The 56,193-nt window shown below is 59.9% G+C and carries 54 protein-coding genes and 1 pseudogene (2 of these 55 running past the window's edge); 30 read left to right on the forward strand and 25 right to left on the reverse strand.

The annotated features are described in order from the left end of the window. The 4 genes in view from PB2503_RS08315 to PB2503_RS08330 are tightly spaced (at most 14 nt apart) and all read left to right on the forward strand, a layout consistent with a single transcriptional unit that may run on beyond the window. A protein-coding gene (locus PB2503_RS08315) for a pyruvate dehydrogenase complex E1 component subunit beta (protein WP_013300796.1) crosses the window boundary here: on the forward strand, positions 1-353 show its 3' portion. It extends 1,069 nt beyond the left edge of the window; only the last 353 of its 1,422 coding nucleotides appear in the window; its start codon lies off the left edge, out of view; its stop codon occupies positions 351-353. Between the two features lie 14 nt (positions 354-367). Continuing rightward, entirely contained in the window at positions 368-853 is a 486-nt protein-coding gene (locus PB2503_RS08320) for a DUF805 domain-containing protein (RefSeq protein WP_013300797.1), read from the forward strand. Further along, positions 850-1,377 carry a DUF805 domain-containing protein gene (locus tag PB2503_RS08325; RefSeq protein WP_013300798.1) on the forward strand — a complete coding sequence of 176 codons (528 nt, stop codon included), beginning with the start codon at positions 850-852 and terminating at the stop codon, positions 1,375-1,377. The genes PB2503_RS08320 and PB2503_RS08325 overlap by 4 nt, the downstream gene beginning before the upstream one ends. A gap of 3 nt (positions 1,378-1,380) precedes the next feature. Beyond that, positions 1,381-2,766 (forward strand): pyruvate dehydrogenase complex dihydrolipoamide acetyltransferase, encoded by a 1,386-nt coding sequence (locus PB2503_RS08330; protein WP_013300799.1) that lies wholly within the window; start codon positions 1,381-1,383, stop codon positions 2,764-2,766. 18 nt (positions 2,767-2,784) lie between these two features. Here the strand turns inward: PB2503_RS08330 and PB2503_RS08335 are convergent, their stop codons facing one another. Continuing rightward, positions 2,785-3,066, reverse strand: coding sequence for a DUF6356 family protein (locus PB2503_RS08335; protein WP_013300800.1), 282 nt, complete (start codon positions 3,064-3,066; stop codon positions 2,785-2,787). 183 nt (positions 3,067-3,249) lie between these two features. Here PB2503_RS08335 and lpdA (PB2503_RS08340) point away from each other — a divergent pair, with 183 nt between their 5' ends. The 4 genes from lpdA (PB2503_RS08340) to PB2503_RS14000 all read left to right on the forward strand — a co-directional run bounded on the left by lpdA (PB2503_RS08340) (position 3,250) and on the right by PB2503_RS14000 (position 9,709). Beyond that, entirely contained in the window at positions 3,250-4,671 is a 1,422-nt protein-coding gene (gene lpdA, locus PB2503_RS08340; RefSeq protein WP_013300801.1) for a dihydrolipoyl dehydrogenase, read from the forward strand. 263 nt (positions 4,672-4,934) lie between these two features. Continuing rightward, positions 4,935-5,231 carry a hypothetical protein gene (locus tag PB2503_RS08350; RefSeq protein ID WP_013300803.1) on the forward strand — a complete coding sequence of 99 codons (297 nt, stop codon included), beginning with the start codon at positions 4,935-4,937 and terminating at the stop codon, positions 5,229-5,231. Between the two features lie 167 nt (positions 5,232-5,398). Continuing rightward, entirely contained in the window at positions 5,399-6,382 is a 984-nt protein-coding gene (gene pdhA, locus PB2503_RS08355) for a pyruvate dehydrogenase (acetyl-transferring) E1 component subunit alpha (protein ID WP_013300804.1), read from the forward strand. Between the two features lie 252 nt (positions 6,383-6,634). Next, positions 6,635-9,709 (forward strand): methyl-accepting chemotaxis protein, encoded by a 3,075-nt coding sequence (locus PB2503_RS14000; RefSeq protein WP_148235233.1) that lies wholly within the window; start codon positions 6,635-6,637, stop codon positions 9,707-9,709. Between the two features lie 62 nt (positions 9,710-9,771). On the opposite strand, the pseudogene fumC reads toward PB2503_RS14000, so the two are convergent. The 3 genes and pseudogenes from fumC to PB2503_RS08370 all read right to left on the reverse strand — a co-directional run bounded on the left by fumC (position 9,772) and on the right by PB2503_RS08370 (position 11,921). After that, positions 9,772-11,162, reverse strand: a pseudogene (gene fumC / locus PB2503_RS08365) (class II fumarate hydratase). A gap of 143 nt (positions 11,163-11,305) precedes the next feature. Next, the gene (locus PB2503_RS14765) at positions 11,306-11,476 is read right to left on the reverse strand and encodes a hypothetical protein (protein ID WP_013300806.1); all 171 of its coding nucleotides are present in this window, start codon (positions 11,474-11,476) and stop codon (positions 11,306-11,308) included. Between the two features lie 139 nt (positions 11,477-11,615). Next, complete coding sequence (locus tag PB2503_RS08370) at positions 11,616-11,921, reverse strand: hypothetical protein (RefSeq protein WP_041534957.1); 306 nt, start codon at positions 11,919-11,921, stop codon at positions 11,616-11,618. A 453-nt stretch (positions 11,922-12,374) separates the two neighbouring features. Here PB2503_RS08370 and PB2503_RS08375 point away from each other — a divergent pair, with 453 nt between their 5' ends. Further along, positions 12,375-12,611, forward strand: coding sequence for a hypothetical protein (locus tag PB2503_RS08375; RefSeq protein ID WP_013300809.1), 237 nt, complete (start codon positions 12,375-12,377; stop codon positions 12,609-12,611). 36 nt (positions 12,612-12,647) lie between these two features. Beyond that, complete coding sequence (locus tag PB2503_RS08380; RefSeq protein ID WP_013300810.1) at positions 12,648-12,923, forward strand: RusA family crossover junction endodeoxyribonuclease; 276 nt, start codon at positions 12,648-12,650, stop codon at positions 12,921-12,923. A gap of 105 nt (positions 12,924-13,028) precedes the next feature. Here the strand turns inward: PB2503_RS08380 and PB2503_RS08385 are convergent, their stop codons facing one another. The 3 genes from PB2503_RS08385 to PB2503_RS08395 form a co-directional block, all read right to left on the reverse strand. Then, complete coding sequence (locus tag PB2503_RS08385; RefSeq protein WP_013300811.1) at positions 13,029-13,769, reverse strand: hypothetical protein; 741 nt, start codon at positions 13,767-13,769, stop codon at positions 13,029-13,031. A gap of 51 nt (positions 13,770-13,820) precedes the next feature. Beyond that, entirely contained in the window at positions 13,821-14,183 is a 363-nt protein-coding gene (locus tag PB2503_RS08390) for a hypothetical protein (protein WP_013300812.1), read from the reverse strand. Positions 14,184-14,259: 76 nt separating this feature from the next. Next, positions 14,260-15,015, reverse strand: a complete 756-nt coding sequence (locus PB2503_RS08395) for a hypothetical protein (RefSeq protein ID WP_148235234.1) — start codon at positions 15,013-15,015, stop codon at positions 14,260-14,262. A gap of 218 nt (positions 15,016-15,233) precedes the next feature. Between PB2503_RS08395 and lpdA (PB2503_RS08400) the strand changes: the two genes are divergently transcribed. Then, the gene (gene lpdA / locus PB2503_RS08400; protein ID WP_013300814.1) at positions 15,234-16,646 is read left to right on the forward strand and encodes a dihydrolipoyl dehydrogenase; all 1,413 of its coding nucleotides are present in this window, start codon (positions 15,234-15,236) and stop codon (positions 16,644-16,646) included. 92 nt (positions 16,647-16,738) lie between these two features. Beyond that, positions 16,739-17,332, forward strand: a complete 594-nt coding sequence (locus PB2503_RS08405) for an exopolysaccharide biosynthesis protein (RefSeq protein WP_013300815.1) — start codon at positions 16,739-16,741, stop codon at positions 17,330-17,332. Positions 17,333-17,354: 22 nt separating this feature from the next. Here PB2503_RS08405 and PB2503_RS08410 read toward each other — a convergent pair whose 3' ends face one another. Continuing rightward, the gene (locus PB2503_RS08410; protein ID WP_013300816.1) at positions 17,355-17,792 is read right to left on the reverse strand and encodes an HIT domain-containing protein; all 438 of its coding nucleotides are present in this window, start codon (positions 17,790-17,792) and stop codon (positions 17,355-17,357) included. A 79-nt stretch (positions 17,793-17,871) separates the two neighbouring features. On the opposite strand from PB2503_RS08410, the gene PB2503_RS08415 reads away from it, so the two are divergent. Next, entirely contained in the window at positions 17,872-19,527 is a 1,656-nt protein-coding gene (locus PB2503_RS08415) for a peptide MFS transporter (protein ID WP_013300817.1), read from the forward strand. A gap of 41 nt (positions 19,528-19,568) precedes the next feature. On the opposite strand, the gene PB2503_RS08420 is transcribed toward PB2503_RS08415, so the two are convergent. The 5 genes from PB2503_RS08420 to PB2503_RS08440 all read right to left on the reverse strand — a co-directional run bounded on the left by PB2503_RS08420 (position 19,569) and on the right by PB2503_RS08440 (position 25,660). Beyond that, on the reverse strand, positions 19,569-20,396 hold the full coding sequence (locus tag PB2503_RS08420; RefSeq protein WP_013300818.1) for an inositol monophosphatase family protein: 828 nt from the start codon (positions 20,394-20,396) through the stop codon (positions 19,569-19,571). A gap of 52 nt (positions 20,397-20,448) precedes the next feature. Beyond that, positions 20,449-20,835 carry a helix-turn-helix domain-containing protein gene (locus PB2503_RS08425; RefSeq protein WP_013300819.1) on the reverse strand — a complete coding sequence of 129 codons (387 nt, stop codon included), beginning with the start codon at positions 20,833-20,835 and terminating at the stop codon, positions 20,449-20,451. A 131-nt stretch (positions 20,836-20,966) separates the two neighbouring features. Further along, positions 20,967-23,282 carry an LPS-assembly protein LptD gene (locus tag PB2503_RS08430; RefSeq protein ID WP_013300821.1) on the reverse strand — a complete coding sequence of 772 codons (2,316 nt, stop codon included), beginning with the start codon at positions 23,280-23,282 and terminating at the stop codon, positions 20,967-20,969. Positions 23,283-23,423: 141 nt separating this feature from the next. After that, positions 23,424-24,518, reverse strand: a complete 1,095-nt coding sequence (locus PB2503_RS08435) for an LptF/LptG family permease (protein ID WP_013300822.1) — start codon at positions 24,516-24,518, stop codon at positions 23,424-23,426. After that, entirely contained in the window at positions 24,515-25,660 is a 1,146-nt protein-coding gene (locus PB2503_RS08440; RefSeq protein ID WP_041534958.1) for an LptF/LptG family permease, read from the reverse strand. Before PB2503_RS08440 ends, PB2503_RS08435 begins: the two co-directional genes overlap by 4 nt. Positions 25,661-25,778: 118 nt before the next feature. Here PB2503_RS08440 and PB2503_RS08445 point away from each other — a divergent pair, with 118 nt between their 5' ends. The 4 genes from PB2503_RS08445 to PB2503_RS08460 all read left to right on the forward strand — a co-directional run bounded on the left by PB2503_RS08445 (position 25,779) and on the right by PB2503_RS08460 (position 29,795). After that, positions 25,779-27,266 (forward strand): leucyl aminopeptidase, encoded by a 1,488-nt coding sequence (locus tag PB2503_RS08445; protein ID WP_013300824.1) that lies wholly within the window; start codon positions 25,779-25,781, stop codon positions 27,264-27,266. Between the two features lie 69 nt (positions 27,267-27,335). Next, positions 27,336-27,980, forward strand: coding sequence for a YceI family protein (locus PB2503_RS08450; protein ID WP_013300825.1), 645 nt, complete (start codon positions 27,336-27,338; stop codon positions 27,978-27,980). Between the two features lie 160 nt (positions 27,981-28,140). Then, positions 28,141-28,800 (forward strand): YceI family protein, encoded by a 660-nt coding sequence (locus PB2503_RS08455; protein WP_041534959.1) that lies wholly within the window; start codon positions 28,141-28,143, stop codon positions 28,798-28,800. Positions 28,801-28,832: 32 nt separating this feature from the next. Then, positions 28,833-29,795, forward strand: coding sequence for a glucokinase (locus PB2503_RS08460; protein ID WP_274377718.1), 963 nt, complete (start codon positions 28,833-28,835; stop codon positions 29,793-29,795). Between the two features lie 45 nt (positions 29,796-29,840). Here PB2503_RS08460 and PB2503_RS08465 read toward each other — a convergent pair whose 3' ends face one another. Then, positions 29,841-32,168 carry an ATP-dependent helicase gene (locus tag PB2503_RS08465; RefSeq protein WP_013300828.1) on the reverse strand — a complete coding sequence of 776 codons (2,328 nt, stop codon included), beginning with the start codon at positions 32,166-32,168 and terminating at the stop codon, positions 29,841-29,843. Positions 32,169-32,452: 284 nt separating this feature from the next. Between PB2503_RS08465 and dnaE the strand changes: the two genes are divergently transcribed. From dnaE to nusG, 3 genes are all read left to right on the forward strand, one after another. Then, positions 32,453-35,911, forward strand: a complete 3,459-nt coding sequence (gene dnaE, locus PB2503_RS08470) for a DNA polymerase III subunit alpha (RefSeq protein WP_013300830.1) — start codon at positions 32,453-32,455, stop codon at positions 35,909-35,911. A 426-nt stretch (positions 35,912-36,337) separates the two neighbouring features. Further along, complete coding sequence (gene secE / locus PB2503_RS08475) at positions 36,338-36,676, forward strand: preprotein translocase subunit SecE (RefSeq protein WP_013300831.1); 339 nt, start codon at positions 36,338-36,340, stop codon at positions 36,674-36,676. Between the two features lie 16 nt (positions 36,677-36,692). Then, positions 36,693-37,229: a transcription termination/antitermination protein NusG gene (gene nusG / locus PB2503_RS08480; RefSeq protein WP_013300832.1), complete on the forward strand. Its 537-nt coding sequence runs from the start codon at positions 36,693-36,695 to the stop codon at positions 37,227-37,229. Between the two features lie 177 nt (positions 37,230-37,406). Here nusG and ctrA read toward each other — a convergent pair whose 3' ends face one another. Beyond that, positions 37,407-38,099, reverse strand: a complete 693-nt coding sequence (ctrA, locus tag PB2503_RS08485; RefSeq protein WP_013300833.1) for a response regulator transcription factor CtrA — start codon at positions 38,097-38,099, stop codon at positions 37,407-37,409. Between the two features lie 281 nt (positions 38,100-38,380). Between ctrA and PB2503_RS08490 the strand changes: the two genes are divergently transcribed. After that, positions 38,381-38,866, forward strand: coding sequence for a YajQ family cyclic di-GMP-binding protein (locus tag PB2503_RS08490; RefSeq protein ID WP_013300834.1), 486 nt, complete (start codon positions 38,381-38,383; stop codon positions 38,864-38,866). A 16-nt stretch (positions 38,867-38,882) separates the two neighbouring features. Here PB2503_RS08490 and PB2503_RS08495 read toward each other — a convergent pair whose 3' ends face one another. Both PB2503_RS08495 and PB2503_RS14005 read right to left on the reverse strand, forming a co-directional pair. Beyond that, positions 38,883-39,443, reverse strand: coding sequence for an SspB family protein (locus PB2503_RS08495; RefSeq protein ID WP_013300835.1), 561 nt, complete (start codon positions 39,441-39,443; stop codon positions 38,883-38,885). 9 nt (positions 39,444-39,452) lie between these two features. Beyond that, on the reverse strand, positions 39,453-40,571 hold the full coding sequence (locus tag PB2503_RS14005) for a P-loop NTPase (protein WP_013300836.1): 1,119 nt from the start codon (positions 40,569-40,571) through the stop codon (positions 39,453-39,455). 207 nt (positions 40,572-40,778) lie between these two features. Between PB2503_RS14005 and hflK the strand changes: the two genes are divergently transcribed. The 4 genes from hflK (at position 40,779) to PB2503_RS08520 (ending at position 44,917) form a co-directional block, all read left to right on the forward strand. Further along, complete coding sequence (hflK, locus tag PB2503_RS08505) at positions 40,779-41,975, forward strand: FtsH protease activity modulator HflK (protein WP_013300837.1); 1,197 nt, start codon at positions 40,779-40,781, stop codon at positions 41,973-41,975. Continuing rightward, the gene (gene hflC / locus PB2503_RS08510) at positions 41,975-43,114 is read left to right on the forward strand and encodes a protease modulator HflC (RefSeq protein ID WP_013300838.1); all 1,140 of its coding nucleotides are present in this window, start codon (positions 41,975-41,977) and stop codon (positions 43,112-43,114) included. Before hflK ends, hflC begins: the two co-directional genes overlap by 1 nt. A gap of 99 nt (positions 43,115-43,213) precedes the next feature. After that, a complete protein-coding gene (locus tag PB2503_RS08515; protein ID WP_013300839.1) occupies positions 43,214-44,569 on the forward strand; it encodes a trypsin-like peptidase domain-containing protein in 1,356 nt (451 codons plus the stop codon). Positions 44,570-44,716: 147 nt separating this feature from the next. Continuing rightward, the gene (locus PB2503_RS08520; RefSeq protein WP_148235236.1) at positions 44,717-44,917 is read left to right on the forward strand and encodes a hypothetical protein; all 201 of its coding nucleotides are present in this window, start codon (positions 44,717-44,719) and stop codon (positions 44,915-44,917) included. Positions 44,918-45,089: 172 nt separating this feature from the next. Here the strand turns inward: PB2503_RS08520 and purL are convergent, their stop codons facing one another. Genes purL through PB2503_RS08540 form a run of 3 tightly spaced genes read right to left on the reverse strand, consistent with a single transcriptional unit; the run spans position 45,090 to position 48,757 of the window. Then, positions 45,090-47,825: a phosphoribosylformylglycinamidine synthase subunit PurL gene (gene purL, locus PB2503_RS15045; RefSeq protein ID WP_013300841.1), complete on the reverse strand. Its 2,736-nt coding sequence runs from the start codon at positions 47,823-47,825 to the stop codon at positions 45,090-45,092. Positions 47,826-47,870: 45 nt separating this feature from the next. Further along, complete coding sequence (gene purQ / locus PB2503_RS08535) at positions 47,871-48,536, reverse strand: phosphoribosylformylglycinamidine synthase subunit PurQ (protein WP_013300842.1); 666 nt, start codon at positions 48,534-48,536, stop codon at positions 47,871-47,873. Positions 48,537-48,577: 41 nt separating this feature from the next. Beyond that, the gene (locus PB2503_RS08540) at positions 48,578-48,757 is read right to left on the reverse strand and encodes a hypothetical protein (protein WP_013300843.1); all 180 of its coding nucleotides are present in this window, start codon (positions 48,755-48,757) and stop codon (positions 48,578-48,580) included. A gap of 125 nt (positions 48,758-48,882) precedes the next feature. Between PB2503_RS08540 and PB2503_RS08545 the strand changes: the two genes are divergently transcribed. Continuing rightward, positions 48,883-49,470: a flavodoxin family protein gene (locus PB2503_RS08545; protein ID WP_013300844.1), complete on the forward strand. Its 588-nt coding sequence runs from the start codon at positions 48,883-48,885 to the stop codon at positions 49,468-49,470. A gap of 79 nt (positions 49,471-49,549) precedes the next feature. Here PB2503_RS08545 and rpmG read toward each other — a convergent pair whose 3' ends face one another. Beyond that, positions 49,550-49,717, reverse strand: coding sequence for a 50S ribosomal protein L33 (gene rpmG, locus PB2503_RS08550; protein ID WP_041535506.1), 168 nt, complete (start codon positions 49,715-49,717; stop codon positions 49,550-49,552). A 169-nt stretch (positions 49,718-49,886) separates the two neighbouring features. On the opposite strand from rpmG, the gene PB2503_RS14565 reads away from it, so the two are divergent. After that, positions 49,887-50,174, forward strand: coding sequence for a hypothetical protein (locus PB2503_RS14565; RefSeq protein WP_148235237.1), 288 nt, complete (start codon positions 49,887-49,889; stop codon positions 50,172-50,174). A gap of 190 nt (positions 50,175-50,364) precedes the next feature. After that, positions 50,365-50,799: a hypothetical protein gene (locus PB2503_RS08555; RefSeq protein ID WP_041534960.1), complete on the forward strand. Its 435-nt coding sequence runs from the start codon at positions 50,365-50,367 to the stop codon at positions 50,797-50,799. On the opposite strand, the gene PB2503_RS08560 is transcribed toward PB2503_RS08555, so the two are convergent. The 4 genes from PB2503_RS08560 to PB2503_RS08575 all read right to left on the reverse strand — a co-directional run bounded on the left by PB2503_RS08560 (position 50,754) and on the right by PB2503_RS08575 (position 54,864). Beyond that, the gene (locus PB2503_RS08560) at positions 50,754-51,917 is read right to left on the reverse strand and encodes an MFS transporter (protein ID WP_041534961.1); all 1,164 of its coding nucleotides are present in this window, start codon (positions 51,915-51,917) and stop codon (positions 50,754-50,756) included. The two genes, PB2503_RS08555 and PB2503_RS08560, sit on opposite strands and share 46 nt — an antisense overlap. 125 nt (positions 51,918-52,042) lie before the next feature. After that, positions 52,043-52,633, reverse strand: a complete 591-nt coding sequence (locus PB2503_RS14010) for a DUF2141 domain-containing protein (protein ID WP_013300849.1) — start codon at positions 52,631-52,633, stop codon at positions 52,043-52,045. A gap of 219 nt (positions 52,634-52,852) precedes the next feature. Further along, complete coding sequence (locus tag PB2503_RS08570) at positions 52,853-53,626, reverse strand: ferredoxin--NADP reductase (RefSeq protein ID WP_013300850.1); 774 nt, start codon at positions 53,624-53,626, stop codon at positions 52,853-52,855. Between the two features lie 194 nt (positions 53,627-53,820). Continuing rightward, positions 53,821-54,864: a methyltransferase domain-containing protein gene (locus PB2503_RS08575; protein WP_013300851.1), complete on the reverse strand. Its 1,044-nt coding sequence runs from the start codon at positions 54,862-54,864 to the stop codon at positions 53,821-53,823. Positions 54,865-55,032: 168 nt separating this feature from the next. On the opposite strand from PB2503_RS08575, the gene panD reads away from it, so the two are divergent. Together panD and PB2503_RS08585 are read left to right on the forward strand one after the other, a co-directional pair. Continuing rightward, positions 55,033-55,389: an aspartate 1-decarboxylase gene (gene panD, locus PB2503_RS08580; RefSeq protein WP_013300852.1), complete on the forward strand. Its 357-nt coding sequence runs from the start codon at positions 55,033-55,035 to the stop codon at positions 55,387-55,389. A 61-nt stretch (positions 55,390-55,450) separates the two neighbouring features. After that, positions 55,451-56,193: the 5' end (the start) of a M28 family peptidase gene (locus PB2503_RS08585; protein WP_013300853.1), read on the forward strand. 880 nt of this gene lie beyond the right edge of the window; 743 of the gene's 1,623 nt are visible here — the first part of the coding sequence; its start codon is at positions 55,451-55,453; its stop codon lies off the right edge, out of view.

The following is a 56,193-nucleotide window of genomic DNA, read 5'->3' on the forward strand; positions in this document are numbered from 1 at the left end:
GCGGTGTGATGTTCGCCCTTCAGGCCGCCGACCAACTGGCGCAGGAAGGGATTGAGGCCGAAGTCGTCGATCTCCGCACCATCAGGCCGATGGATGTCGAAACGGTCGCCGACAGTGTGCGAAAAACAAATCGCCTCGTCACCGTCGAGGAGAGCTGGGGGCCGATGGGGATCGGCGCCGAAATTGGATGGCAAGTCACCCGTGCCGCCTTCGATTATCTCGACGCCCCCCCCGAGCGGGTGACGCAGGAGGATGTCCCGCTTCCCTATGCGGCAAATCTTGAGAAGCTGAGCTTGCCCAACGCCGAGAAAGTGGTGGCCGCGGCAAAACGCGTTCTCTATCTGGACGATTAAGGGCCGTTTGCGGAATGTTCGATTTCCTCTTCAATCTCGAAGGCCGAATCTCTCGCAAGGGGTATTTGCTGGGATATCTGCTCCCCTACTTCTTGGTGCCTCTCGTCAGCGCTTCGCTTCCCTTCGGCTCCCTCGCCGGGTTTTTGTATCTGTGGCCATCCTTTGTCGCGGTGCCGATCAAACGGTTTCACGATATGGGGGTGTCGGGATGGTATCAGATGGGCGTCATCGTCCTTTTGTTCCTGGCGGGGCTTGTCTCTTTTCAAGGGGTGGTGGATCGCCTGCCGCAGAATGACTTTGACGCGATGTGGGAGATGCTGAACGATCCGGCGGTTGTGAGCCGACTGATGGAGGAGGCCCCCCGGTTCGCCCTCGGACAAGGCCTGCTCTATCTCGTTCTGATCGCGCAGTTTTTCCTGTTTGCCCTGAAGCCCGGGGATCGCGGACGGAACCGCTATGGCAATGATCCCTTGAACGATGGAAGGGGATTTGCCGATTGAGCCGCTGGGCCAGAATATTCGCGCCGCGGGGCCGGGCCGGACGTCGGGAAATGGCGTTGGTGACGGTCACGTTCTTGATCTTTGGGTCCCTGGTCGGCGCGGCACCCGCCGGTGTGCTTGGGGGGCTTGGGGTTCTTTGCCAAGGCGTGCTCCTGTGGCTCGTGTCGATCAGTGTGCCGATCCGGCGATTTCACGATATGGATCGGTCTTGGTGGTGGCAGGCCCTCTTTCTCGGCGGCGCCGCCTTTGGCCTTCTGGTGATGCAGATGGGGATTGCGACCGCCTCGGCGGTGATCGGCGTTGCGCCCTATGCGTGGGTCGCCGACCCCGCGACTTTTCAAGCCGCACTGGAAGCGGCCAATGAGGGGCGGGCGGTCCCGATCGACCCCCTCGACCATACTGTCATGGGGGGCTTCGCCTTCGCCCTCATTTTTGTTTTGACCGGGTTCGGATGGCTATTATTCGTTCCCGGATCGCCTGATGCTAACCGGTTCGGTTCGCCGCCGGGAATACGGGAAGGATAATTTATGCCGATGCCGATCCTGATGCCCGCCCTGTCTCCGACGATGGAGGAGGGGACCCTCGCCAAATGGATGGTCGCGGAGGGGGACAAGATCTCTTCGGGCGATGTAATCGCTGAGATCGAGACCGACAAAGCCACGATGGAGGTCGAGGCGGTCGATGATGGAATCGTTGGCAAGATCCTCGTCGAGAGCGGCACGGAGGCCGTCAAGGTCAACCAGATGATCGGTGTGCTCCTTGAGGAGGGGGAGAGCGCCGATGATATCGATCTTGAGGCGCTTCGGTCCTCCGTCCCAACTGACGCCGGGGAGGATAATGGCGCCGCGAAGAAGGACGCGGCTCAGTCCTCCAAAGAGGCGACCTCGCCCCCTAAGGAAAGCCCGTCTGAAAGTCAGGAGCCGTCTGCGGATCGGTCGGCGCCATCGCCGACCTCAACGCCGTCGGGCTCACAGTCATCGTCCGCCGACGCGAAGGCCGAAGGTGAGCGGCTTTTCGCCTCGCCCCTCGCCCGCCGCATTGCCGAGCAGGAGGGGCTTTCCCTGCCCCTGATCGAGGGGACGGGGCCACGGGGGCGGATCGTCAAGCGGGATGTGGAGAAGGCGCTGGAGGAAGGGCAAGCGCAACCCGATGGCAAAGGGGCGGTGGCCGGAGCCGGCGGTGGGCTCGACCCCCGTCTCTACTCGCCGGAAACCTATACCGCCATCAAAAACGATGGGATGCGGAAGACCATCGCGAAGCGGCTCAACCAGAGTTTCAATCAGGAAGTTCCGCATTTCCCCCTCAATATCGATATCGATCTGACCCAGCTTTTGGCGGCGCGGGAACGTATCAATGCGGCCTCCCCCGAAAAGGGGAGCGAGGGGACCTATAAGATTTCGGTCAACGATTTTATCGTCAAGGCGAGCGCCCAAGCCCTCATGGTCGTGCCGGGCGCCAATGCGAGCTTTACCGAGGAGGCGATCCTTCGCCACCATCACGCCGATATCGGCGTGGCCGTCGCCATCGATGGCGGCTTGATCACGCCCATCGTCTGGCGGGCGGAAACCAAGGGGCTTCAGGCGATCTCGGAGGAGATTCGGGACCTTGCCGGTCGGGCGCGGGATAAAAAGCTGAAGCCTGAGGAATATCAGGGCGGCACCTTTGCCGTCTCCAATTTGGGCATGTTCGGGATCAAGAGTTTTGCCTCGATCGTCAACACGCCCCACGGGGCGATCCTTTCCGTCGGCGCGGGGGAGGACCGGCCTGTGGTCCGCAATGGGGAGATTGTCGTGCGGCCGATAATGACCGTCACGCTCACCTGCGATCACCGAGTGGTGGACGGCGCCACGGGAGCGGAATTCCTCGCGGCCTTTAAGCGGTTTTGCGAAGAACCGGCCTCAATGCTTCTCTGATAGGGGCCGGCGGTCGGTTCAGGAGGGGTGCCACGCCTTTGCGCTGCCCTCTGCGGGGGCGGGCGGGGGCGCGGCGGGGGCGGGCGGGGGCGCGCGTCGCTGTCGCAGCTCATCGCTTAGGGACAGGATCGTGTCCGATCCGGTCCGCTTGAACGCAAAAGGCAGAAGGGCGTGGATCAAACAGGCAAGCCCGCCACCGATCATTAACAGGCCATATCGGCCCGCGTGACGGGCATGTTCGGGGTAGCTTTCCCCCACACTGGCCGGGTGCTCCCGAAAGAGCCGGGCGAGGATCGACATGGCAGAGATCCTATTGCTGCTTTGATCAACGCTGAAAGCCTATGCCGATACGTGCTGCACTGCAAGAGAGCGGCGATAAAGCGGTCACGCGCCCGGTGGATATAGCGGAGGGCGGAGCTGTAGGATCGCTATCGGCGTTACCCCAAAGCTCGCTAAGAGGGGATGAGTGACGGAGGAAAAGCCATGGGTGAGAACACATACGACGTGGTGGTGATCGGCGGTGGACCGGGCGGCTATGTCGCGGCCATCCGGGCACGGCAATTGGGCCTGTCCGTGGCGCTGGTGGAAAAGGAGCATCTGGGGGGGGTGTGCCTCAATTGGGGCTGTATTCCGACCAAGGCGCTATTACGGACGGCGGAGATCTATACCGCAATGTCTCATGCGGCGGCTTATGGGCTGAAGGCGGACAATATCGGGTTCGATCTCGATGCCGTGGTGAAGCGCTCACGCAAGATCGCCGGTCAATTATCCTCAGGTGTCCGTTATCTGATGAAAAAGAACGACGTGACCGTCTATAACGGAACCGCGCGATTTGTCTCCGCCGGCGACGGCGCCGCCGTCCTCCATATCACCGATAATGAGGGGGGTGGGGAGGAGATCAGGGGAACCCATACCATCATCGCCACCGGCGCGCGTGCCCGTACTGTGCCCCAGGCCGGATTGGCCCCGGATGGGGACAAGGTGTGGACGGCAAAGGAAGCGATGGTCCCCGATCAGTTCCCCGATCGCCTGCTAGTCGTCGGTTCGGGGGCCATCGGGATCGAATTTGCCAGCTTCTATAATGCCCTCGGCGCGGAGGTGACGGTCGTCGAACGTCTCGACCGGATCTTGCCGGTGGAGGATGAAGAGGTATCCGCCTTTGCGCGCAAGAGCTTTGAGGGGCGGGGGATGCGCATTCACACAGGCGCCAATGTAACGGGGCTTGAGAAATCCGATGCCGCCGTCACCGTCAGTCTTCAGACGAAGGATGGAGACACAGTGACCGAAACCGTCGATCGCGTGATCGTGGCCATCGGCATTATCGGCAATACGGAGGATATCGGCCTGGAAGATATCGGTGTCGAAGTGGCCAACGGCCATATTGTCGTCGACCCTTATCTCCGAACGTCGGTCGAAGGGGTTTATGCGATCGGTGATGTGGTCGGCCCCCCCTGGCTCGCCCATAAGGCCAGCCATGAGGGCATTATCTGTGTTGAAGCGCTGGCGGGGGAGGAAGAGGTGCATGCCCTCGATGTCAGCGCCATTCCGGGCTGCACCTATTGCCAGCCCCAGATCGCGTCCATTGGCTTGACCGAAGCCAAGGCGCGGGAAGAGGGCTATGACATTAAGGTCGGGAAATTTCCCTTCCAAGGCAATGGGAAGGCGATCGCTCTTGGTGAGCCTGAGGGGTTTGTCAAAACGATCTTCGATTCAGTCACCGGCGAATTGCTTGGCGCCCATCTGGTCGGGGCAGAGGTCACCGAGCTGATCCAGGGGTTTGGGATTGCCAAGACCCTGGAAGCGACCGAGCAGGAACTCTTCCATACGGTCTTTCCGCACCCCACGCTCAGCGAGATGATGCATGAGAGTGCCCTCGATGCCTTTGACCGGGTGATCCATACCTGAAAAAGGATCAACGTCTCAGGGGGGATGGCGCGGCCCCGCGGCGGCGCCCGTCAGGGCAGGGGGTGGTGGCCGCGCCGCGGCGTCGGGCCATATCTAATTTCTGGTTCTGGTCTTCGGCAGACCCCGATTTTCGGCTGGGGGGGGCGGCCCCGGCGGCGGGGGCGCGAAGGATCTGAAACAGGAACTTTACACTGTCCAAATTCAACAATAGTGTCCGCGAGACATCCGTGGCGACACGGCCAAACTGAAGTAGGGAGACGACCATGTCTTTTGATGGAAAATACACCATAATCATGCAGACCCCGATGGGCGAACAGCAAGGTGGGCTCGAGCTCACTCAAAACGGCGAAGAGCTGACGGGCTCCATGGAGCAGGACGGCGAAGCTGAAGCGATCAAGAATGGTAAGGTCGAAGGCGACGTGGCGAGCTGGGAAGTCGACATTCCGCGCCCCATGCCAATGACCCTCACCTTCCAAGGGAAAAAAGACGGCAGCGACATTACCGGTGCCGTGACGCTCGGCTCCTTCGGCGAATCGACCTTCGAAGCCAAAGCCGTCTAACTAGGCGTCATGCCTTACCGGCGATTTTGCCCCCGGCTCGTTAAGGGCCGGGGGTTTTCGTATGGGGCCTCTTATCGCCGAGCGCGCTTGCGACGACCTCTCTAATTGACCCTCGCGGTTTGCCCCAGGGGGCGGCGACGATTAGATTGAAGGGACAGGAGATCTTCATGGCCCAATCCCCCTCTAACGACACTATTTCCGGCGATCAGCTTCTCGAAGATTATCGCATGATGCTGCTGATCAGGCGCTTCGAAGAGCGTGCCGGCCAGCTTTACGGGATGGGACATATAGGGGGGTTCTGTCACCTCTATATCGGGCAAGAGGCTGTGGTCACCGGGCTCGAGGCGCTGCGGGAAGAGGGGGACCAGGTCATCACCGGCTATCGCGACCACGGCCACATGCTGGCCTGCGGCATGGATCCCAAAGGGGTGATGGCGGAACTGACCGGGCGCGATGGCGGCTATTCCAAAGGCAAGGGCGGGTCGATGCACATGTTTTCGACCGACAAGGCCTTTTATGGGGGGCACGGAATTGTCGGAGCGCAGGTGCCGATCGGTGCCGGGATCGCCTTCGCCAATAAATATCGCAAAAACGACAATGTCTGTTTTACCTATTTTGGCGATGGGGCAGCCAATCAGGGACAGGTCTTCGAAGCGATGAATATGGCGGAGCTTTGGGACTTGCCCGTGGTCTTCGTCATTGAAAACAATCAGTATGCGATGGGAACGGCGGTCAAGCGCGCGTCCGCCGATACCCATCTCTGCCGGCGGGGGGCAAGCTTTGGCATCCCCGGCAAAGAAGTCGACGGGATGGATGTCGTCGCCGTACGCCAGGAAGCAAAAGAAGCCGTCGACCATGCGCGCAATGGCGGTGGCCCCTATGTCCTCGAAATGAAGACCTATCGCTATCGCGGTCATTCAATGTCCGACCCGGCGAAATATCGGACACGGCAAGAGGTGGACGATATGCGCACCCACTCTGACCCCATTGAACGGTGCAAGAAGCGCCTTCTCGATGGAGAGTATGCCGATGAAGAAACGCTGAAATCGATCGATACTGAGATCAAGGCACAAATCAAGGAGGCGGCGGATTTCGCGTTGGAAAGTCCTGAGCCGGCTTCAAAAGAACTCTATACTGACGTTGTCGCATAGATCGGGCAAGGGCCCGCATGTCGTCTATTGCCGCTCATCGAGAATGAAGCTCGACAAGGCCGCGATGTTGGCCCGCCTACTACTATTGGTTGATGGGCCATTAAGTGCAATCTCAAGTTAAAAGGATGGTTCAAATCCACCTTTAGTGAATTTATATAAATTTAGTCCGATCCGGTTAGGCCCCAAATACGGGCTAGTCTTGCCGATGGACGGCGAGACCTTGGGCCCGGTGTCTTCATTGGGAGTAATAAAGTGGGTCGGTCAAAAAATCCCTTGAACAACATCTCGGTGGCAAAGCGCTTGCCAATGCTCATCGGGGGCGCCTGTCTCGTGACAGCCGGTTTCGCAGGCGTTGTCAGCTATCTGTCAGCGAAACATAGTTTGATAGAGGCCGCTGAGTTAAAACTCACCACAGCTTTGGATGATCGCGCCGGCGCACTCGATTCCGTCTTTGAAACGATCAAAGGCGACCTTGAGATCCAAGCGGCACATCCGCTCGTTAAGCAGGCGATCGTCGACTTCACCGCAGCCTATGATGCGCTCGGGCCGGGGGCGCAATCCTATCTTCAGTCCGCCTATATTCATGACAATCCCTTCCCGCTGGGGGAGAAAGACAGTTTGATGGCTGCCGATGATGGCAGTCGTTATAGTGACCTTCACGAGGCGTATCACCCGGTCTTCCGGCAACTTCTGCAAGAGCGGGAGTATTACGACATCTTCCTCTTCGATAAGGAGGGGGAGCTTGTCTATACGGTCTTCAAGAAACTCGACTACGCCACCAACCTCGTCAACGGCGAATATGCCGAGACCGATCTGGGCAACGCCTTCCGCGCCGCGCGGGATACGCGATCGCTCTCGTTCTTCGATTTCGCTCCCTACGCGCCCAGTGCAGGGGCGCCGGCCAGTTTCATGTCCGCGCCGGTCACGGACGATGCAGGTCAATTTCTCGGCGTCATCGCCTTTCAAATGCCGATCCACGGGCTTAACGCCCTGATGACGACGACCTACGGACTGGGGGAGACCGGTCAGACCTTGGCGGTGGGGTCCGATTATCTGCTTCGCAGCCAGTCACGGTTTGCCGAAGACAATACAATCCTCGTAGAGAAGTTACAGTCTCCAGCCATTGAGAAGGCCTTGAACGGGGAAAGCGGCGTTTCAACGTATACAGATCGAGAAGGCCGGGCGCTGGTCCAAGCGTTCAAGCCGGTCACGATCGTGGACACGCAATGGGCGCTGGTCGCGCAGCAGGCCAAAGACGAGCTCCTGGCCCGCGCTTACGCTTTGCGCAATCGCCTAATGATCGAGATCAGTCTCCTGGCTTTGGCCTTTTTGGGTCTGGCTATCTGGATCAGCCAAGGTATTTCGTTCCCCCTACGGAATATGAAGGATCATCTCGATCGCATGACGAAGGGCGACTATAAGGGGCAGGTGCCGTGCCGTGATCAGGGAGATGAAATCGGCGAGATTGCGCGGACCATGGCTGTCCTTACCGAAACCCTGGAGGAGGGGGCAAAAGACAGCGCGACGGCGGCGTTCAAGGGATCGGCCTTCGACAATGCGGGCAGCGCCATCGTTGTGATCGATCGGAAGCAGACCATTGTGTTCGCCAATCGCGCGGCCACGACCTTTTTTGCAAAGAACGAAACGGCTCTGCGCGACGCATATGGCGCTTTTAACGTCGACAAGCCGGTAGGCAGCCAACTGCCCTTCACGAAAGATGAAAACGTCGTCTCCTTTTCCACTCTGTCCAACGAACGGCAATTGCCCGTCGAAGTCTATGCTGAATTGGGCGATAGGGTATTTCGCCTCAACATCAGTGCGGTGGTCGATGGCAAGGGGACGCTGATCGGCAATGCGGTGGAGATGAAAGACGTCACCGTTTCCAGGGCCAATGCCGCTATCTTGGGGGCCGTGGAGGCGGAGCAGGCGACGATCACCTTTACCCCAGATGGAAAAATTCTCGGTGCAAACGAAAATTTCCTCGGTGCGGTTGGCTACAGCCTGGAGGAGATCAAGGGTAAGCATCACTCGATGTTTGTCCCTGATGAAATGCGGAAAACGGACGAATATCGTCGCCATTGGCCTCAACTTGCGAGCGGCGCGAGCATTAGTGGCATCTTCGAGCGGGTCCGTGCATCGGGTGAGCGGATCTATATCCAAGGGATTTATGCGCCAGTCCGCGACCACAAGGGGAACGTCACCAAGGTCGTAAAGATCGTCAACGATGTCACCGAATCGGAGCGGGCCCGCCGTCAGGCTGCCATACGGGACGAGAAAGTGTCCCGCGACCAGAGAAAGGTCGTCGAGGCGCTGAAAGAGGGTCTCAGCCGCCTCAGCGCGGGAGACCTGACCGCAAAGATTACGGAGGAATTCCCGGACGAATACGTCGAGATTCTCGAGAACTATAATCTGGCGATCGAAAAACTGAATGCGACATTGTCAGACATCGTCGTCAATTCGCGCTCGATCGATCAGAGTACGCAGGAGGTCAACCAAGCGGCCGATGATCTGTCCAAGCGGACGGAAAGCCAGGCGGCTTCCCTCGAAGAAACGGCGGCGGCGCTTGATGAGGCGGTGAAGTCGGTGGCGGACACGGCGGAGACAGCCGGCCAAGCCAATCAGATTGTCGAGAAAACAAGCAATGACGCCCGCAACGGTGGCGAGATTGTGAAGAATGCCGTCCATAAAATGGGCGAGATCGAAGCGTCTTCTTCGGAAATCTCCCAGATCATCGGTGTCATCGACGAAATCGCCTTCCAGACCAATCTGCTTGCCCTCAATGCAGGGGTCGAGGCGGCAAGGGCCGGTGAAGCTGGACGCGGCTTTGCGGTGGTGGCTTCTGAGGTGCGGTCCCTGGCGCAGCGGTCTTCGGATGCGGCGAAGGAAATCAAAGATCTCATTACCACCTCCTCGCGTCATGTTTCCGATGGGGTCAGTCTGGTCGGTCAGGCCGGTGAGGCGCTTGGTCGCATCGTCGAAGGGGTGAGCGACGTGACGGCCATGGTGACGAAGATCAGTGCTGCGGCGAAAGAGCAGTCCCGTGGTCTTGCGGAAATCAACACGGCCGTGGGACAGATGGACGAGGTCACCCAACAAAACGCGTCGATGGTCGAGGAAACCACGGCCGCCAGTCACCAATTGCGGCAGATGGCGTCCTCACTGGCGTCCTCGCTGGCGGCGTTCAATACCAGCGCTTCCTCCGGCGCGTCGGGGCCCTCTTCGTCTGCCGCCCCGGTGGTCAGGTCGCAAATCAAGCGGGCCGTCTCCTACGCCGCTGAAGGCAATACGGCTGTGGCAAGCGGGGGGGACGGCTGGGACGATTTTTGATCCCCGCCACATCCTAAGGGCACTCTCCGAGGGGGGCATGACCACGGTCATGCCCCTTTTGTTTAGCGGGGGCTGATCATCTTCTCGGGACGGACAATATCGTTGTAATCTTCCTCCGTCACAAAGCCGAGATTGACGGCCTCTTCCCGCAAGGTGGTGCCGTTTTTGTGGGCCTCCTTGGCGATCTTTGTGGCGTTGTCATAGCCGATCGTGGGGGCGAGGGCGGTCACGAGCATCAGCGACCGCTCCATCAGTTCCTTGATCTTTTCTTCATTGGCGGTGATGCCGACGACGCATTTCTCGGTAAAGCTCACCGCGCTGTCGGCCAGGAGGCGGATCGACTGAAGCGTGTTGAAGGCGATGACCGGCTTGAAAACGTTCAGCTCGAAATGGCCCTGGCTGCCCGCAAAGCTGACTGCGGCATTGTTTCCCATCACCTGGACGCACACCATGGTCAGGGCTTCGCATTGGGTTGGATTGACTTCCCCGGCATAATTGAGGATCCCGGCTCATTTTCCGGCAGGGAGATCTCGCCGAGGCCTGAGCGCGGACCCGATCCCAATAGGCGAATATCATTGGCAATCTTGAACAGGCTGACGGCGATCTCATTAAGGGCGCCATGGGCCTCGACCATCGCGTCATGAGTGGCGAGCGCCTCGAATTTGTTGGGGGCCGTGACGAAGGGCAGTTTGGTAAAACTGGCGACTTCTTCGGCGAATTTTTCGGCGAACCCTGGTTTGGCGTTAATCCCCGTTCCCACGGCCGTCCCGCCCTGGGCAAGGGCATAAAGACGCGAGAGCACGCCTTCGGCTCGCGAGATGCCATTGTCGACCATTGCGACGTAGCCAGAAAATTCCTGGCCGAGGGTTAGCGGGGTTGCGTCCTGAAGATGGGTCCGGCCGATCTTGATCAGGTCTTTATAGGCTTCAGCCTTGTCGTTCAGGGCATTGCGCAATTGCCCAAGGGCGGGGACGAGGCGGTGCACAATTTCCTCGGCAGCCGCAATGTGCATGGCCGTGGGAAACGTATCGTTCGAGCTTTGGGAGCGATTGACGTGATCGTTGGGGTGGACGGGATCCTTGGAGCCGATCTCGCCGCCGAGAATCTCGATGGCCCGGTTCGCGACGACCTCGTTCGTATTCATATTCGATTGGGTGCCCGAGCCGGTCTGCCATACCGATAGGGGGAAATGGCCGTTCAACTTGCCCTCGGCCACTTCGGTCGCGGCATCGACAATTGCGTCCCCGATTTTAGCGTCGAGATTGTCGAGGGCCATATTGGCCTTCGCCGCCGATCGCTTCACCACCCCAAGGGCCCGCACCAGGGGGGCCGGCATGGTTTCGGTGCCGATGGCAAAATTGATCAACGAGCGTGCCGATTGGGCGCCGTAATATTTGTCGACCGGAACCTCGAGGGGGCCAAAGCTGTCGGTTTCTGTGCGTGTGTCGGACATGAGGGGCCTCGATGATTGGATATGAGGGCCCCTTTAAGGCGTGTTTGGCGGCCCGTCACGGTCTCTCGCATAATCCCCTTTAGGCAGGCAGGGGCAACTTTGGGCAAGGGCCCCGCGCGGGGCGGGGATCAGGGCGTCCTCATCTATTTTTTCGGGCGCGTGGCCGAGGGAGGATCTGAGGCCGGAAACGTATCCTCAAGGCCCTCTTCGAGTTGTTCTTTAGGCGTGAGCGGCCGATCGGCCTCGTTGTCCGACTGGTCGGGGGAGGGGTGGTCTTGGGCGGTGGGGTCTTGCGAGGTGGGGTCGGGGGTCATTGATTAGCTCCTAACGCTAGGGCGGTAACGTCAACGGCCCCGGGGCTGTTCCTGGACGCGGATGGGGCGCCGCGCGAACGGGCGGCACCCCAAGGGGGCTAGGGCGGACCGGCTTGCGCCACCCGCACACTGGTTTCGGTCAGCCCGTCACCAGTTTCCAGAAGGTGTCACTGTCAATCAAATCAAGCAGATCGGCGAGGACCCCGAGGGCAAACAGCGTGATGGCGACCGATTTCGCTATTCGCCGCCTCGGTCGCCGTGACCGTTCGGGCTGATCGATAGTGATGCCTTCCGGATCGAGGATGATCGTGATCCGGCCCTCCGACTGGGGAAGATCGTCGAGGGCGTCTTTCACGGCTTTTTTGACGGTGACCCAATCTTCCTCGCGGATCTCGTGGGCGATGGCTCGGTATCGTCCGAAATCATATCGATCAAAGCGGTCCATTTTCATTCTGCCGGTAGGCACCTCCGGTTCGTATTATTGACGGCTTAGAGAACATCTTATTTGATTATTAACCGACGCACCAGACCTCGGGACTTCGATATTCGGGTTTTTCCCCAATATGGAACGGAAATGGTCAAAATTATCTCGTTTTTGGACACATCCCTTATGGAGAGTCAGGTGGGGGGGAGGGGGCATCATCGCCTTCGCTGGGGAGATGATGGGAAAATGTGGGAAAAGATGGGTAATCCTGTTGACGAAAATATTCTCGAAGAATAGCTTGTGCCTTACGCCAGATGGGGCGCGCCCTATCTGGATTTTATTCATTCCTAACGGCGGAGCCCCCGGGGGGAGTATGCGCGGATATTGTCGTATAGCGGCAGAGAGGCTTGTCTTCTTGACCAAGCCGAACGCTGCGTCGCGCCCCTTGGCAGGTTTCGGGTCGAGGAGGATTTCATGGCAGTGACAGCACGGACTTCGGACTTTGAAAAGAAGACGTTCAACCTACCCAGCTCGGTGATTAACGATTTCCCAGAGCTCGCCGAGCGTCTCGGGGTCGCCTCCGACACCGATGTCGTTCGGACGGCGATCCGCCTTCTCTATTTTCTGCATCACAATATCGAGGCCGGGGATAGTCTGCGGATCTGTAAGGCGGATGGGCGAGAAATCGACGTCGCCATGTTTCTGCGCTGATCCTTTCCCTCCCTCTTTCATGATGACGGGCCCCCCATGAGCTCAGGTCGAGGGCGTGTGCGCATCAAGGTCCAAGGCCAAGATGCCCTCATTCTGATCGATGGGGTAACGACCCAGACCCGTGCTCTGAAGAAGATCGTATCCGCCCATATGCGGCGGCAGGTGGCCTTTGTCCGGCCAGCCTTCGGCCCCTTCGAGGCGCGGATTTGGACAAGCGTCCTCGCGGAGACTCGGGGCCATCACGATGTCGACAATATCGCAAAGGCCGTGCTCGATTCCCTTTCGGGTCATATCTGGCGGGATGATCGCTAGGTGGTTCGGTTGATTTCCGAGCGCTTCATCGGACCGCAAAACAGAATTGCCGTGCGCGTGCGTCCCTTGGCGCAGGGCCCTGAGGCCCTGCCCCTCGACGAGGGATTATTCGACCTCTGATCCAGACGATGCCTCGTCTTGCGCGTCGTTTGCCCCCTTTGGCGCCTCTGTTGACGTTTCGAGGTCGTCGGGGAGCATTTCCTCCACCGCGTCAGTGACCTCTTCGGCTTTTTCCGCGGCGGCGGCGGCAGGGGAAGGCGTTGTCGCGCCTGGGGCGGTGGGGGTGGCCATGGAAGGGGCCGTCGCCGCCGTCAGCGCCGATCGATCGCCGCTATTGTAATAGGCGATGAGGGCGGTTTGCTTTTGGCTTTCTTTCTCGATCTCGTTTTCGACCTGGGTTCGATAGGTCTCAAGACGCGCAAACGCATCCGCTACCCGCACGGCTGACTGGGCATCCTTACCCGACATCAGCGCCTGCTCCTTGGCTTCGATGACCCTGCCAAGCAATTGGATCTCATCCCAGCGGGCGACGATGCAATTCTTATAGGCGCGTACCCAGTCAGGGTGCACCGAGTAGGATCCGTAGGTGTCACCGATCAGGGCGGTCATCTGCAATCGAAGGGTCTGACAGCTGGCCAATTGCGTATCGACCTCGCCGATGCGCTCGGCCAGGGCGATGGGGCCCAGCTCCTCAGCTTCCGCGTCGTTTATGACGCTGGCCGCCTCAACGGTCTCAGGGGGCCCGAAATACGTCCCCGCGATCTCTTCGGGGCCGTTATCGATACCGGGCGCGGTGGGTTGGGTGACCAAAAAGACGGCCATCAGGATGGGCATGGAACTCATCATCGGGAAATACCTCTCACAACCCCTCTAGGCTGGCGCGTCCTGCGCCTGCGTTCAATAGGCGTTGGCGCCGCTCTTTGGGGAGTGGCTGAGCGCTTTATGCAATTGCACCCGAAGGACATATCCCGTCGCGATGAGACCAAAGAGCCCCGCGGCGCGAATCCCCAGAATAATCCCGTCCTCGGGGAGCATTTTGATGCGATAGGCGAGGTAGGGCGCGATCTGATCCATCGAATAGCCGGACAGGGCCATGGTCAGATACGGCCAGGATCGATCCACCATGAACGCCAGCACCGCCATTTTCAGGGGCAGGAACCGGCGTGAGCAGAGCAGGGACGCAATCAGCCCAATCCACAGCGCACGGCTGAGGTCTGCGCCTGAAAAGGCGATCGAAAGGGCATGGGGGACGTCCAACATCGTACCGCCTGTTTGCCGTAAGAGTTCCTAAAGAGACGTCAATTCTCCACAACGGCCTTTGGCGGCGTGAGAGGGGCTATACCCCAGCGAAGTCGGCGATCAGATTGCGAATACCGGCATCAATATCGCGCCATTCAGACAGATATTCTTTTTTGAATTTATACTTCACCGACACGGTCCGGCTGAGATCGTAGGTCCGATAGCATTCGGACGGGATCACGCCTGAGGGGTCCTCCAAATAGCAGAACAGGACCGCCATTTGTCCATCGCTCGCCTCGCCCAAGAACAGTTCCTTGTCCGTATATCCCGATGGCGCCCCGGTGATCTCTCCCGCCGATTTGAAGCGATAGTGCGTCAGTCCGTAGTCGAAGGGCTGCCCTTCCTGATCGGCCAGATGCGGCTTATACTGAATTTCAAGCCGATCGGCTTCCGAGAAGGGGAGGGGCGCTAAGGCGATTTCAATATCGATCCGGCGACTATCGGTGGCATTCTCGATAAAATCCCGGCGGCGCGAGGGGGTGAAGCCGTCGAAGCGTGGCCAGGAGGCAAAAAGCGCCAGGACCTCGCGGTCGCCGTTCCGCCGATCCTTGGGGTAAAGTGTGTAGTTCGCGGGCACCTCGAAATCGATGCCCCCCACCGTTGCGGTGATGGTGTCGTCCGCAATGGTGGGGCGGAGCTTGTTCCCGGCGATTTCTTCGACGTCCGGCCCGAAATAATAATAGAGGAAGACGGCACTCAGCACGAGTGTTGCGACCAACAGCATGAGGGGATAGCGCCAGGAATTCTCTTCCCGGACTTCTTCGCCGCCGATTTGATAGCTACCCTGCGCCATGAGCCTCCAAAACGCTGTCATCTCCGCGCCTCGCGCCATCGGCGCTGTAGACGCAGGATAGAAACTGCCGCCGCTGAAGGAAAGGCATCGCAGCTCGATTTTCGGTCGCCGCGCCAACCGGGCGCGTATCGCTCTCTACAGCATGCCTTCTTGACCAGCGCCATGACCGCCCTTAGTCGCCTAGGTCGAACTTGTTCCCTATCGTAGGAGAATACGCCATGTCCCAGTCCTTCGACGTCGTAGTCATTGGGGGGGGACCTGGCGGGTATAATGCCGCCATACGGGCCGCGCAGTTGGGCCTCTCGGTGGCGTGTATCGAAAAGCGCCCCAGCGGGCGGTTCGGCGGCACTTGCCTCAATGTCGGCTGTATTCCTTCAAAAGCGATGCTCCATGCTTCCGAGGCCTACGCTCATGCGAAATCCCATCTGAAGGAGTTGGGCGTCAAGGTCTCCGGCGTGGAACTCGATCTTCCCGCCATGCTCGGCCAAAAGGATGACGCGGTTCAGGGGCTTACGGACGGGATCGCGTATCTCTTCAAAAAGAACAAAGTCACGGGCCTTAAGGGGCATGGGCGGATCGAAGGCCCTGGCAAGGTCATTTTGACCGACGAGGACGGTAAGGAAGAACCGCTGAGCGCCTCGACGATCGTCATCGCCACCGGCTCGTCGGTCATGTCACTGCCGAATGTCGAGATCGACGAAGACGTGATCGTCTCCTCTACCGGGGCCCTTGAGTTGAAAAAGGTGCCCGACCACATGGTCGTGGTGGGGGGCGGCTATATCGGGCTTGAAATGGGCTCGGTGTGGCGCCGCCTTGGGGCCAAGGTGACCGTGGTCGAATATCTCGACCGCATCACGCCGGGTATGGACGGTGAAGTTTCCAAACAATTCATGCGTATCCTGAAGAAACAGGGAATGGAATTCAAGCTCGGCACGAAGGTGACGGGGATCGAGAAAACAAAGCAAGGGGCCACCCTGTCCCTGGAACCCGCCGCCGGCGGGGAAAAAGAGACCTTGGAAGCCGATGTCGTCCTGATTGCGATTGGGCGGAAGCCGCATACTGAAGGGTTGGGGCTCGACACTGTCGGCATCAAGACCAATGACCGGGGGTTCATTCCGGTGGACGATCATTACCAGACCGGTGTCGATGGCATCTATGCCATCGGCGATGTCACCCCCGGTCCGATGCTGGCCCACAAGGCTGAGGACGAAGCCGTCGCGGTGGCCGAAATCATCGCCGGCAAAGGCGGTCACGTGAATTACGATGTGATCCCCGGCGTGGTCTATACCGATCCCGAAGTCGCCATGGTCGGCAAGACCGAGGAGCAATTGAAGGATGAGGGGGTCGCCTACAAGGTGGGGAAATTCCCCTTTACCGCGAATAGTCGGGCCAAGACGAATCACGAAACGGACGGCTTTGTGAAAGTGCTGGCGGATGCCGAAACCGACAAGGTTCTCGGTGTTCATATGATCGGCACCGGGGTCGGCGAAATGATCGCCGAAGCCTGTCTTGTGATGGAGTTCGGCGGCTCTTCGGAGGATATCGCCCGCACCTGCCATCCTCATCCGACCCGTACCGAAGCGCTGCGTCAGGCGGCGATGGGGGTCGAGGGCTGGACGATGCAAGCCTAGGCCGGGCACTGCGTTGCGGATCACGGCGATGCACCCGGCCAGGGAAGGGAGCCTGCGACCTTGTCACGCGTTACGGGGAGTAAGGAGGCCCCATGGCAACGTCGTCGGACAGTACAGATCCCCTCGAAGACATTTTGGACGAGGCCATCGATAAGACCGATGGGGGGTGCGCCTCGGTCCAGGATATTCTTGACAGTTTCGGCAGCCAGTCCCTGGGGCCGGTCATCCTGCTGGCCGGGATGATCGTGATCATTCCAGTGATCGGCGCCATTCCCGGCGTGCCGTCTATTGTCGGCCTGTCGGTCTTCCTCTTCAGCGTTCAATTTCTCGTGGGGAAGCGGTCGATTTGGCTCCCCGAGGCTATTCGCACCGCATCGATTGAGCGCCAAAAGCTCAAGACAGCGCAGGAAAAAGCGGCGCCGTTTCTCCGTTGGGCCGACACGCTTTTTACCGAACGGCTGACCTTTATGTCGTCATCGGTCATGGAGAGGGTGTCGGCGGGGGTCGTCACCGCCCTGGCCGCCGCGATGATCCCTATGGAGCTCATTCCCGGGGCCGTTGCCGTGCCTGGCTGGGCAATGATCTTTTTCGGGGTGGGTCTGATGGCACGGGATGGGCTGATGCTGATCCTCGCCTTTCTGGCAAGCCTCGGCACGGTCTATTTGATCGCAAGCGTCCTCCTCTAACCGGCGCCGGGGCGAAGGGGGCTCAGACCCCCTCCTCTTTGGGGAGGTCGATGGCGCCCAGGTCGCGCACCAGCGGGCGCCACCAAGTCGGCGCCGATCCAGCGGCATAGACCGCCGGCGCGTCCCACCCCACCGCCGATTTCGGCCAGGCGGGATCGGTCTTCTTTCGCCCGATGACATGGAGGTGGAGCTGCGGCACCATATTGCCAAAGGCGGCAAGGTTCATCTTGTCCGCCTTTACCCGGGCCGACAGGGCCCGCGCTGTCTCGTCCGCCTCGTCCCACAGGCGCGCCCGGTCGGGAGGCGCCAAGGCAAAGCTTTCCCGCACCCCCACAAGGCGCGGCACGAGGACGAGCCAGGGGAACCGGTGCTCGTTTCTGAGCAGAAGGCGACAGAGGGGGAGATCGGCCATAGCCAGCGTTTCGCTCGCCAGCCGCCGATCGAGACTCCATCTGGTCATCGGGGAGCAATCTCCTTAACGTTTCTGTGACGGTCGCGTTCGGCCCACTCGCCTTGTGCATTCTTAGGAGCTTCGGTCCATGGCCCTCAATCTTCTCATCCCCTTCACGCTCATCGGGCTGTTCGGCATGGCGATCGCCTTGTTCCGTATGCGGAATCAGCCAAAGGGGCTCTATGTCCTTTTCTTTGCAGAGATGTGGGAGCGGTTTTCCTATTACGGGATGCGGGCGCTGTTGGTGTTCTATCTCACCAAGCATTTTCTTTTTACGGACGATGCGGCGTACGGCATCTACGGTGCCTATACGACCCTCGTCTACATCATGCCGGTGATTGGCGGGGTATTGGCGGACCGGTATCTAGGTCAGCGTCGAGCGGTGACGATCGGGGCGATCCTCCTTGTGCTTGGCCATCTTGGCATGGCGATCGAGGGGGAGCCGGTCCAGCCGGGGGGCACCGCGGACGGCACCATCCTCAATATCTTCTATCTCTCCCTGGCCCTCATCGTCATGGGTGTGGGGTTCTTGAAAGCCAATATCTCGACCATTGTCGGCGAGCTTTACGCCAAGACCGATCCCCGCCGTGACGGCGCCTTCACGCTATTTTACGTCGGCATCAATTTGGGGGCGTTTCTCGGCGCGATCTGGGCGGGCTATCTGGGCGAGGTCCATGGCTGGAAATATGGCTTCGGCCTGGCCGGCGTGGGAATGTTGCTCGGGCTGATCGTCTTCGTTCTCGGCAAGCCGCTGCTCAAAGGGGCGGGAGAGGCACGGGACGAGACGCTTCTCAATGCCAAGCGCTTTATGGGGCTTTCGACCAAGTGGATGATCTATCTGGGGACCTTGATCGTGACCCTCCTGGTCTGGCTGGTGGTGCGCGATCAGGCGGTGGTTGGGGTTATATTGGCGCTGACCGGGGCGATCGTCGTTGGGTATGTGCTTTATCGGGCGGTCTTCACCCTTGAACCTCACGCGCGGGACCGGATTTTTGCGGCATTGATCCTCATTTCCACCCAGGTCCTGTTTTGGGCGCTGTTCGAGCAGGCGGGGTCGTCGCTGAATATCTACGCCGATGAGCAGGTCGACCGCACATTGTTCGGCGCGGAAATCCCCGCTTCGGTCTTTCAGTCGCTCAACGCGTTCTACATCATCTTCCTGGGACCGATCTTTGCCGCAACCTGGGTGTTCCTTGCCAACCGCAACCTCGAACCGACCGCGCCGCAGAAATTCGGCCTCGGCGTCATCCAGCTGGGTCTTGGCTTCCTGGTCCTGGTGTGGGGGGCAGGGGGGGCCGATGCCTTAACGCCGGTCCTGTTCCTGTTCCTCATCTATCTCCTTCATACAACGGGGGAGCTTTGCCTCTCCCCGGTGGGCTTGTCGGCGATGACCAGGCTCTCCGTGCCCAGCATGGTGGGCTTGATCATGGGGACCTGGTTCCTGGCCTCCGGGGCGGGGAACTTTGTGGCGGCGCTCATCGCTCAAGCCACCGGGTCAGGCCGTATCGAGGGGGCCGATGCCCTCGACCCCGTGGCGCAAAAGGCCTTGGTGATCGATGTCTACCAAACCGTCGGCTGGGTCGCCGTGGCCGTCGGGGGGGGGCTTTTGGTCGTGGCACCGCTGATCAACCGATTGATGCACCTCTCGACCCTGACCGACGATGAATTGCCGGGCCTTCACGCGCATCAGGCGGAAATTCCGGTGGACGAAACCCCGCAAGGGGGAACCACCCGCCCCGTCTGATCAGATCGGTCATTGTCGTCGGTGTCGGCGCTGTGCGAGCGCTAGGCGCCGGGGACGTCGCTCAACCGCGCCACCGCCGCGTCGGCGAGCGCCGGCGTGGCCGCCAGGATCACGCGCCCGCCGGGAAAGGCCGGTGTCACGGGGTCGCCGGTCCAGGTGACAGCCCTTCCCCCGGCCGCCGTCACGAGGGCGGCGGGGGCGGCAATATCGTACCAGTTCAGCGCCGCTTCCACGGCGAGATCCATTTCCCCCATCGCCACCAAGGCGAACCCATAGGCGTCGAGCCCGAAACGGCTGACCCGGCAGTCATGGGAGAGGGCGTCAATCGCAGCAGCTTCGCTGGCCGACAGATAGCCGCCTTTATTTCGGGGGTCGGTGACCAGAAATCGGGCGTCGGCAAGGGTCTGACAATCGCTCGGCGCCACTGTCTGTGGGGGGGCTTTTGCTCCCCGCTGATAGAGCGCCCCGTGGCCGACGATTCCAATCCATCGCTCCTCGGTAAAGGCTTGAGAGATCGCGCCCGCATAGGGATGCCCCTCGACCTCAAGACCGATGAGAGTGGTAAAGACTGGGATGCCGCTCATGAACGCTCGGGTGCCATCGACGGGGTCGAGAACCCAGCGGATTGCGTCTTCGCCGACGGTTTCCCCTTCCTCTTCGCCTAAAATGCCGTGGGAGGGGAATTGGCGTGCGATTTCTCTCCGCAGCGCCCGCTCGGCGGCCCGGTCGGCCTCCGTGACCGGGTCAAAGCCAAACCGATCCTTGTTTTCCACAGCCGTTCCGCGTCGAAAGCGGGGCCGGGTTTCGGAGTCGGCGGCGTCGCAGAGAGTTGCGAAAGTCCCGAACAGCGCATCAGGAGAAGGCAGCATGTCGCGCTGCTATCGCCGTGAGGCGCCCTCGGCAAGCCATCCTTCGCGGAGATTAGGCGGCCCCCGCGAGGGTCTTGGCGAGATCCAACAGGCGACGACGGGGACCTTCCTTCAGGCCGTAATAGGCGCGGATCAGATCGATGGTTTCTTTGTTGGTCAGCACTTCAGGCGAAATGGTATCGGCCTCGGCTTTTGCTGCCGTGCTCTCTTCCATCTCCGGGCTCGACAGGCCCTCGAAAAAGTAGCTGACGGGAACCTCCAACGCTTCGGCCAACGCCCAAAGACGGGAAGCGGAGACCCGGTTGGCACCGGATTCGTATTTCTGGATCTGCTGGAATTTAATTCCAACACTTTCGGCCAAACGCTGTTGCGTCATGCCGAGGAGGCTGCGTCGTTGCCGTAACCGGCGGCCGACATGACTGTCGATGGGATGGGCCATCTGTTTGTTCTCCTAGGGTCTAACTCAGTGACCCAAGGAGAATTTCAAAGACTGTGCCGAATGCCCGCCGGTCGGAAATCCTTTTGTGCCAAGGATTTTTCACAGCGCCTCGAATTCGACTAAAATTCGAATTAAAATCCAATCAAATCCACGCTAAATGTAAGGCTATGGTCTTCATCAAGGCCGTCTTCCTCACGATTTTCGTACTGATAGGCGAGGGACCAGGTCAGACATTCATCCGCCCAGCGCAGGATAAGACGCTGTTGAATCGTTTCGCTGAGATTGAGATTTTCCAGCCAAGTTCCCCCCAAATCCAACCGTTCGGAGAGGGCGTAATAGACCCCGGCCGTGAGGAACTCGTCCCGTTCTTCCTGGGAAAGCAAGTCGTTATTGTCGACTCTTAAGTAATTGAGTGTGCCCGCAAACCGATCGCGTTGGCCCCTAATATCCGTTTCGATCCGGCGAAGGGTGCCGTCCTCGTCATCGACGCGGAATTGGGTCGCGGCGGCGAAATTGTCTCTGAACGACACATCCACCTCCCCCACTATGTCCGAAGATGTGTCACCTAGGCCGGTGTCCTCGAGAAATTGACTGGAGTCCTGCGCCCGCCATTGCTGTCCGACGGATCCCCCCACGGACAGCCCGTTCGCATAAATCGCGGAGGCGGACAGCCCGAGATTGATCCGCTGGCCCTCTTCCCAAAGATCGTCGCCGGTCGACTTGATCCAGTCGAAAAGGGTCACGGTATCGAATTGGAAAAACGCGCTGTCTTCGTTGAAGATGTCGTCTGTGTAGTCCTCGCGCGGGGCGATCACGAGCTGCGCCCGCGGTTCAATGATGATGCTGACGTCTTGCGCAAACCGGGCAAGCGGATAGGACCACTCGACCCCAGCGGTCGGTAAATACCGGGTCGAACTGAAGGCATCCACGAGGCCTTCATTGGGGAGGAATTCCCGACATTCCTCATAGGTGGTGAACTGGCCGCCGACAAAGGCGCCATCGCGGCATTCCTGAAGCCCCTGATCGGCGTCCTGATAGCGATAGGCGTCGCCACGGACCTCGGAGAACAGGCGCAAGCGATGACCGCCGGCGGTCAAATGGGTCTTCTCGTAGCTTGCCCGGGCGATGGCGCGCGCTGTGTCGAGCCCGGCGGGACGATGTAAGACGAGCGCCTGACCACCAAGGGTGAGGGTGCCGCCAATACCAGGAAAGGGATAGCGCCGCTCATGGGTAATGCGCGGCAGGGCATCGGCCATGAAGTCATTGTCCTCGGTCGGTCGCAATGACTGAAACATCAACGCTCTGATATCGGTGAACGAGTCCGCGGTATCCCGCGTGAACGCCAATTCGTTCTCGAGCCGGTCGGGCTGGAGAATATCGACCGCTTCCTTGAGGGCGCCATCCGGGGCGACGTCGTAGGTGCCGAGGTAATTCTTGTCGGAGACAAGGTCGATATCGACGCTTGCCACCCATTCGTCTTCAAGATCCGTCGCCGCTTCGGCGAACACATGCCATCTGGGGCCGACTGTCGTGTCACCCAGGGCCCGCAATTGATCGATCTCGCTGCCGCTGAGGTCGCTCTCGATCAGCACAAGACCTGTCTGTGGATCTCTGATCACCCCCTCGGGGGAGATCATCCCCGCCTGGATGACGGCGCCCCCCTTCGGGCTCAAGACCCGGTACTCGCCCTTCATCATGGTGCCGAGATTGGTCATGTATCGGGGGGAAAAAGTGGCGTCCTGGTGGTCTGAGATCGCAAAGTAATAGGGGATATCGATCTCGAATCCGGTGCGAGAGGAGGTGCCGAGGGAGGGCGGTAGGAAGCCACTGACCCGCTCGACGCTGGGATCGGGGAATTCGAAATAGGGTGTATAAAAGAGCGGAACGCCGAAAGCCTCGAAGGTGGCGTGGCGGAACCTGATTTTCTGACCGTTGGTATCCTGAATGACCCTCACCGCCTTCACTTGCCAGGTCGGCGGGGTGGCGCTGCCGTCCTCATCGCAGACCTCGCACGCGGTGTAGGTGCCCCGTTCAATGGTGTTCACCCCATTCGCGCCACGGGTCACGGCGGCGCCGACCAACCGGCCCTGCTCCCCCAAAAGGGCGCCGAAATTGGTCGCCACCCCCTGTTTCAGATCGCCGGTGAGGTCCACTTGATCGGCATAAAAGCTTCGGCCGTCGGCGGTCGTGACCACGACCTCACCTTTGGCGGTGACGATATCGTTGATCGGGTCATAGATGAGGGTGTCGGCCAGCAGCCGTTGGTCGCCTGCATAGGCTTCGACGCCGCCCTCAGCGACGATGGGAGAGTTCGCCGTCTCGCGGTAAAGCGTGTCGGCGCGGAAAAGAACCGTTTCCTCGGTGGCAATCTCCGAAGACTGTTGCGCTGTGCCGACCGTCGCAACAGTCAGGGAGAGGGCGGCGATACTCGTACTAAGCAAAGTCATCAAAAAGGGACGCGGGGGCCAGCTACCCTGCCGGTGCTGGCGGTTCGCGCCCCGAACGGCAAGGCTTTTTCCACGATGAGCGCGTGCTGCTCTTTGCCTAAACGCCCCGTCGGCCACGCCGTCTCCATTCGTTAACCGCCGTTATCCATCTTCGCGGTAGAGGAGAAGAGTTACCGCAAAGAGAACAGCGAGCAGGGCCGGGGCCCATGCGGCGAGGCCCACAGGAACGATCGCGGCCTCGGCAATGGCGGCTGAAAGTTCCGACAAAATGAAGAGAAGAAAGCCTGCCAATATGCCCATTCCCATAAGCAGGGCCGTGCCGCCCCCCCGGGCATTCATGCCCAAGGCAAAGGCGCAGGCGAGGATCACCATGGCTGCAAGCTTCAGCGGTAAAGACCATAGAGCGTGATAGCGGAGGCGAAATTTGGTCGTCGTCATGCCCGCATCCCCCATCAGGCGGATCGTTTCGGGCAATGCCCAGACCGACAACGTGTCGGCGGTTTGACGGTCCTGATCGAGTAGGCGCAGGTCGATCGCCACGGGCACCTCGATCTCAGCTTCGATCTGTGGAGCGGTCGTCGCAATGCTGGTCGAGCGGCGGGCTTGCATAAGGCGAAGGACTTGAGCGTCGATCAGCGCCCGCGGGGCATCGAGACGCTCGATAAAGGCCCCGTCCTGGGTTCGGCGCCAAACGGTCACTTCCTCCAGTACCGGATCATTCTCACGGTACCGTTCAGCGTGAAGAAGAGCGATGCCGTCGCTTCCGATCTCATTTTGGCGGAGCCAGAGATGAGGTCGCTTGGCGGCAGCCTCTTCTCCGCTGCGCGCCTCGTTCTTCACGGTCTGCGCGGTCTCGGCAAGGCGGGCGGCAAGGGGGTCGAGGGTTGTGGCGATCAAGAGACCCGCCGCGACAGCAAGGATCACGGGAGGGAAAATCAATCGCCACACCGACAGTCCCGCGGCCCGTAGAACGGCGATCTCTGACATTCGGGCCATCTGGCCATATGCCCAAAGGGTTCCGAAAAGAAAAATGAACGGGCTGAGGCTGAGGATCAGTTGCGGGGTACGGAGCAAGGTCAGCCTGAGGGCGGCAATCGGCCCGGCACCGGGAATCCGCGCAATATCCCGCATCGCTTCGATGAGGTCGACCGACACCACAATCAGCCAGATGACGAGGAGGAGGCCTAACACCCCCCCTAATGTGCGCTTTGCCAGATAGCCGAAGGTGACGGTCATGCGGTTCCGGTCCTCCCGCGCTGAAGACCCGCGGCAATCACCAGCCTCGTCCCCTCAAGCCGGACAAGACCGCTCAGATAGACCGATCCGAGAAGGATCACCGCGAGGGGAACGATATATTGAAGCCCGTTCAACGCCCCAAGATCCGCGGCGAGCCCCTGGAGAAGAAACCCGCCAGTCCGCAAAAGGAGGGCACAGCCGATCGCCATCAAGACCTGCTGACCATATCCGCGGCGCGATATGGGGGGGGAGAGGAGAAAACATAAGGCGACCACGGCAAGGGCCGGGCAATAAAGAGGCGTTGCCAGCCGGGCGTGGCCGGCGGCGCGGTAACGGTCGGCCAGGCGGGCAATCGAGGGGTCCGAAAGATCGGGATTGAGAAGCTGCGAGACCGTCCGCTCGGTCTCATCGAGGCTCCGGCCCCCCGACCCACGGTCAAAGGCGGCAAGGTCCACGGCGGTTTCGATATAGCGGAAGACATCGACCCGCCCGGTCTCGCGATCGCGATATTGGACCGTCCCCTCGATCAACAGGAGCTTCGGGCCGGTTTCCGCCATCTGAAAAAGCCCCCGCTCCGCCGTATATGTCTTGGTCTCGCGGGGGTCGGAGCTGTCATTGATGAACAGGCCGATGAACTGGCCGCCGGGCCGAACCTCTTGGGCGAACACGGTAATTTGCGCGGTGGGCTGAACGAACACCCCTTCGCGAATGAGGCTTTGAGCGATGTCCGATCGGACATCCTCAACGGTCTGGCGGAGTTGGCGATAGGTCTTTGGCTGGAGATCGGCGTTGATATAGAGACTGACCAATGCGGCCAAGATCGACAGGACAAGCACGGGCCTTGCCAGACGTAATCGCGAGGCGCCGGCCGCCCGCATGGCGGGCAGCTCACTGTCCGTCACAAACAGGTTGAGGGCGTAAAGAACGGCGGCAAATACCGCGAAGGGAAGAATCACCCCCACAAGGCTGGGGATGAGGAGGACGGTCACGCGGAGGAAAGACAACAGGCTTCCCCCATCCTCCACCATCAAATCGACCCGTTGAAGCATCTGGGTGAACCAGATCACGGCGGTCGTGCAGGCGAGGATCAACAGGAACGGGACGGCGACCTGTTTGAAGATATATCGGTCAAGGAGGGTCAAAAGCCGGGCTCGATGTTGCTTATCGACAAGGGGTTGGCCTTCGCGGCAAGAAGCCGTCCGATAGCACGCACAATACCGACGCGTCACGCGTTCGCCGAAGAAGGAGGTCGATGACCATATGGAAATCCGTTTCACCGATGAAATGCCGAAAACCGGGCTGGTGGTTGTGCCGCTGTTTCAGGGCGCTGTCGAAGGTCCCGCCCTCGAGGCCGTGGATGCGGCCAGCAACGGGGCTGTGATGCGGGCCGTGAAAGCCGCGAAATTTCGAGGGAAAAGCGGGGAGACGATGACCCTGCCCGGGCCCGTCGGCCTTGATGACGCGGTGATCGTGCTGATCGGTCTTGGCAAGGCCGAAGATGTCGAGGCCTCCCTGGCGACGGGGGTCGGCGGGAAAGCCTTCGCCCAGGCGAAAAATAATATGGCCAGCGTCAGTCTTCTCATCGACGGCTTGTCGGTCGCCGGTGAGACCGGCGCGACTCTCGCGGTGTCGGCCGCCCTTGGGGCGACGCTACGTGCCTATGAATTCGGCAAATATAAAAAGAAAACAGCGGCGACGGATCGTGTCGCGGTCGAGCAATTCTCTATCGTCGGGAAAGGCATTGCGCATGCGGCCGAGGCCTATGAAGCCGAAGCCGCAGTGGCGGAGGGGGTTGCGCTGGCCCGCGATCTGGTCAGTGAGCCGCCGAATGTTCTCCATCCTGAGCATTATGCCGATCGGTGCCGTGAACTCGAAAGTCTCGGTGTCAACGTCACCATTTTCGATGAGGCGCAGATGGCCGATCTAGGCATGAATTTGCTGCTTGGGGTCGGGCAGGGGTCGGTCCGCGGCTCCCGTATGGCGGTGATGGAGTGGAAGGGCGGTGCCGAAGGCGAGGCGCCCATTGCGTTGGTCGGGAAGGGCGTGACCTTCGATACTGGGGGGATCAGCCTCAAACCCCCGGCAGGTATGGAAGAGATGAAATTCGATATGGGCGGGTCGGCCGCGGTGGTCGGGGCCATGAAGGCGCTCGCCGGTCGTAAGGCGAAGGCGAATGTGGTCGGGCTCGTTGGTCTTGTCGAGAACATGCCCGATGGAAACGCGCAGCGACCGGCGGATATCGTCACGTCGATGTCCGGTCAAACGGTGGAAATTCTCAATACCGATGCGGAGGGGCGGCTCGTCCTGGCCGATGTCCTCACCTATGCGCAAAAGACCTATCACCCCAAGACGATTATCGATCTGGCGACCTTGACCGGGGCCATTATCATTGCCCTGGCCCATGATTTTGCAGGTCTTTTTTCAAAAACAGATAGCCTTTCCGAAGCATTGTTGGCGGCGGCCCATAAAACTGGGGAGGAATTGTGGCGAATGCCTGTCGGAAAAATGCATGACGAAATGATAAAATCCGACGTTGCCGATATGAAGAATGTTGGGGGAAGAGAGGCGGGGTCTTCGTCCGCTGCAGCTTTTCTTGGAAAATTCATTGAAAATGGTGTAGAATGGGCCCATCTAGATATTGCGGGTACTGCCTGGACAAAAAAAGATCTCGATATCTGTCCTAAGGGCGCCACAGGATACGGCGTTCGGCTTCTTGATCGCTTTGTGAGAGAAACTGGCGAGGCGTAAGTCGGCAAGGTTCGCAAGTGTGTTGAGTGGGTAAAATCTGTATCAGGTGCGTAAATGGAGGAAACAGTCATGAATATGCGACATCGACTTTCTGCTGGTCTTGCGGCTCTCGCCCTCGGAGTGGGCGGAGCGTCCGTCGCCGCTGCGCAGAATGCTGAGCCTTTTTTGGACTATGAGGCGCTGAAAGCGTCGCTTGCCGACAAGCCACTTGTGATGAACGCGGATCATGGGGCGGTAGGCTTTGTCGCCACGTCGTTGATCGGTTCGAAAGTTCGCGGCAGCTTTCAGGATTTCACGATGACCATGTCTGGGGGTGAGGGGGGACAGATCCTCGTCAGCGCGGAGTTCCGTGTCCCGACGATGGAGATCAATCGCCGTCGTAATCTCGTGATGAGCGAAGATTTTCTGTATGCTGATCGGTATGATACCATCACCTATCGTGGGGCGCTCGACCCCGATAGCCTGATAGATGATACGCCGATGACCGGGGTCGTTCTTGGTGAATTGACGCTCCGCGGCACGTCTCAGCCAACGCAGCTCATCGTTGATCTGACCTGCGACGATATCGTTGATTGTCCTGCTTCCAGCCTCGTCATCAATGGGGTCATGGAAATCAATCGACAGGATTTCGGTATCACGTCCATGCCTGGTATCGTGCGCAACGAAATCGAAATCCCGATCGGCGGTCATTTCCGTCCGCAAGTCACGGATTGATGACGGGCGAATAGGTCCCAATAGTGCCCAACAAGGTGACCGTGTCAAGGAAAACGCGGTTACTGACGTTCTTGTCTTGACGGCGCCAGGGGTTCTTGGAAAACTAACAACCTAAATTGACGGCAACCATTAAAAAAACGCCGTTGTGGAGGAAACAGATATGTTGACGAAAAGATTTTCGACCGTCCTGTCGGCGGCTCTCATGGGTGTTGCTGGCTTTGCGCTGGCGGCAGGGAATGCGAATGCGGGTGCCGCCGCCGCCGTAAGTTCAGAATTTGCGAGCCGGATGCATGCCACCGTGGCAACGGCGCCGATGACGATGGCCGAGGACACTGGCTCGATTGGCTTTGTGGCCTCCCAGCTCGTCGGCGGCAACGTCAAAGGGCAATTTACCGATTTCGACGCCGTGGTCAGCGAAGACAGCACTGGCCGCCTGTTTCTCTCGGCGAAGCTCAATGTGCCGACCGTTGAGGTGAATAAATTCCGTGGGATCGTCATGGGCGACGGTTTCTTCGCGGCGGATGAGTATCCTGAGATTTATTATGAGGGGTACGTCGATCTCGAAGGGGTATCGCCCAATGGCGAGGGGACGGCGATCGTGAATGGCAACCTCACCATCCGTGATATTTCCAATCCTGCGCAGATCACGCTCAGCATCGATTGCGCCGGTCGGACGAGTTGCCCCGAGCAAGGGCTGACCGTCGTCGGTGACATGAAAATCGACCGTCAGGCATTCGGGATGAACGGCATGCCCGGTCTGGTCCGTGACGAACTCGTGATCCCGATTTCCGGCAGTCTGCTTCCGCAGGTGGCTCAATAAGATCGGCAGCCGGGCATTCCCTCCTCGCCGATATTGGCGGGACGAACGCCCGGTTCGCTTTTCGTGACCCGATGGGGCGAACGGTCTTTGCCGTTCGCCTCAAGGCGCGCGAATATCCCACTTTTGAAGAAGCGGTGGGAACCGCGATCGAGCATGCCGGTGTGCGGCCCGAATGGGCTGCCATTGCGGTGGCCGGTCCGGTTGAGAATGATCGAGCCCAGTTTACCAATGTGGATTGGTCTGTGAGCGCCGACTCCCTGCGGTCACACTTTGCCTTTTCAGAAGTCCATCTGCTGAACGATTTCGAAGCTCTCGGCCATTATGCGGCGACCCCCGATCCGTCTGGGCTTTTCGTGCTGCGCCGTGGACATCCGAGCTCTGGCGCGCCGAGGCTCGTCATGGGGCCCGGATCGGGCCTTGGTCAGTCCATCGCGATCCCGCGGGCGGGCCCCTTCGCCCCCTCGGTGATTGCCGCGGAGGGGGGGCATACCTTCCTACCCATTGCGACCGATGACGAGGACCGCCTGCGTGGTCGGCTTCACGCGGCGTTAGGTCACGCACCGACGACGGAGAATGTACTTTCGGGCAGTGGGCTTATGCGGCTCACGAGCGCGATGCTCGGGGAGAATGCAGCGGCCTATCCCAGTGCGGCGGCGTTGACCGGCGCGGCTCTTAACGGGGACGAGGCAGCTCGTCGGGTGACGACGCAATTCTTCAATTTTCTCGGCTCGGCCGTCCGTAATGCCCTTTATGCCACGGGGGCACGGGGGGGCGTTTTCCTGGCGGGCGGGATCGTCCCGCGATTGATCCCCCTTATTGCCGAAAGCCAGTTCCTCTCCCGTGTGACCGAAAACGATCCGTGCGGCGCTTATCTCGCAAACATCCCTATCACTGTGATCGTCGCCGAGGGGGCCGCGCTCGATGGTGCCTGGCGCGCCCTCGCGGCACATCGCTCTCTTTCAGGGGCGAACGGGGCCGCCCTCGGCTTCGCCTGAGGGGGGGGGCGGTCGAGCGCTCCTTCCCCGCAGATCTCCCCTCGGCTATCCCGCCGCGTCCGCCGATTGAAGAAATGTCGCGATCACTTTTTTCTGCCCTGCTTTTTCGAAGGCGACATCCACCTTGTTGCCTTCAAGGGCCGTGACTTCGCCATAGCCGAACTTTTGATGGAAAACCCGATCGCCCAGGGCAAACGGGCTGCTTCCCGGTGTGCTCGACGCCACAAGGCGCGCTGCGCCCTCAAGGGCTGGGGCGGTGCTGGCCCCTCTTGCCCGTTGGGCCCGCTGCCAGCCAGGGGTGCGATAGCTGCGCTCGGGGTCGGCGGCGATATCTGCAAAGCGGGAATAGGCAGGCAGCTCGGCGGCTTTCACCCCATAGAGACCGGGCTCGGACAGAACCTCGATTTCCTTCTCCGGTAGTTCATCAATGAAGCGCGAGGGGAGACTGGACTGCCAACGGCCATAGACCTGTCGATTCGCCGCAAAGCTGATATGGCATCTCTCCCGCGCCCGGGTCACGCCGACATAGGCCAGGCGTCGTTCTTCCTCGAGGCCCACCTGGCCATTATCGTTGATCGCCCTGCCTGAAGGGAAGATATCCTCCTCCCATCCCGGCAGGAAGACGACCGGAAATTCAAGACCCTTTGCGGCGTGGAGAGTCATCAACCATACCTGCCCCTCGCCGGTGTCGCCACTGCGTTCGGCCACGAGGCTCACATGGTCGAGATAGCCTTCGAGGGTTTCAAACTCCTCCGCCGCCTGAACCAATTCCTTGAGATTTTCCAGCTTCCCCTGGGCCTGGGCGGTCTTGGAGGCTTTCCAAAAGGCGATATAGCCGGATTCCTCAAGCACCGTCTCGACAAGGCGCCCTGGCGCCAGATCCGCCGCCGCGCTGCGCCAGCGGGCGATATTGTCCAAGAACTCCTTCAGAGCCGAGCGGCTTTTCCCTTTAAGTTCATTCGTTTCGAGGAGCGCCGCGCCCGCAGCGGACAGGCTGGCGCCCATCTGACGTGCCACTTGCGACAGCTGGGTCAGCGTTTTGTCGCCAAAGCCGCGCCGTGGCTTGTTGATGATACGGCTAAAGCTGAGATCATCGTCGGGATTCCGCACCAGCCGCAGATAGGCGAGGGCGTCGCGTGTCTCTTCGCGTTCGTAGAATCGCGGACCGCCAACAACCTTGTAGGGCAGACCGGCGGTGTTCAACCTTTCTTCAAAGGCGCGCATTTGGAACGATGCCCGGACGAGTATGGCAATGTCGGAGAGGGAGCGGCCCTTGACCTGGGCCGCTTCGATCTCATCGCAAATCACGCGCGCTTCTTCCGGGGCATCCCATACGCCGCGCAGGGTCACGGCCGCCCCGTGGTCGGCATCGGTCCATAATGTCTTACCAAGCCGATCCTTGTTATGGCTAATTATATGGGTCGCTGCGGACAATATGGCGCCGGTGGACCGATAATTCTGCTCAAGGCGGATCACTTTGGCCCCTTGAAAATCCTTCTCGAACCGGAGGATATTTTCGACTTCGGCTCCCCGCCAGCCATAGATCGACTGGTCATCGTCACCGACCACACAGATATTCCCGCCACTCCGTCCTTCGTCGTCGGTTCCCAAGAGGCGCAACCAAAGATACTGGGCAATATTGGTGTCCTGATATTCATCGACCATGATGTATCGGAAACGGCGGCGAAAGGCGTTGAGAATATCCGTCTCTTGACGAAAAATCGTCAGGTTATGGACTAAGAGATCGCCGAAATCCGCGGCATTGAAGGTTCGAAGCCGTTCTTGATAAGCAGTATATAGATCGATGGCACGACCGTCGGCAAATTGGAAGGCATCGTCCTTGGGCACCTCTTCTGGACGTAGCCCACGGTTCTTCCAAGCGTCGAGAACGCCGGCAAGGCCACGCCCCGGCCATCGCTTTTCATCCACGCCGGCCGCGGAGATCACTTGCTTGCACAGCCGGATCTGATCGTCTGTGTCGATGATCGTGAAGGCGGGGGTCAGCCCGACAAGTTCGGCATGGCGGCGCAGAATGAGCGCGGCAACCGAGTGAAAGGTGCCCATCCATCGCATCCCTTCGACCTGATCACCGACCAGGACCCCAACGCGCTCGCGCATTTCTCGGGCGGCCTTATTGGTGAAGGTCACGGCGAGGAGGTCCCACGGATTGGCTCGGCCAGAGATCAACAGATGGGCAAGCCGAGTGGTGAGGGCGCGGGTCTTCCCCGTTCCCGCTCCGGCCAGCATCAAGACCGGCCCCTCGGTGGTGAGCACAGCCTCTTTCTGGGGGGGATTGAGCCCCTCCAGATAGGCGGGAGCATCCGAGGCGGTGGGGGTAAGACCCGACAGGGCCCGTTCTGTGAGGGAAGCCATAGGCTTCATATAGGGCGATCCGCGTTGGCCCCGCTAGCCCCGAACAAGAACAAACTGAAAACAACGCTTGCGAGAGGGGTTGGAACAGGATAGGAACACGTAGGGAACAAAAAGGGATAGACTACCATGAATTCATCACCCACCATCGACCGCGTCCTCCTTCGCCTCCGCGATCTCGCTGGATTTGCCGTCTTGCTCGGCGTCATTGCGATCAACTTCGTCGCCTAGGGGAGTGTTGATAATCCGTCCCTGGTGACGCGGGAGAAGAAGGGCATAGTGTGGCAATGGCTAAGACATTTGTTCATCTCCACCTCCACTCGTCCTATTCGCTGGCGGAGGGGGCTATTCCCGTATCGAAGGCGCTTCAGCTGGCCAAGGGCCATCAAATGCCCGCCCTCGCGGTGACGGATACGAATAATCTGTTCGGCGCTCTTGAAGTGGCGGAGATCTTGAGTGCGGAGGGGGTCCAGCCGATCCCCGGCATTGAGCTGAAAGTGGCGACGGAATCGGCGGAGCCAGTGCGTGACGAGGCGGGTAATCTCGCCTCTATTGTTCTCCTCGCGCAAAATGCAGTCGGGTTCGAACGATTGATGGCCCTGTCCAGCGAGGCGTTTTTGACCCCGCTTGAGGGAGAAACGACCGGTGTGCCGCTCTCGGCAGTTCTTCAAAGGACAGAGGGCTTGATTTGTCTGTCCGGCGGGGCCCTCGGCCCGATCGATCGGTTGCTGGCGGAGGGACGGTGTTCTGAGGCGCTGGCGCTTCTCGATCGGATGGCGGCAGCTTTTCCCCAACGGTTCTATGTCGAATTACAACGTCATCCGCACCATGATCGGACGGATCAGCAAGGGCGGTATCCGGAGGAGCGCGCGTTGGTCGAGGCGGCCTATGCGCGATCCTTACCCATAGTGGCGACCAACAATGTGTATTTCCCAAGTCCCGCAGATCATGCGGCCCATGATGCTTTGCTCTGTATTGCGGGGGGGCGATATCTGAGCGAGGTCGATCGTCGGCTGGTCAGCGAAGATCATTATTTTAAGAGCGCCGAAGAGATGTCGGGGCTGTTCAAGGACCTGCCCGAGGCGATCGAGACCACGGTGGAGGTCGCCCAGCGGTGCGCTTTCCGGCCCCGCACACACCAACCGATCCTGCCCAGTTTTGCCGGCGACTTGGCCGGGGAGGTCGCGGAGCTTCGCCGTCAGGCCGAGGAAGGCCTTGCAGCCCGACTGGCCGACATCCCAGCCGCAGCGCCGCACCAAGACTATTATGACCGATTGGAGCGGGAGCTTGGGATCATCGAAAAGATGGGATTCCCCGGCTATTTTCTCATCGTTGCTGATTTTATTCAGTGGGCGAAATCGGCGGGAATTCCCGTGGGGCCGGGCCGGGGGTCCGGCGCAGGGTCACTCGTGGCCTACGCGTTGACGATCACCGACCTTGATCCCTTGCGGTTTCATCTTCTCTTCGAACGGTTCCTCAACCCCGAGCGGGTGTCGATGCCGGATTTCGATATCGATTTTTGCCAGGATCGTCGCGATGAAGTGATCGCCTATGTCCGTGACCGCTACGGGGCCGACAGGGTCGCCCAGATCATCACCTTCGGTAAGTTGCAGGCCCGGGCGGTCCTGCGGGATGTGGGGCGGGTGCTGCAAATGCCTTTCGGGCAAGTTGATCGGCTGTGTAAGATGGTGCCGAACAATCCCGCCAATCCCGTGACGCTCAAAGAGGCGGTCGATGGCGAACCCCGGTTTCGGGAGGAGCGCGAGCGCGACCCGATGGTGGGAACGCTGATCGATACGGCCCTCAGACTTGAGGGGCTCTATCGACATGCGTCGACCCATGCGGCGGGCGTAGTTATCGGTGATCGTCCGTTGACAGAGCTTGTGCCTCTCTATCGTGATTCGCGGTCGGACATGCCCGCTACGCAATACAACATGAAATGGGTGGAGCCGGCCGGACTGGTCAAGTTCGACTTCCTCGGTCTCAAAACGCTGACGGTCATTCAACGCGCCTTGGATTTTCTCAAGGCGGATGGGACCGATCTCGATATTTCAGCGATACCGCTCGACGATCCGGCTACTTACGATATGTTGGGCCGTGGGGCGGCGATCGGTGTGTTCCAGCTTGAATCTGCGGGTATGCGGGCGACCCTTAAGGGGCTGCAAGCGGATTGTCTCGAAGATATCATCGCGCTGGTCTCGCTCTATCGTCCGGGGCCGATGGATAATATCCCTACCTATATCGAGCGGAAGGCGGGGCGGGAGCCGCCCGATTATCTTCATCCCCTTCTCGAGGACGTCCTGAAAGAAACCTATGGGGTCATCATCTACCAAGAGCAGGTGATGCAGATCGCCCAAATTCTCGCCGGCTATTCCCTCGGCGAGGCCGATCTTCTGCGTCGCGCCATGGGCAAGAAGAAAAAGGAGGAGATGGACAAGCAGAAGATCCGATTTGTCGACGGGGCGGCCGAGAAGGGCGTGTCGGCGGCGAAGGCCGAGGGGATCTTCGAACTGGTCGCCAAATTTGCGGGCTATGGGTTCAACAAATCCCACGCGGCCGCTTATGCATGGGTGAGCTATCAGACAGCCTATTTGAAAGCGAACCACCCCGCGGCCTTTTTGGCGGCGTCGATGTCGCTTGATCAGTCGCTCACTGACAAACTTTCAGTCTTCGTGGCTGAGGCGAAGCGGTGCGGCGTCGTGGTGGAGCCGCCCTGTGTGAACGAGTCTCAAGCGGACTTTGCCGTCTCGGGCGAGACATTACGGTACGCGCTTGGGGCGCTCAAAAATGTCGGGGCCGAAGGGATGCAGGTGCTGACCACCGAACGCGCGCGCGGCGGCCCTTTTCGGGATCTCTATGATCTCGCTGAACGGGTGGATCTTCGAAAAGTCGGAAAGCGGAGCCTTGAGCAATTGGCGCGGGCGGGGGCCTTCGATGCGCTGGGGGTCGATCGGGCATCCGCGATGGCTGCGGCGGATTTCTTGTTGCGGTACTCGGCGGCGGCGGCCGAGGAGCGCGGTAGTGCCCAGGCGGGACTTTTCGGCGGCATGGCGGAGGGGGAGAGCCTTGCTCGGCCCGCCCTGCCCCAGTGTCCGCCCTGGCCGAATGTTGAGCGTCTCGAGCAGGAGAGGACCGCCCTTGGGTTTTATATGAGCGGGCATCCGCTTGATGATTTCGACTCCCTCCTGGCGGCGAAGGGGGCGGTCTCTTACGCGGATATTGCAAGCGTGGTGGGAGAGGGGGAGTCGCGCCATGTCTGTCTGGCGGGGGCGGTGAACGAAGTCACCCGACGTCGTTCGAAGAGCGGAAAGCCTTTCGCATGGGTGCGGCTCTCTGATCGGTCCGGTGATTTCGAGGTGACTGTTTTCGCCGAGCTCCTTGAGGGGGCGGCGGATCTCCTCGAGCCCGGGCAATTATTGTTCATGGGCGTGACCGCTGAAGATCAGGATGGAGCCCTTCGGTTGACCGGAGAAAGCGTGCGGGCGCTGTCGACCATGGAAGCGGAGGGGCCCGGGGGGCGGCGCATGGAAGTCGTGGTGCAGCGACCAGAGGCGATTTACGAGATTAAATCCTGTTTGCAGAATCTAGGCGGGGCTGGGGGGCAGGGGGATTTGGTCTTGATCATTCCCGATCCGGCGCTCGATTGCGCGATCGAAGTTGCCGTTGAGGGACAAATGGCGGTGTCTGGCGCCGCAAAGAGTGCCCTTAAGACTATAGACGGCGTCGCCCAGGTCATCATTCACTAGAGTATTTTTCTAGCGAAGGGGGGAGCGGCTTGCATGAAGAAAATGCGATAAAACAAAGGCCTGGGAGAGGTTTCGCAACGCCGATTGTCCTTCAACAGCCTTAGAGGTGGTCCCGCGCCTTTGGCTGGGGTGCGCGCCCTGCGCCGCCGCCAAGGGCACTGGACGAAGAGGGCTGGCGCTGGCGGATGGGGCTCTCTTGCGTCCTCCTCAAGCGGCGCCTTGGGAAGGGATAGAAGGAGCGGGGAGAGGAGTCGGGAGCAAGGGGACGCGGCCCTGTCCGGTCGGAGATTTCAGGGCACAAGGCTCGCTGTTGACTTCCCCCATAGGATCGCTAAGCGCATATATCTCCCCAACAACCCGGTGTTTTTGAGCAGTGATTTGCCTGAGACGGCCGGTAGTGAGCCCGCCCGTTAGAGGATCCGTTCCATGCCGAAGTCTAAAAATCGCCGTAAGCCGAAACGGAGCCAGGGGAGTGCCCCGGCGAGCCCTGGGCGCCCCGACGCCGGTGCCTCTTCGGCCGCTACGGCGAAGTCGGTTCAGGGGGATGCGAAAGAAGCCTCCCCCGCCGCCAAAAAAGTGGGCCCAATCCAATTTTTCCGTCAGGTGCGGGATGAGGCGCTGAAGGTCACCTGGACGTCACGCAACGAAACACTGGTTTCGACGATCATGGTACTGATCATGGTGGCCCTGGCGTCGATGTTCTTTCTCCTCGTCGACACCGTCCTTCGGTGGATCGTCCCGATCATCCTCTCGGTCAGCGTCTAAATCAGAAGGAAACACCATGGACGCGAAATGGTACATCGTGAACGCGTACTCGAATTTCGAGAAAAAAGTCGCCGAAGCCATCAAGCAAAGTGCTGAAGAAAAGGGCCTCTCTCACCTTTTCGAAGAAGTCCTGGTCCCGACCGAAGAAGTCGTCGAAATTCGCCGTGGGCGGAAGATCAACACAGAACGCCGCTATTTCCCCGGCTATGTGCTTGTAAAAATGGTGATGAACGACCAGTCCTTCCACGTGGTGAATTCGACCTCAAAGGTAACGGGCTTTTTGGGCTCGGGGAAGAAACCCATTCCGGTAAGCCAGAAAGAGGTCGACCGGATCCTCGGAACCATGGACGAGCAGGAGCAGGTCCCTGCAAAGCCCGCCATCCTCTACGATATTGGCGAGACCGTGAAAGTGGTGGATGGTCCTTTCGCGTCCTTTTCCGGTGTCGTCGAAGACATCGATGAAGAGAATGCCCGGCTTAAAGTCTCGGTGTCGATTTTTGGGCGCGCAACGCCGGTTGAACTCGAATATAGTCAAGTCGACAAGGAGAGCTGAGGCGGCATCCGGCCCAAGCTCCCGACTTCGATCCGCTGACGCCCCTCGGAGCCCTTTGACGTTTCGGGGGGTGCGAAATAGGTGCCCTGTTAATCACAATAGGCACGAAAAAACCCGCCTCAAGTCAATGATGACGAAGAAGGCGGGTTTTGATCAGGATAGTAAGGAAGGGGAGGCTTACGCCGCGACCTCTTCGGCGGGGTCGCGCAGGACGTATCCCCGGCCCCAGACCGTCTCGATATAATGTTCTCCATCGGTGGCGGCGGCCAGTTTTTTCCGCAGCTTACAGATGAAAACGTCGATAATCTTAAGCTCGGGCTCGTCCATACCGCCATATAGATGGTTCAGGAACATCTCTTTCGTCAGTGTTGTGCCCTTCCGCAGGGAAAGAAGCTCCAACATCTGATATTCTTTACCCGTCAGGTGGACCCGTTGTCCGGAGACTTCGACGGTCTTTGCGTCAAGATTGACGGTGAGCGCGCCGGTCGTAATGACCGATTGGCTGTGCCCTTTTGACCGGCGGACAATGGCGTGAATGCGGGCAACCAGCTCGTCCTTATGGAACGGCTTGGTCATGTAATCGTCAGCACCGAAGCCAAGTCCGCGAACTTTATTTTCGGTATCCCCAAGACCTGTGAGAATGAGGATCGGGGTATTCACCTTCGCAACACGCAGCGATTTGAGAACGTCAAAGCCCGTCATGTCAGGCAAGTTCAGATCCAGAAGGATGATGTCGTAATCGTAGAGCTTGCCGAGATCGACCCCTTCTTCGCCCAGGTCCGTCGTATAGACGTTGAAACCATCGGACTTCAGCATCAGTTCGATGCTTTGGGCGGTTGCCCCGTCATCTTCGATCAGCAAAACGCGCATTCGGGTGCCCTCCAGGTCTTCGTCAAAGCCGCGACTATCGAAATTTTGTCATGGCGCTTACAGATCAAAGATTACGGGAATTTACTTTCTTAAACCTTAATGGCCTTGCAGGTGAGAAAGGATTGGTCCGCCAACTTTAATCGCCGGTGACATTTTTTAACGGTGATTTCCTTGTACACACAAGCCTCAGCGAGCGGAAATTCATCATTGCGCCGGCGTAGATGTTTAATGCGACCGCAGAAATCGAGGCTACCATATTTGTCCTTCGGAAGGAGAGCTAAATGCCATCGTTCGACGTGGTGTCGGAAGTCGACACATCGGAAATCAAGAATGCCATCAGCAATGTGATGCGGGAAATCGGCACGCGCTACGATTTTAAAGGATCGAAGAGCGAAGTGGTCGCCGAGTCGGCGACTGTGAAAATGTTCGCCGACGATGAGGCGAAATTGCGCCAGGTTCGGGAGATCCTACAGGGGCATCTGCAGCGACGCGGGATCGAACCGGGTCAATTGGACTACGGAAAGGTCGAGTCGGCGACAGGCCAGGCTGTCCGGCAAACCGTCACGGCGAAGGAGGGGATCGATCGCGACCTGGCCGGCAAGATCGTCAAGAGCCTCAAGGGATCGAAACTGAAGGTTCAGGTCGCGATCCAGGGGGAAGAATTGAGGGTCACCGGCAAAAAGCGCGACGACCTTCAGGCGGCGATCGCTTTCATCAAGGAGATGGGCATCGACCAGCCCCTTCAGTACAAGAATTTCCGCGACTGATCGGCGGGCCGTCGCTCTATTTCTTCCTGAAGCGATCGATCGATACGATGTCAGCCGACCCGCTTTGCGGTCCACTCGGTCCGTCATCGTCGGGCCCGTCATCGTCATTGTCGTCACGATGAGCGGGGCGGGATTTATCGCCCCGTGGCGTGAAGGGTTCGACCGATCCTTGGACGGTCGGCGCCGCCGTGTCGGTTTCGCCGAGAACCTCTATGGCCACCGGAAACTGGCGTGAATAGTTGACGCTGGGATCGGCGAATTCGGCGATTGCATCGAAGGGAATGATCAGTCGGTCAGGGACGCCCTTGAAGTGCAAGGTCACCTCGAACCGATCAGCATAGACCCGTAAGCCTTCGAACTGATGTTGAAGAACGATGACCATCCGCTCAGGATATTGCTCCCGCAGGGTGTCGGACATCTCCACCCCCTTCGCATTGGTCAGGAAGCCGATGTAAAAATGATGCTCCCCCGGGGGATGCCCGAGGGTCTCCGTTATTGACAACACGTCCCTTACGACGTTCCGCAATGCGGCCAGTTCGAGAAAAGTATAGTCAAGTTCGGAATCATCATCAGCCATAGTCGGCTCCTAATCGGTGCCGGAGGGCGGGTCCAGTGCGATCAGATGGGCGGCAAGCGCGTGGAACGCCGCTTGCGGCGCGATGTCCTTGCCGATGAGGGGCGGCTCGGCGAGGGCAGACCCAAGGGGCAGACGCGCCAGGATCGGTAAATCCACGGCGTTCTCGTCCAATGACGGGCCAAGGGGCGAAGGGCCACCGTCAAGACTTGCCATATTTTCGACCAGCCCCGCCAATGGGGTGCCGAGTTGCCGAAAAAGGCTGGCCCCGCGCCGCACATCGGCGAGGGCCAGGGGGCTCGGCGTTGTCACCAGGAGACCCAGATCGAGCACGGCCCGTTGCAGGAGCGTCAGATGCGCATCGCCAGTTCCCGGCGGGGTATCGATGACGAGCCAGTCGAGCCCCTCCGGCCATGCCGTTTCAAAGAGGAGCTGCTTTGCCGCCCCCATGACCATGGGGCCTCGCCAGGCAAGGGCTTTATCATCGCCGACCAGAAAGCCGATCGACATGAGGGCAAGGGGCCCTGCCTCAAGGGGGACGAGGCGGCCCTCCCGCGTTTCCGCCTTACGGCCTTCAAGACCGAAGAGGAGGGGTTGGGAGGGACCGTAAATATCAAGATCGAGAAGACCGACCCGGGCGGCGGGCCTGTCTTCGGTGGCCGTCGCGAGGGCGAGGGCAAGACGCGCCGCGATGGTGCTCTTGCCAACCCCGCCCTTGCCGCTGGCGACGGCCAGCACCCGTGCGGCATTGCCGGGGCGGCTTTTTTGCGGTCGTTGAGGCTGGGCGCCGGCCCCGCCGGGAGGGGGAGTGTCGGGACCTGTGGGAAGAGGGCGATGGCCATCGCGCTGCGGGGCGCGGTGGGGCGTTGATGGGGAGGGCTGGCCGTGGCGGGGGGCGACAAGGGTGACTTTTTGCGGCGCGGCTTGGTGGTTGAGGGCGGCTGACAGCTCGTCGATCTTGTCGGCGGTAAGGGCATGCCCCTCACCAAGGACGATGGTGGCCGCCTGGTCTCCCAGGACTCGACTTGGGGAAATCGTGACCGTCGCCCCGGGAACCCGGTCGTCGAGGACCGCCTTCAAATCGCGTTCGAGCCGGCCCCAACGCGCGGCGTCGCGAATCTTCGACCACATAGTCGACCTCCTCTGCTAGGCGTCTCGATGCGGCATTCCGAACGGTTTGCGTTCTTTCAACCGCTCCACATATAGAGAGTTCATCCGAATTTCCGGCGGGAGATCCTGAAACTTTTTTTGGCCGTCATCATGACGCCCCCTGGACCACGACCGATAATGAATGAGGGCCTAATAGGGGCCCCTTGGAAAGGATAGTACACCAGTACAATGCCATGGACGGATAAGCCCGGTGGATCGGGCAGCGGGAGCGGAAACGGAAGCGGACCCTGGGGAAGGCCAGGGGGACAGAATGGCGGCGACGACCGTCGACCGGCGGGAGGACGGCAATCCCCCGATCTTGAGGAATTGCTCCGATCGGGACGAGAGCGTTTTCGTCGCGGCGGGGGCGGCGGCAGCGGCAGTGGCGGGGGCAGTGACTTTAAATTGCCGTCCGGCCCGACCCTTGGCATCGCCGCTGTGGCGATCGTCTTGCTCTGGCTCCTCAGCGGACTTTACTCCCTGCCGCCGGGGGCGCGGGGCGTGGTCACGACCTTTGGCAATTATTCGGCCCTCACTGGACCGGGCCTGAATTGGCGACTGCCATGGCCGTTTCAGGATCATGCGCGCGTTCAGGTGGATCAGGACCGGTCGGTGACCATTGGTCGAGGGCGCCAAACCTCGATGGTGACGTCCGACCTCAATATCGTCGACGTTCAGATGACCGTCGACTATCAAATCTCCCCCGATGTCGGGCTGGCCGAGGGCGAGCTGCCCAATGCGGCAAAGTATATTTTCAATATCGAGAATCCTGACGGCCTGGTCCGAGCCGTGTCTGAATCCGCGCTGCGGCAAGTGGTCGGTGAAAGCGATTTCAGTCAGGTCATTGCCGAGAACCGGGCGTCGGTCAGCTTGCGGACCCAGGAAATCATCCAGGAGATTCTCGATAGCTATAGCAGCGGGATTGAGATCATCCGGGTCAATTTCGGTCAGGCAGATCCCCCCGAGGATGTCATTCCCGCCCAGCGTGACGTTATCGACGCCCGGTCCGGGGCGGAACAATTGGTCAATGAGGCCAACCGCTACCGAAATAACCGCGTGCCTCGGGCTCGTGGTGAGGCACGGGAGATCGAACTCGCCGCCGAAGCCTATGGCCAGCGGGTCGTGCGTGAGGCGCGCGGCGCGGCAAGCCGCTTCAACGATATCTATGCCGAGTATGTCCAAGCCCCCGATGTGACGCGGGAGCGGATGTATCTGGAAACCATGGAAGGGGTCCTTGGGACCATGAACAAGGTGGTGATCGACGACAATGCCGGTGGGGCGCTGCCCTATCTCAACCTCAATGAATTGGTGCGCGAAGGTCAGCGATCCCGCAGCGGGTCCACCCCGCCGGCCACCAACCAGGACACGACCGGAGGGCAACGCTAATGTTGACGCCAGCCCGTATCGCCATTCTGGCCGCGATTGGCGTGGCCCTGATTATTGGCAGCACGCTGTTTTTTACCGTTCAAGAAGATGAGCAGGCCGTGGTCCTCCAATTCGGGGCGCCGGTGGGGGAACCCATCAATGTTCCCGGCACCAATGAGGCCGGCCTGAACATGAAACTGCCATGGCAGAACGTCATCCTGTTCGACCGCAAAAATCTTGAATTCGACCTCCGCGAAGCAGAGGAAATCATTGTGCGGAACGAGGAGCGGCTGTTGGTCGATGCCTTTGTTCGATATGAGATCGAGAATCCATTGCTCTATCTCCAGACATTGGGCGCAACCTCGCAGGACAAGAACCAGATGCGGAACGTCCTGAACGACCGCCTGACACGGATCCTTTCGGAGGCGATGCGTGACCGTCTCGGCTCTCGGACGATCAGCCAGATTATCGACGATGACCGCGCTGAAATCATGCAGCTGATCAGCCAGGATGTGATTGTCGAAGCGCGGGAGCTTGGCATCAATGTCATCGATGTCAGGATTCGCCAGGCCGATTTCCCGGCGGAAAACGCGGCCCAGGTCAATCAGCGAATGATTTCGGATTATAATCAGCAGGCTGAGCTGATCCGGGCGCGGGGCGAAGAACGCGCACGGGAAATCCGCGCCGAGGCTGACAAAGAGGTCGTCCGGGTGAGGGCTGAGGCCGAAGAGCGTGGGCAGATCATTCGCGGTCGCGCCGATGCGATCCGCAACTGTATCTTTGCCGGGGCCTATCAAGGGGTCGAAGTCAACGTACAGACGATCGAACCGCCCGAAGAGGTGTCGGGCCTTGGTCAAGAGATCGCAGGTGAGGAAGCCATTCCGACCCTCAGCAGTGGCGAGGCGCAGAATTCGATTCTTCCCGAACCGACGGCGCCCACCTTGGTCGATGTTGAAGAGCAATTGGCCGAAATGTTGGGCATTACCTGCGAAATCCTCGGCAGTCCGACGGATGGGGATGCGTCTCGGCGTGAATTTTTCGCCTTCTATCGGTCCCTTGATGCCTATCGGACTGCCCTGGGGACGGATGATGGCACGACGATCGTGTTGTCGCCGGACTCGCAGTTCTTCCGGTACTTCAATAACCAGAACGCAAATTAAGCACCCACGGTCACAGCCTGTCCTGATCCGAAAAGGAGTGGCTGTGACCAGTTGCGTCGGGGGACCGTTCGTTTACCTTGCTTGCGTAGAAGAGTGGGCATGGTTTTGCGGAAAGTCATCCTCATCGTCCTTGCGGCGGTCATTCTCCCCCTCGACGCCCCGAGGGCGCAGGCCAGTCTTCGGGCGGCGCCGGATAATTTCGTCGAGCTGGTGGAAACGGTGATGCCCGCTGTGGTGAATATCTCCACAGCGCAGAGCGCAGCGGCGCGCGAAGCCGCTCTCCAATTGGGTCTGACCCGTAGCGAAGGCGTCTCCTTAGGGTCTGGCTTCATCATTGACCCGTCCGGCATCGTCGTCACCAATAATCACGTCATCAAGGGCGCGGCCGTCATCACGGTAACCCTTGAAAACGGGGCCGAATACAAGGCTGTGCCCCGCGGGGTGGACCTCGAAACCGACCTGGCGGTGCTTCAGATCGAGGGCGGCGCGCGTTTTCCCTATGTCGAGTTCGGCGATTCCTCAGCCATGAAAGTCGGTGAGTGGGTTGTCGCGATCGGCCAGCCCTTTGGTCTTGGGGGGTCCGTCTCGGCGGGCATTATTTCCGGCAAGAGCCGTAATCTCGACTCCGGTCTTTATGACGACTTTCTTCAAACCGATGCCGCCATCAATCAGGGCAATTCCGGGGGCCCCCTGTTCAACCTTCGCGGCGAAGTCGTCGGCGTGAATACCAGCATCATCTCCCAAAGCGGGGGATCGAACGGGGTCGGCCTCGCTATTCCCGGTCGTCTGGCCGAAAAGGTGGTGGGCCAGCTCATCACCTATGGGGAGACCTTCAGGGGGTATCTCGGCGTCTATCTAGAAGACGTAACGCCCAGTGCGCAGAAGCGCCTGTCGCTTCCTGGGGCCGAAGGGGCGCTGGTCGCAGGGGTTCCCACGGCGGGGGGGCCGGCGGCCCTTGCGGGGATCCAGGTCGACGACGTGATCGTGCGCTTTGACTCCCAGTCAGTGAAAACCCGCCGCGACCTCACACAATTCGTCGCCGAGGCGCAAATCGGGGAGGCCGTGCCGATCGAGGTGATCCGGCGGGGGCAGCGACTTCGTCTCAAGGTGACGATTGGTCGGCGGGAGACCCTGACAGTGCGCCGCAACGCTGACACGATCGAGCTGGCCGGTCTCACCCTTCAGGCGGCCAACACCGAAACCAAAACCCTCTATGGTCTCGATCCGTCGATTGAGGGGGCGGTGATTACCAATGTCAGCCAGACCAGCCCCTTTGCCGACATTTTCCGAGCCGGTGACGTTATTCGCGAGTTTGGCTGGCAAAAGGTCAGCGACCCGTTGAGCTTTGATGCGCTCCTCGAAACGGCGCGTCGCGACAGGGCCCGCCGTCCGGTCAGTGTGCTGATTCAGCGCGGCAATGACTATTTCGAAACCTTGGTGATGCCGCAGAATTGATCGACCGCAAGGTAGTCGATGTCCCTCGCGATTAACCATACCGAAGCCTCTTTCCGGTAGGGATAAAACGAGCTGCTGGCGACGCTGGCCTTTGGGGCGAAGCGTCCTATGTTTCCAGCAACAATAATAGAAGACAGGGTGGAAACCATGTTCATCGGTTCGATGCAGATTCCCGACATGTCCCGCGTTCCCGGCGACGGCCAATCCAAGCGAGTGTGCGAAACTGAGCGGGAGACCCCGCCCTCACTCCTCGATATGCCACAAACCTATGAGGATCTTCGCAGCGCGGCTGTCCCGTCACGCGGGCGAGCCGTCCCCCATGGGGGCGCCCAAGCGATCGCCTCCTAGAGCCATTTCAGTGCAATCGGCGTCATGAAACGTCTCTAGGCCTTTGTTTTATCGCCTTTTTAAGCGCACCGGTTCCGGCTTCGCTTGAAAAGGCTCTGGGCGTTATTCATGTCGTGCGCGTCGTCACGGGGCCCCTTGCCCCGGCGGCCCCCTGCGGCGCGAGCGCGCGGGGCTACGCCTTGCTCAAGGGCACGGTTTCGAGCGCCAGCGCGTGCAGCGTGCCGCCCATCTTTCCCTTGAGGGCTCGATAGACAAGCTGGTGCTGTTGCACCCGATTGAGACCGTCAAACGCCGATGAAATGATCCGCGCTTGCCAGTGATCATCGTCACCGGCCAGGGCGGTCAGTTCGATCTCCGCGTCGGGCAAGGCCTCCTTGATCATCGTCGTGAGTTCGTCTTTCGCCATCGGCATGGGGGACTCCTCCGTTTCAAAGCGCTGGGGCAAGGTTTCGCTGTGCAGGCGGTCCAGGTCAAAGACCGACATCCGATCCCGCCCATCGACGATAATGTCCTCGCCCCCGAACAAGCCAAGGCGTGTCGCCTGAATGCCGGCCATGGCGCATTTCAGCACGACCCGGTCCGCCGCCTCGGTCGGCAGGGCAAGGACGTAGCGGGCTTGGTCCTCGCCAAACCAGAATCCAGCCCGTCGATCCTTCACCGGGGTCGTCAGGGCCACCCCTTGGCCGGAGGCCAGCGCCATTTCCGCAATAGCCACCAGAAGACCGCCATCCGCGACATCATGGGCCGCGGTGATCTCGGTCTCGGACATCAGTTTAAGGACGAGATCCCCGACCTCGCGCTCCGCCTTGAGATCGACGGGAGGGGGGGCGCCGTCTTCGATCCCAAAGATCTCTCGAAGGTAGAGGGATTGACCGAGCCAGCCCCGGGTCAGACCGAGGGCGATAACGGCATCGCCCTCGCGCGCGCCATTGAGCCGCGTAACACTGTCGACCTTCCCGACAAGGCCCACCGCGCCGATGGCCGGCGTGGGGAGGATCGCTTGCCCGCTGGTCTCATTGTAAAGGGAGACATTGCCGGAGACGACGGGCATGGCGAGTGCCTCTGCGGCCTCCGCCATCCCCTCAATGCACCCCACAAATTGGGCCATGATGTCAGGGCGCTCTGGATTGCCGAAATTGAGGCAATTGGTGATCGCTAGGGGGAGGGCGCCGGTCGCCACCAAATTGCGATAGCTCTCGGCGACAGCCTGTTTGCCTCCCTCCTTCGCATCGGCCAGACAATAACGGGGCGTCACGTCGGTCGTGATCGCGAGCGCTTTCTCTTTGCCATGGATGCGGATCACCGCGGCGTCGCTCCCTGGGGGCACGACCGTATCTCCCATCACGGAATGATCGTACTGGGACCAGATCCAGGCGCGCGAGCAGAGATCCGGACACGCCATCAACTGGCCAAGGACGGAAACAAGAGAGGATCCAGCCGCATTGTCGGCGAGGGAGACGGCGGTCTTCGCGCTCTCGGTTTCGACGGACTCCACAATGTCGGTGGTGCCCAGATTGGCGGCGGCGGCGAGGAGACGGTCGACGATCTCGGCTGCGGGGTCGCCCTCGCCGCGGATATAGAGCTGCGCGGTCCGCCCCGCCTGGGTCAGTCCTACGCGCAGATGCGTTGGGGCGTCCTCTCCCACCGTTTCGGCAATCAGCGCCTCGATAATCGGGCCGAGGTCCTGCTCTTTTTGACGTAAAACCGCTTTTCCTTCGACCACGGTGACCGTGAGATCGGTCAACGCCGGGGGCGAGGGGGGGGGCGTATAGGGCCGGTCATAATTCGGGGCCGCATCGGCAAGGGGCCCAAGCGGCAGGTCGGCGACGACCTCGCCGCCATGGCGAATGACCAGACGGCCAGTGGCCGTTGTCTCCCCTATGACCGCAAAATCGACCCCCCATTTTTCGAAAATGGCCGCAGCTGAGTCTTCGTGTCCCGGCCGCAGAACCATCAGCATACGCTCCTGGCTCTCTGACAGCATCATCTCATAGGCCGTCATATCGGCTTCCCGCTGGGGGACCCGGTCGAGATCGAGGTCGAAACCGCCTTCTCCTGCGGCGGCCCCCTTTGCGGCCATCTCCACGGAGGAGGAGGTGAGACCCGCCGCCCCCATATCCTGGATCGCCAGGATTGCATCGGTCGCCATTAATTCGAGGCAGGCTTCAAGAAGAAGTTTTTCCGTAAACGGATCGCCCACTTGAACGGTAGGACGCTTTTCCTCACTGTCTTCGCTAAATTCGGCCGACGCCATCGTGGCGCCATGAATCCCGTCGCGCCCGGTCTTGGCGCCGACATAGACAACGGGGTTGCCCGCGCCCTTTGCCGCAGACAAAAAGATCTTGTCCTGGTCGACGAGGCCAACGCACATCGCATTAACGAGAATATTGCCGTTATAGGCGGGATGAAAATTCGTCTCTCCCCCAACCGTTGGTACACCCATACAATTGCCGTAACCGCCGATCCCCGCCACGACGCCGGGCACCAGATGATGGGTAAGAGGGTGGTCGAAGGCCCCGAAACGGAGGGCATTCATCATCGCGATGGGGCGGGCGCCCATGGTGAAGACATCGCGCATAATGCCCCCAACCCCCGTCGCCGCCCCCTGATAAGGTTCGATGAAGGAGGGATGGTTGTGGCTCTCCATTTTGAAGACTACCGCTTGCCCGTCGCCGATATCGACGACGCCCGCATTCTCCCCCGGCCCATGGATGACCTGCGGCCCCTTGGTGGGCAGTTTGGCGAGATGGCGCCGCGAGGATTTGTAGGAACAGTGCTCCGACCACATGACCGAAAAGATGCCTAATTCGAGCAAATTGGGGTCGCGCCCCAAATGTCCGACGATATCGGCATATTCATCGGCGGTCAGGCCATGGGCGGCGATAATATCTTGGCTTTGGGCGGTCATGAAGGGCTGATGCCCAAGCTCCCTGATATGCGCAAGTGCGGTGAGCTATGCCGAGGCGTCGAGCAAGCCGCGGAAAAACAGCGCCCCGTCCTCGCCGCCCAAGCGTTGATCGATCGCGCGCTCCGGATGGGGCATCAATCCAAGGACATTCCCGCGCTCATTGGCGATACCGGCGATGTTACGGGCCGACCCGTTGACGTTTTCAACGTACCGAAACAGCACCTGCCCCTCGCCCTCAAGGCGATCGAGCACCTCCTCATCCGCTTGGTAATTTCCATCGTGATGGGCGACGGGGAAGCGGACATAGGGACGCGCGCCAAAGCCGCGGCGGAACGGTGAGGTTGTGGCCCCATCGAGGCGCAAGGTGCGTTGACCGCAGACAAAGTCGAGGGACTGATTCCGCAGCAGCGCCCCGGGCAATAGTCCACATTCGGTCAGGATCTGAAAACCGTTGCAAATGCCAATGACCAGGGCGCCGTCTTCGGCCCTCGCCCGGACAGCATCGATGATGGGCGCGTTTGCCGCGAGGGCCCCCGCCCTCAAATAGTCACCATAGGAAAAGCCGCCGGGGATGACGATGAGATCGACGGGGGGCAGGTCGGTTTCGGCGTACCAAACCCGTTGCGGTGTTGTGCCGATCGTGGCCTTAAGGGCCGTTTCGGCGTCTCGATCACAATTTGAGGCGGGGAAGACGATGACGGCAGATTTCATTCTGCCGCCTTTAGGCGGCTGCCCCCACGACGGCAATTTTCTTATTGATCGGGACGGTCAATTTCCAATGTTGCCCCTTTGGGCCCTGTGATCTGCACATCCGGCTCGTCTCCGGGGCCCTGGACGAAAAACATCCAGGCACCAAAAGCGACGATCGCCACAGCAACGGCCCCAAGGCCAAAGGCGACGGCGCTATTCGATCCATTATTGTTTCCAGACACCTGAGGCTCCTTCGCATTAGCTACCTCTCCTCTACGTTCGTCAGGGCGAAAAGTTCCGCCGGGGGAGGATGTGGCAAGTTCTGCGTGGCTGCCTAGGTGATGGAGGAGACATAACGGAGACTCCCATGACCCATCTGACGATCGTTTATCATTCAGGTTACGGCCACACCGCCCTTGTTGCCGAAGCCATCCGCGATGGCGCAATGAGCGTTGAAGACACCGAGGTTGCGTTGATTGAGGCGGCGGAAGCCGAATCCCAACTCGACCGTTTTGACGCCACCGACGGGATTGTTTTTGGCGCCCCCACTTATATGGGCTCGGCCTCCGCCCCGATGAAAAGCTTCATCGATGCCACCTCGAAACCGTGGTTCGAGTTGAAGTGGAAAGACAAGATCGCCGGGGGCTTTACCAATTCAGGTAATCTGTCGGGAGATAAACAGGGAACGCTGATCCAGTTTGTGGTTCTCGCGGCGCAGCATGGCATGATCTGGGTGCCCCCGGCCGCGATGCCTGAATCGATGACCAAGGATGATGTGGCAACGGGCGATCGCCAATCCATCAATCGTCTTGGTGCCTATGTCGGGGTGATGGCCCAGTCGGAGAATGCCGAGCCTGGTCCCGATAATCCCCCCAAGGGCGATATCGCCACGGCAAAAGCCTATGGGGTGCGTCTGGCGAAGGCGGCCAAGCGGTGGGGCCAGGGCACATTGTAGGCGACTGAAAACCTCTCGCCCCGTGATACGAAAAAGCCCGCTAAAAGCGGGCTTTTTTTATAGCGATGATCAAAGATGATTATTTGATTTTGCCCTCTTTGAATTCGACATGTTTGCGGGCAACCGGATCGTATTTCCGCACGACCATTTTCTCAGTCATCGTTCGCGTGTTCTTCTTCGTCACGTAGAAGAAGCCGGTTCCCGCCGTCGAATTCAGGCGGATCTTGATCGTTGTCGGTTTCGCCATGACGACAAAAATCCCAAAAAAGGGCCCGTTGGGCCAATTGCAAAGACAAGAGCCATGCCGAAACCAAGAGGCGACGTCAAGCGGCAAGAGCCTCTCACACGACAAACCTTGTGCGCGTCGGCTGGGCGGGTGCCTATCGTGCGGCGGCGGCTCCATTTGACTTATTTAAATGAAAATCAGTCGCAACAAAGTAAAAGACTCTGTTGTTGACGTGTCAGGTGAATTGAACCATTTCCGTTGTCAGCCGTTATTGTGGCAGAGACATCGAGGAGTATTGATAATGACTTGCAATGCCTGTGCTTTTTTCAATGAAATTGGATCCGAATGTCGCCGCTATGCGCCGCAGCCCGTTGATGCGGCCAAGGGGGAAATGAAGGCCAGCTGGCCGACCGTTGCCAAATCGGACTGGTGCGGTGAATTCAAACAAGACGAGGCTTCGGGCAAGAAATCGGCCTAAGGCGCTGACCGTTCTTCAAGGTCTAAGCCCGGTTGTCAGACCGGGCTTTTTTTTGCTTCGGGGGCGCGGGCTGGATCTCCCAAGATTTCGGTCTCATCCCGGTTTGCTGCCGCAGAGGTGCGAGGGAGGGGTTTTCCTGTCGTGGAAGTCCGATCTTGCATTTGATTATGCGAATGATTATCATCTTTGCATGATGATGATGCCTCTTCGTTCCATGACCCCGCCACCGGCCCTTTCGCAAGACGATCTCTGGCTGTTGTCGCTTCTGCGTGGCAGCTTCAGGGGGGAGGGCGATCAGGTTACCGCGCAGGTGCGGGCGTGGCCGGGCCGCGCCGAAGGGCGCATTCTTGGGTGGTCCATCGATCGACTGGTGGGGGTTCTGCGCACTGCGGGGCGGCGGCCGTTCGACGTTGGCACGGGACCGGCCCCTACCAGCGATGAGCGGCGCTTGTTGTCGGTCATCGACTGCCTCGCCGAGAGCCGCCCTCAAGCGGCCCAGCAGCAGGCCCAATGGCTGGTCAAGGGATCCGCCATAGGGGCCTTGTGTGAGCGGGCCGCGCCCCTCGCCAAATTGCCCCTTTACGGCGCGGTGGACCGCCGGCGGCGCCAGACAAGGGCCGCGTAACCGAGCAAGAGCGCAAGCAAGAAGACTTCAAGACCGGTTTGCCCGAAGGCACTGCGGCTGAGCCCTGCGCCGACCGGGCCGATAATGGCGCCAAGGCCATAGCTGAACACATAGCCCGTATTGGCGGCGGCAAGGTCTTTTCCGCCAAAGCTGTCCCCAAGAAGGGTCAGGCCCATCGTATAGATACCCGCCAGAAATCCTCCCCAGACAAAGAGAAGGGGGAAAAGGAGGCTGAGGGTCGGGCCGATCGCCACAAACCCCGCCGCCCCGGCGAGAGAGACCCCTGCGCACAAGAGAAGACCCCGGCGATGCCCTATGCGGTCGGCCAATCGGCCGAGTGCATATTGAAAGGTGACAAGACCCAAGCCGTAAACCGTGATCGCGCGCGCCCCGAGATCGGCGCCAAGCGCCTCCTCGATCGCATAAACGGGTAAGAACGTCAGAATTGCCGCCTCGGCCCCAGCAAAAATCGCCGCGGCGGCAAAGGTCGCCGGTGCTTTGGCGAGGATGGTAATGGCCCCGAAGAGAGGCGGGCGCTCTTCGCTGTCGACAGGGGGGGCGGGAGCCAACAGGATCGGCAGGCTGGCCGTGGCGAAAACGCTGCCGCCGATCAGAAAAGGTATCGCCCCAATCGTGCTGCCCCATTCGACCAATTGGGGCCCCGCCGCAAACCCTAGGGCCAGAAAGGTCGAATACATCCCGATAATGCGGCCGCGAGTGTCCCGCGTCGCCAGCGCGTTGATCCAGATCTCCGATCCGACGAACAGCCCCGCCCCGCCGATCCCGAATAAAAACCGTAACGGGTACCACAGCCACAACCGGTCCCCCACAAGGGCGAAGCCGGCATAGGTGAGAATCATCAGGCAAAGGCAGAGGGCCAAGAAGAGTTTGAGGCCGATGGGCTTGATCAGACGGGGAAAGAAGGGCGTGACAACAATCGCCCCTAACGCAGCCATGCCGGCATTGAGGCCGATGGCTTGATCGCTGGCGCCGTATTTTTCGAGAAATATCGAAAAGAGCGGGAGGGAGTGACCGAACGCGATGGCGGCCACGGAAATGGTCGATATCGCCGCGATCAAGCCAAGGTGTCGGTCCCGGCGGGATGGGGTGTCCATCATCTATATCTCAAGGCCGCGTCGCCGCGGTGGCTCATTGTTACGGGGCACGCCATCCGCGATGCGATGTCATGAAAAAAGCCGCTCCTGTCGGAGCGGCTTTCGACGATAAGAAACGCAAAAAGCGCTTATTTCATTAGGGTGACGGTGACTTCGGTCTCACCCATCACGTCGACTTCAGCCGGGCCAAAGGCGGGGGCACCGCCCTGCGCCGCGCCGGACAGGGCCCAGGGCTCCGTCGGAACGCCATTATCACCAAAGCCGAGGGAACCATCGCCATCGGTGTCCTGGAATACGGCCACCGCATAGGTGCCCGGTTCGACGTCTTCAAAGCTCAACGTGACGCTCTCGGCGGAGGCATCGGTGGTCGCCGCATAGCTGCCCGCGAGGGTTGCGAATTCTTCGGCGGTTTGCAGCACGGCCAGCACCTCGCCGCCATCGACTTCGACCCCTTCGACGGTCACGGCAACCATTGCCATGTCGTCGGTCATCTCATCCATGGTTTCGTCGGCCTCGGCCGCCATTTCGTCCATGGTTTCGTCAACTTCGGCCATCGCGTCTTCGGACGCCATTTCCACGGACTCCATGGTTTCTTCAGCAGCCTCCTGCGTGGATTCAGCCGCGTTCTCCATCGCCTCTTCGGCGTCGGTCTCTTCACCGCCGCCACAGGCAACAAGTGCGAGGGTGGCAGCAAAGGCAATCGGTGCAACAAATTTCATTTGGCAATCTCCCATAGGCCAAGACAGCATAACGGCTGATGGCGTGATCCGTTCAAGAACGAGATAACCCCTGACGCCCAACCGACCAGTGACAGGGGCCACGTAAACCATGTTTTGTCAAGGTCACGCCCCCCAAAGACAGGCCGCAACCCCGCATAAAATAAGGCGAGACCGGGGGTTAGGTCAGTCTTGACGCCGCCGATCTTTTTTCTAGGCAAGTTATCCAACAAAGGCCTTTTCGACCACAAACTCGGCCGGTTTGCTGTTTGAGCCTTCCGTCAAATCGAATCCCGCCACGCGGTCTTTCGTGTCGTTGATCATCGCCATCGACCCACAGATCATCACGCGGTCGGTTTGCGGGGACAGGGGGGGAACCCCCAGATGGGAGAACAGCTCTCCACTATCGAGAAGGGCCGTAATGCGTCCCTTGAGCGGATAATCCTCGCGGGTGCAGGAGGCGACGTAGCGCACCTTTTGCGGGGCTTCGTCCCCAACCAGCGGATCGTCCGCCAACCCGTCGATGATTTCCCGCGAATAGTCGAGTTCCGATCCGATCCGGCAGGTATGGGTAGCGATCACCTCGTCGAATTTCTCGTAGGTTTCCGGCTCCCGCAACAAGCTGGCGAAGGGCGCAAATCCGGTGCCGGTGGAGAGCAGATAGAGCCGCTTACCGGGGGTCAGGGCATCGAGCACCAATGTCCCCGTCGGCTTTTTCCCCACGATAATCTCATCGCCGGGGGCGATCTTTTGCAATTTCGAGGTCAGCGGGCCGTCCTCGACCTTGATGGAGAAGAATTCGAGTTCCTCGTCCCAGGCTGGGCTGGCAATCGAGTAGGCACGGAGAATGGGTTTGCCGGTCTCGCCGGGCAGGCCGATCATGACAAACTCGCCGGACCGGAAGCGAAAACCGGGATCCCTGGTGGTCCGAAAGCGGAACAGGCGATCGGTATAATGGTGAACGGACCGAACGGTTTCGGTGGTAAACGCTGACATCGGGGCCTCTTCTCTGACCGCTTTGCTGCCCGCCGCAAGGTGGGCGTCTTTAGGAAACCGGGGATATGGCGACGGGGAGGGGGGCACGGCAAGTCAGGGCTTCTCACGCTCCCACAAGGAATCCTTGCCTCAAAGCCGTCGGGGGACGACCAGCATGACCATGACGGCCGTGGAGACAACCGGTCTCCGTGCGGTCAGCAGCAGCCGCCGCTGCCTTCGGCGGCCTCTTCGGCGCTGAAGGGGACCGGTGTGCCGCAATCGGGGAAGATGCCGTAATGGGTGTTCCTATTGCCGAAGAACTCGAAATGCTCGGCGAACCGCGACAGCGCCAGCATGTCATAAGTGTTGCCGCACACAGGAAACATCTTGCCCGTTTCGATCCGGTGATGATCGTCGAGCACAAAAACGTCGGGGGCATGCTTCACCGTGCCGCGATAGATGACAGCCTGACCGTAATCCTCGCAGGCGGGCTCCAATCCTTCGAGATTGAAGAGGCGATAGGTCGCAGACCAGAAGCGCGCCTGGCCCAAGCGATCTTGCAGCACGTCGTTTTCCACTGTCAGGGGGCGAGAGGTGCAGAGCCGTGGATCGGCAAAGCCCGCTGCCTTGGCCATGGAAATGAAGTCATTCCAGTAAAGGGCGCCGCCCAAGCACTCGCCATAGAGCACGGGGTCGTTCCGAACGGCATCGGAGAGGCGGCGGTCGGCATAAACATCGGAGAAGTAGAACTCGCCACCAGGCTTCAGGAGCGACTTGACGTGGCGCAGCACCGCCAGCTTGTCCGTACATAGATTGATGACGCAATTCGAGACGATGACATCGAAACGCCCGGGGGCAAGACCGATCTGATCGAGCGTTTCGAGGGTGCCCTTGTAGAAGGACACATTTCGGAAGCCGAACTTTTCTGCGTGCCAATCCTTGCCGGCCTCGGCGACGGCAAGCTGCTCATCGGTCATGTCGACCCCGATCACCTCTCCTGTGGCCCCCACCATCTGGGCGAGGGCGTAGACATCCCTGCCCGATCCCGAGCCAAGGTCGAGGATGCGCGCCCCTTCAAGGGCGAGGGGGGCGATCAGGCCGCAGCCATAATATTTCGCCATGACCTCGTCGGAAATGTTGGAAAGAAGCTCCTTGTGCCAGCGCGGAATATCTTCGACCGTGCAGCAGGCATCGGTTTTGAGATCCTCGGATGCTTGCAGTGTCTTTCCATAATAATCGCGGACAAGTTCTTGATTCATGGGAGGCCTTTCTCGGGCACTTGTGGGATCTTGCGTATCGGCAAGGGGGAGTTAACGACGTTACGCCATGATGGTACGCAACGACGATATTCTCTCCTCGGGGTGGGGCTGAAAAAACTGTGTTACACCCTATATCTCGTGAAACGACGCCATAGGTTACAAAAGACAATGTTACTAACGCTGCTGAAAGCGAAAATTCATGGCGCGACCCTCACCATGACCGATCTCCATTATGAGGGGTCGATCGCCATCGACGAAGACCTTCTCGAGGCGTCGGGGATACTGCCCTACGAACAAGTTGATATCTGGAATGTGACCAATGGCGCGCGGCTGTCGACCTATGCCATGGCTGGTCAACGGGGGTCGGGGCAATTACTGCTGAATGGGGCGGCGGCACGCCTCGCCCATGTGGGGGATCGGGTGATCATCTCCGCCTTTGCCCAATTTGAGGCCGATGAGGTGGAGCGGCACAGGCCGTCCATCGTTCTCGTCAATCCGGATAATTCTGTAAAATCGATATTATAAGGACGGGCGCTGACCCGAAAGGTCCTTTCCGGGGCCCTAGGGATCGCACGAAGGAAGCGTAATGTTTGATCGGTTTGGGGCAATTGCCCTTTTGGTTGTCCTCAGCGCCTGTGTGAGTGACCCTTCGGTTTCTGCGCGATCGGGCGACGATGCGTCTCCAGTCGTTCTCAGCGACGATGATTTATCCCCCTCGGCCCGGCGATTCAAAACGGATCTGACCACCTTGGCGAGCGATGCCTATCAAGGGCGGGAGGCCGGCACCCCAGGCTATGACAAAGCCGTGGATTATGTGGTGGCGGCGTATGAAAAGATTGGCCTGGTGCCGGCGGGGGACGATGGCACCTATTTGCAGTCGGTGCCGCTGCGCCGCGCCTCTCTCGCCTTGGGGACAGCGGAATTCTCGGTGTCGGGCCAGCGATATCAGCGCTTTGAAGATTATGCGGTGGTTCCCTCCACCTATGAGACCACGGTCGATGTCTCCGGTGACGTTGTGTTCATGGGCTATGGCCTTGATGCACCGGTTTTCGATCAAACGGCCTATCGCGAGATCGATGTCACCGGAAAGATTGTCGCCGTGCTGCAGGGGGTGCCCGAGGGGTTGCCCTCTGAGGAGGCGGCTCATTTCTCGCGGCTCGACGTGAAGGTCCAAGCCGCCAGAGCCTATGGCGCGGCTGGCCTTATTGTCATTCGCCCGATCGGCGCGGAAAATAATACGGGTCTCGACCGCAGGGTACGTCGGCCGATGGAGCAGGTCATTCTCCCCGAAGACCGCCGTGGTGACTTGCCCGCAACGGCCGTCCTGAC

It is taken from the genome of Parvularcula bermudensis HTCC2503, assembly GCF_000152825.2.
GTDB classification, from domain to species: Bacteria; Pseudomonadota; Alphaproteobacteria; order Caulobacterales; family Parvularculaceae; genus Parvularcula; species Parvularcula bermudensis.

Bases quoted from the DNA above. Each gene is read 5' to 3' on its own strand.
- PB2503_RS08570 (WP_013300850.1), bottom strand. From the start codon at position 53,626: ATGTCAGCGTTTACCACCGAAACCGTTCGGTCCGTTCACCATTATACC.
- PB2503_RS08420 (WP_013300818.1), bottom strand. From the start codon at position 20,396: ATGCTGCCTTCTCCTGATGCGCTGTTCGGGACTTTCGCAACTCTCTGC.
- lpdA (WP_013300814.1), top strand. From the start codon at position 15,234: ATGTCCCAGTCCTTCGACGTCGTAGTCATTGGGGGGGGACCTGGCGGG.
- PB2503_RS08320 (WP_013300797.1), top strand. From the start codon at position 368: ATGTTCGATTTCCTCTTCAATCTCGAAGGCCGAATCTCTCGCAAGGGG.
- PB2503_RS08555 (WP_041534960.1), top strand. From the start codon at position 50,365: ATGATGATGATGCCTCTTCGTTCCATGACCCCGCCACCGGCCCTTTCG.
- PB2503_RS08575 (WP_013300851.1), bottom strand. From the start codon at position 54,864: ATGAATCAAGAACTTGTCCGCGATTATTATGGAAAGACACTGCAAGCA.
- PB2503_RS08560 (WP_041534961.1), bottom strand. From the start codon at position 51,917: ATGATGGACACCCCATCCCGCCGGGACCGACACCTTGGCTTGATCGCG.
- lpdA (WP_013300801.1), top strand. From the start codon at position 3,250: ATGGGTGAGAACACATACGACGTGGTGGTGATCGGCGGTGGACCGGGC.
- PB2503_RS08490 (WP_013300834.1), top strand. From the start codon at position 38,381: ATGCCATCGTTCGACGTGGTGTCGGAAGTCGACACATCGGAAATCAAG.
- PB2503_RS08405 (WP_013300815.1), top strand. From the start codon at position 16,739: ATGGCAACGTCGTCGGACAGTACAGATCCCCTCGAAGACATTTTGGAC.
- pdhA (WP_013300804.1), top strand. From the start codon at position 5,399: ATGGCCCAATCCCCCTCTAACGACACTATTTCCGGCGATCAGCTTCTC.
- hflC (WP_013300838.1), top strand. From the start codon at position 41,975: ATGTTGACGCCAGCCCGTATCGCCATTCTGGCCGCGATTGGCGTGGCC.
- PB2503_RS08370 (WP_041534957.1), bottom strand. From the start codon at position 11,921: ATGGACCGCTTTGATCGATATGATTTCGGACGATACCGAGCCATCGCC.
- PB2503_RS08335 (WP_013300800.1), bottom strand. From the start codon at position 3,066: ATGTCGATCCTCGCCCGGCTCTTTCGGGAGCACCCGGCCAGTGTGGGG.
- PB2503_RS08375 (WP_013300809.1), top strand. From the start codon at position 12,375: ATGGCAGTGACAGCACGGACTTCGGACTTTGAAAAGAAGACGTTCAAC.
- PB2503_RS08410 (WP_013300816.1), bottom strand. From the start codon at position 17,792: ATGACCAGATGGAGTCTCGATCGGCGGCTGGCGAGCGAAACGCTGGCT.
- rpmG (WP_041535506.1), bottom strand. From the start codon at position 49,717: ATGGCGAAACCGACAACGATCAAGATCCGCCTGAATTCGACGGCGGGA.
- PB2503_RS08450 (WP_013300825.1), top strand. From the start codon at position 27,336: ATGAATATGCGACATCGACTTTCTGCTGGTCTTGCGGCTCTCGCCCTC.
- PB2503_RS08390 (WP_013300812.1), bottom strand. From the start codon at position 14,183: ATGTTGGACGTCCCCCATGCCCTTTCGATCGCCTTTTCAGGCGCAGAC.
- PB2503_RS08545 (WP_013300844.1), top strand. From the start codon at position 48,883: ATGACCCATCTGACGATCGTTTATCATTCAGGTTACGGCCACACCGCC.
- PB2503_RS14565 (WP_148235237.1), top strand. From the start codon at position 49,887: ATGAAAATCAGTCGCAACAAAGTAAAAGACTCTGTTGTTGACGTGTCA.
- PB2503_RS08455 (WP_041534959.1), top strand. From the start codon at position 28,141: ATGTTGACGAAAAGATTTTCGACCGTCCTGTCGGCGGCTCTCATGGGT.
- PB2503_RS14010 (WP_013300849.1), bottom strand. From the start codon at position 52,633: ATGAAATTTGTTGCACCGATTGCCTTTGCTGCCACCCTCGCACTTGTT.
- purL (WP_013300841.1), bottom strand. From the start codon at position 47,825: ATGACCGCCCAAAGCCAAGATATTATCGCCGCCCATGGCCTGACCGCC.
- PB2503_RS08385 (WP_013300811.1), bottom strand. From the start codon at position 13,769: ATGATGAGTTCCATGCCCATCCTGATGGCCGTCTTTTTGGTCACCCAA.
- PB2503_RS08515 (WP_013300839.1), top strand. From the start codon at position 43,214: ATGGTTTTGCGGAAAGTCATCCTCATCGTCCTTGCGGCGGTCATTCTC.
- PB2503_RS08520 (WP_148235236.1), top strand. From the start codon at position 44,717: ATGTTCATCGGTTCGATGCAGATTCCCGACATGTCCCGCGTTCCCGGC.
- PB2503_RS08415 (WP_013300817.1), top strand. From the start codon at position 17,872: ATGGCCCTCAATCTTCTCATCCCCTTCACGCTCATCGGGCTGTTCGGC.
- hflK (WP_013300837.1), top strand. From the start codon at position 40,779: ATGCCATGGACGGATAAGCCCGGTGGATCGGGCAGCGGGAGCGGAAAC.
- PB2503_RS08380 (WP_013300810.1), top strand. From the start codon at position 12,648: ATGAGCTCAGGTCGAGGGCGTGTGCGCATCAAGGTCCAAGGCCAAGAT.
- PB2503_RS08350 (WP_013300803.1), top strand. From the start codon at position 4,935: ATGTCTTTTGATGGAAAATACACCATAATCATGCAGACCCCGATGGGC.
- PB2503_RS14765 (WP_013300806.1), bottom strand. From the start codon at position 11,476: ATGACCCCCGACCCCACCTCGCAAGACCCCACCGCCCAAGACCACCCC.
- purQ (WP_013300842.1), bottom strand. From the start codon at position 48,536: ATGAAATCTGCCGTCATCGTCTTCCCCGCCTCAAATTGTGATCGAGAC.
- ctrA (WP_013300833.1), bottom strand. From the start codon at position 38,099: ATGCGCGTTTTGCTGATCGAAGATGACGGGGCAACCGCCCAAAGCATC.
- PB2503_RS08445 (WP_013300824.1), top strand. From the start codon at position 25,779: ATGGAAATCCGTTTCACCGATGAAATGCCGAAAACCGGGCTGGTGGTT.
- PB2503_RS08425 (WP_013300819.1), bottom strand. From the start codon at position 20,835: ATGGCCCATCCCATCGACAGTCATGTCGGCCGCCGGTTACGGCAACGA.
- PB2503_RS08395 (WP_148235234.1), bottom strand. From the start codon at position 15,015: ATGGCGCAGGGTAGCTATCAAATCGGCGGCGAAGAAGTCCGGGAAGAG.
- nusG (WP_013300832.1), top strand. From the start codon at position 36,693: ATGGACGCGAAATGGTACATCGTGAACGCGTACTCGAATTTCGAGAAA.
- PB2503_RS14005 (WP_013300836.1), bottom strand. From the start codon at position 40,571: ATGTGGTCGAAGATTCGCGACGCCGCGCGTTGGGGCCGGCTCGAACGC.
- PB2503_RS08495 (WP_013300835.1), bottom strand. From the start codon at position 39,443: ATGGCTGATGATGATTCCGAACTTGACTATACTTTTCTCGAACTGGCC.
- dnaE (WP_013300830.1), top strand. From the start codon at position 32,453: ATGGCTAAGACATTTGTTCATCTCCACCTCCACTCGTCCTATTCGCTG.
- PB2503_RS08435 (WP_013300822.1), bottom strand. From the start codon at position 24,518: ATGACCGTCACCTTCGGCTATCTGGCAAAGCGCACATTAGGGGGGGTG.
- PB2503_RS08430 (WP_013300821.1), bottom strand. From the start codon at position 23,282: ATGACTTTGCTTAGTACGAGTATCGCCGCCCTCTCCCTGACTGTTGCG.
- panD (WP_013300852.1), top strand. From the start codon at position 55,033: ATGTTACTAACGCTGCTGAAAGCGAAAATTCATGGCGCGACCCTCACC.
- PB2503_RS08330 (WP_013300799.1), top strand. From the start codon at position 1,381: ATGCCGATGCCGATCCTGATGCCCGCCCTGTCTCCGACGATGGAGGAG.
- secE (WP_013300831.1), top strand. From the start codon at position 36,338: ATGCCGAAGTCTAAAAATCGCCGTAAGCCGAAACGGAGCCAGGGGAGT.
- PB2503_RS08465 (WP_013300828.1), bottom strand. From the start codon at position 32,168: ATGGCTTCCCTCACAGAACGGGCCCTGTCGGGTCTTACCCCCACCGCC.